Origin of the sequence: Curtobacterium luteum (assembly GCF_014646995.1) — a bacterium.
Lineage (GTDB): Bacteria > Actinomycetota > Actinomycetes > Actinomycetales > Microbacteriaceae > Curtobacterium > Curtobacterium luteum.
Genome location: NZ_BMOI01000002.1, coordinates 59,013 through 114,064, shown reverse-complemented (window position 1 = coordinate 114,064; position 55,052 = coordinate 59,013). Strand labels below are relative to the sequence as shown.

The window sequence follows — 55,052 nt, the reverse complement described above, 5'->3', positions numbered from 1 at the left end:
CGGGCGCGACCATCGTCGGCACCGCGGACGAGGTCTGGGCGCGCGCCGAGATGATCCTCAAGGTCAAGGAGCCCGTCGCGTCCGAGTACGCGTCGATCCGACCGGGGCAGGTCCTCTTCACGTACCTCCACCTCGCCGCCGACCGCCCGCTGACGACGGCGCTCATGGAGTCCGGTGCGACGGCCATCGCCTACGAGACCGTCCAGCTGCCGGACCGTTCGCTGCCGCTCCTGTCGCCGATGTCGGAGATCGCCGGCCGACTCTCCGCCCAGGTCGGCGCGTACCACCTCATGCGCACGAACGGCGGCCGCGGACTGCTGCTCGGCGGCGTGCCCGGGACCCCGAAGGGCCGTGTCGTCGTCATCGGTGGCGGTGTCGCGGGGGAGCACGCGGCGACGATGGCGCTCGGCCTCGGCGCCGAGGTCACCGTGTTCGACATCAGCCTGCCGCGCCTGCGTGCGCTCGACGCCCGGTTCGACGGGCGCATCACGACCCTGCGGTCCTCCTCGCACGCGATCGCCTCGGCCCTGGCGTCGGCCGACCTCGTGATCGGCTCGGTCCTCATCCCCGGGGCCTCGGCGCCGAAGCTCGTGACCGACGCCATGGTCGCGGACATGCAGCCGGGGTCGGTGCTCGTCGACATCGCGATCGACCAGGGCGGCTGCTTCGAGGGCTCGCGGCCGACGACGCACGACGACCCGACGTTCCGCGTGCACGACGCCGTGTACTACTGCGTGGCGAACATGCCCGGAGCGGTGCCGCGCACCTCGACCATCTCGCTCACGAACGCGACCCTGCCGTACGCGGTGGCGATCGCGAACCGCGGCTGGGAGCAGGCGCTCGCGGACGACCCGGCGCTCGCGCTCGGTCTGAACGTGCACGCGGGGCAGGTCACGAACGAGGCCGTCGCGGCCGCGCACGGTCTGACGGCCGCCGCGCGCTGACGCGGCGGGCGCTGCGCGCTGTCGGCGCGGCCTCGGCGGGGCCTCGGCGGGCCTCGGCGGGCCTCGGCGGGCCTCGGCGGGCCTCGGCGGGCCGAGTCTCGCGCTGGGCGACAAGGTTCGCGCTCCCGAGCGCGAGCGATGTCGCCCACGCCGAGTCTCGTGGCGGCGCGGCCGAGACTCGTGGCGCGTCGAACCGGCCGGGAGGCGCGGTGTGCGCCCGTCCCGCCGGCTCAGCACCGGCGGGCCGAGTCTCGCGCTGGGCGACATGGCTCGCGCTCCCGAGCGCGAGCGGTGTCGCCCACGCCGAGTTTCGTGGCGGCGCCGCCGAGTCTCGTGGGGGTGCCGCCGAGTCTCGTGGCCGCGCCGCCGAGTCTCGTGGCGCGTCGAACCGGCCGGGAGGCGCGGTCTGCGCCCGGCCCGCCGGCTCAGCACCGGCGGGCCGAGTCTCGCACTGGGCGATAAGGTTCGCGCTCCCGAGCGCGATCGGTGTCGCCCACGCCGAGTCTCGTGGCTGCGCCGCCGAGTCTCGTGGCCGCGCCGCCGAGTCTCGTGTCCGCGCGGCCGCGCGGCGCGGCGCGGCCGCGGCGGTCAGGCGGCCGCCAACGACCGCCGCCGCCCGGCCCAGCCCGCCCGGGTCCGGACGAGCACCGTCACGAGCACCACCACGACGACGGCCACCACCGCGGTCACCGCCGTCGGCACCGACACGAGCGGCCCGTCGAGCCGCCCGACCGCGACCCACGCCAGTCCCCAGCACAGCGCGGCCGTCGGCGCGAGCCGCCCCCGGTCCCAGACCGCGAGCAGCACCCCGACGAGCCCGGCCACCGCCGCCACGAGCACGCCCCAGACGTCCTGGCCGAGCCCGAAGCCCCGGAAGCCCGCCGCCGTCAGCACTGCCGCCGTGTTCGCTGCCGTCGCCACGCAGACCCACCCGAGGTAGAGGCCGAACGTGCCGTCCGTGACGATCGCCTCGACGACGCCGGAGGGCCGGGTGCGCCGCAGGACGACGAACGTCCAGACCAGCACGGCGAGGAGCGCCACGATGATCGGCTCGCTGGCCCAGAGGAAGCCGAACTGCACCGCCAGGATCCACGCCGCGTTGAGGAGCAGCGAGAGCGTCGCGGGGAGGGCGAGCCGCGCGTGCCGCTCGTCGTCCGCGGTCCGGAACAGCTGCCGCACCGCGTACACGATCAAGCCGAGGTAGATCACCGACCAGATGCCGAACGCCGGCCCGTCCGGCGCGATCGACGTCGACGAGGCCGACAGCGCCCCGCCCGAGGCGTTCTGGATGGGCGTGCCCCCGGCGGCACCGGACCCGATGAACGACCCGATCACCGCGACCACCGCGCTCACCACGACGACGATCCGCCAGGACCTGCCGCTCCTTGTTCCGGACATCTCCGCTCCCTTCGTCAGCATGCTGATGACCGGCACGCTACGCGCCGGGCCTGCGCGCGGTGCGTACGGTGGGGGACGTGAGCGTGGAGCTGAACACCGTGTACGTCGACAAGATCGCGCCGATCGCGTGCCCGTCGCTCCCGGACACCTTCCGGATGATCGAGGACCAGGGCGCCAGCGCGTGCATCGTGCTGCACCAGCCCGACGCCGAGGAACTCGGGGACGTCGCCGTGGCGCTCGGCCTGCACGAGCTCGCGGTCGAGGACTCCGCGGAGGGGCACCAGCGGCCGAAGCTCGAGCGGTACGGCACGACGCTCTTCGTCGTCCTGAAGCCCGCGGTCTACCACGACGCCACGGAGGAGGTCGAGTTCGGCGAGGTGCACGCCTTCGTCGGTGAGGACTTCTTCCTCGCCGTCGTCCCGGCCGACCCCCGCGGCCCGCAGGCCGTCCCGCGTGCCCTGCAGCGGATGAGCGGCAAGCCGGGCCTCGTCACCGCGGGGCCGCAGGCGCAGCTCTGGGCGCTCATGGACTCGATCGTCGACGGCTACCTCCCGGTGATCGACGGGCTCGAGGAGGACATCAACCAGATCGAGGACCAGCTCTTCGCCGGCGTCGCCGGGGTCTCCCGCCGCATCTACGAGCTCTTCGGCGAGGTCGTCGCGTTCCAGCGGGCCGCCCGGCCCCTCGTGTACATGATCGAGAACCTGCACCGCGGTGCCGAGAAGTACCACCTGCCCGTCGAGATGCAGCGGCGCTTCCGGGACGTCCTCGACCACGCCATCCGGACGGTCGAGCGCCTCGACACCTTCCGTCAGCTGCTGCAGAACGCGCTGACGGTCGACTCGACGCTCGCGGCCCAGAAGCAGAACGACGACACGAAGCGGATCTCGGGGTGGGCGGCGATCCTCTTCGCTCCGACCCTCATCGCGGCGATCTACGGGATGAACTTCACGCACATGCCGGAGCTGCAGTGGACCTGGGGCTACCCGCTGTCGATCCTCGCGATGATCCTGTTCGCGGCGGTCCTCTTCGTGGTCTTCAAGGTCAAACGCTGGTTCTGACGGCACCGGACGCACGTGGCGACGGCCTGGAGGCCCGTGGCGGCGCCGCCACGGGCCTCCAGGCCGTCTGCTGGTCGCGCGTCGCGCGCGCGTGTCGCCCTCGGGCGTGTGCCAAGGTCGTTGCATGACCGACGTCGTCCACCTCACCGCCGAGGGTGTCTCCCTCGTCCTCGACTGTTCTCCGGGAGCGCTCCCAGCCGTCGTCCACTGGGGCGCCGCCCTGGGGGACCCGACCGCGGAGGACCTGTCCGCCCTGGCCGCGGCGGACGTCTCGGTCGTCGCGCCGAACGAGGCCGACGTGCCGGTCCGACTCGCGGTCCTGCCGGAGCCCCACCGTGGCTGGGCCGGCCGACCGGGCATCGCCGGGCACCGCGACGGCCGCGACTGGGCGCCCGCGTTCACGGTGTCCTCGCTCGACGTGACCCCGTCGTCGGTGGTCGCCCACGGGGCCGACGAGACCGCCGGCCTCGCGGTCGTCCTGGAGATCGAGCTGACCTCGTCCGGCCTGGTCCGCACCCGCGCCGAGGTGACGAACACCGGGGAGGGTGCGTACACCCTCGACGACGTGCACCTCGCGCTGCCGGTCCCGGACCGCGCCCGCGAGGTGCTCGACCTCGCCGGCCGCTGGGGCGGCGAGCGGACCCCGCAGCGGAGCGTGCTGCACGTCGGGACCCACGAGCGCGACAACCGCCGCGGCCGCACCGGCCCGGACGCCGCCACCGTGCTGTCGGTCGGCGAGCCCGGGTTCGGGTTCGGCCACGGCGAGGTCTGGGGCGTGCACACCGGCTGGAGCGGCAACCACCGGCACCTCGCCGAGCGGCTGTCGACCGGACGCCAGGTCGTCGGCGGCGGGGAACTCCTGCTCCCGGGCGAGGTCCAGCTGGCGACGGGGGAGTCGTACCGGACGCCGTGGGTGTGGTTCGCGTACGGGGACGGCCTCGACGACCAGGCCCGCCGCTTCCACCGCTGGCTCCGCCGCCGTCCGCAGCACCCGTCGACCCCGCGGCCGATGACGATCAACGTCTGGGAGGCCGTCTACTTCGACCACGACCTCGCCCGGCTCACCGACCTCGCCGAACGCGCCGCGGCCCTCGGCGTGGAGCGGTACGTCCTCGACGACGGGTGGTTCCGGAACCGGCGGGACGACCACGCGGGCCTCGGCGACTGGTACGTCGACGAGGGGGTCTGGCCGGACGGCCTCGGGCCGATCGTCGACCGCGTCCGGGGCCTCGGCATGCAGTTCGGGCTCTGGTTCGAGCCGGAGATGGTGAACGAGGACAGCGACCTCGCACGTGCGCACCCGGAGTGGATCATGCAGGCCGACGGTCGGCTCCCGGTCCGCTCGCGCGACCAGCAGGTGCTCGACCTCGCCATCCCGGAGGCGTTCGCGTACGTCCTGGAGCGCATGACCGCGATCATCGGCGAGTACGAGGTCGACTACGTCAAGTGGGACCACAACCGGGACCTCGTGGACGCCGGCTTCCCCGGTGGTGGTGCGGCGGTGCACGAGCAGACGCTCGCGACGTACCGGCTGATGGCCACCCTCAAGGACCGGTTCCCGGCGCTCGAGATCGAGTCGTGCTCGTCCGGCGGCGCCCGCGTCGACCTCGGGGTGATCGAGCACACCGACCGCGTGTGGGTATCCGACTGCATCGACCCGTCCGAGCGGCAGCGCATGCACCGGTGGACGCAGCAGCTGCTGCCGCCGGAGCTGCTCGGAGCCCACATCGCGAGCGGCACGAACCACACGACCGGCCGCTACCACGACCTCGCGTTCCGGGCCGGCACCGCGGTCGTCGGCCACCTCGGGATCGAGTGGGACCTCGCTCGTGCCACCGAGGGGGAACTGCGCGACCTCGCCGCGTGGACCGCCCTGTACAAGGAGCTGCGGCCACTGCTGCACGGTGGCGACCTCGTCCGCGTCGACGAGGTCGAGCCGACGCGCCTGGTGTACGGCACCGTGTCCCCGGACAAGCGCAGCGCCGTGTTCTTCCTCGCGAGCACCGGCTGGGCGGACGTGTCGAACACCGGTCGGGTCCGCTTCCGCGACCTCGACCCGGACACGCGCTACCGGGTCGAGCCGGTCGTCGTCGGCGAGCTGCACGGGCTGAAGGCGCCGTCGTGGTGGGACGGGCAGCGCGAGTTCAGCGGCCGCGTGCTGACGACCGTGGGGGTGCAGCCGCCACACCTGCCGGCCGACGCCGTGGTGCCGTTCCGCGTCACGGCGGTCTGACGCGCGACCGGTGCTCGGTAGGCTCGACGCCATGCCGCGCACCGGTCCCGCCACGCCCACCGGTCATGCCGTCGCCCCCGGCCGGGCCGCCCCCACCGGCCACCTGACCTCCGCACGCGCGATCCGCATCGCCGTCGTCACCGCCCTCGTCGGCGTGGCGGGCGGCGTCGCCGGGACCGCGGTGTGGCTCGCGCTGCAGCTCATCCAGTTCGTCGCGTTCGGGTTCCCCTACGGCGGCCACCTCGAGGCGGCCGACGCCGAGTCCGGGTGGGCGCGGTTCCTGGCGGTCGCCGCGGCGGGCGTGCTCACCGCCGTCGCGTGGTGGGCGCTCCGGCGGTGGGCGAAGCGGACGGTGGCGGTGACCGCGGCGGTCGCCGGCAAGCGGATGCCCGCGGTCTCGACCGTGGCGAACGCCGGCGTGCAGATCCTGGCGGTCGGCCTCGGCGGCTCGATCGGCAAGGAGGTCGCGCCGCGCGAGATCGGGGCCTGGCTCGCCCAGGTCGTCACCGTGCGCGCCGGGCTCTCGCCCCGCGAGACGCGCATCCTCGTCGCGTGCGGCGCGGCGGCCGGTCTCGCAGCGGTGTACGACGTGCCGCTCGGGGGTGCCCTGTTCGCCGTCGAGGTCCTGCTCGGGGAGCTCACGTTCGCCACGGCGGTGCCGGCGTTCGCCACGAGTGCGATCGCCGCGTTCACCGCTCGGCTCGTGATCCCCGACGAGGTGCTCTACCACGTGCCGTCGATGCCGATGTCCGAGTCGCTGCTCGTCTGGTCGGTGATCGTCGGGCCGGTGCTCGGCTTCGCCGGGGTCGGCTTCGTCAAGCTCACGAACCGGCTGCAGGCCATCGCGCCGAAGGGCTGGCACCTCCTCGTCGTGCTCCCCGTGGCGTTCGCGCTCGTGGGGCTCGTCGCGGTGTGGTTCCCCGAGGTCCTCGGCAACGGCCGGGCGCTCGGCGTGGTGGCGATGAACGCCTCCCTCGACGACGCCGCCGTGGTCGGACTCGCGCCGATCCTGCTCCTGCTGGTACTCGGGATCGCGAAGACCGCGACCACCGCCGTCACGATCGGCGCCGGCGCGGTCGGCGGCACGCTCACGCCGTCCATCGCGATCGGGTCGGCCGTCGGCGGCGGACTCGGTGGGCTCTGGCTCCTGCTCTGGCCGGTCGACTCGTCGTCCCTCGCCGCCTTCGCGTTCGTCGGTGCCGCGGCGTTCCTCGCGACGACGATGCGCGCCCCCTTCACCGCCCTCGTGCTCGTGCTCGAGTTCACCCAGCAGGGCACGGACATCCTCGTCCCCGCGCTGCTCGCCATCGCCGGGTCCGTCGCCGTGTCGTACGTGCTCGCCCGTCGTCGCAGCGCCCAGATGGCCTGACCGATCCCGGGGGCGCGGACACCGGACCGCCTCCGGGCCTACCATCGGCGGCACGCGGGGCAGACCGGTCCCGCCCGAGGGAGGAGCCGTTCATGGCCGGGTTCGACGACATCACCAAGAAGGCACAGCAGTTCCTGCAGGACGGCAAGGTGCAGGACGCCCTGAAGAGCGAGCAGGCCGAGAACGTCAGCGACAAGGTGCTCGACGGCGTGGCCGACGCGGTCAAGAAGGCCACCGGGGGCAAGTTCGACGACAAGATCGACGGCGCCCGGGACAACGTGGACAAGCACATCGGCAACGAGTAGCGGCGTCCACGGGGGTCCGACTGGACGCCGACGGGAACAACGACCACGATTGACGGGTTGTCCGTGACCGGCGACACCAGGAGGACCGACCCGTGACGATCGTGGGACCGAGCACACCGCTCACCGAGGACGAGGTGGCCTGCATCCGCGCGGACTTCCCGATCCTGCAGCAGGAGGTGAACGGCCGGCCGCTCGCGTACCTCGACTCCGGCGCGACCGCCGAACGACCGGTGCAGGTGCTCGACGCCGAACGCCGGTTCCTCGAGCACGACAACGCTGCGGTCCACCGCGGGGCCCACACGCTCGCCGCGCTGAGCACGGACGCCTACGAGGACGCTCGGGCCACGGTCGCCGGCTTCATCGGGGCCGCCAGCCCGCGGGAGGTCGTCTGGACGAGCAACGCGACCGACGCCCTCAACCTCGTGGCGTACGGGTTCGCGAACGCCAGCCGCGGCCGTGGTGGTGCCGCCGCCGGCCGCTTCCGGCTCGCGCCAGGGGACGAGATCGTCGTGACGGAGGCCGAACACCACGCGAACCTCGTGCCGTGGCAGGAGGTCGCGGCCACCACCGGGGCGACGCTCCGCTGGGTGCCCGTCGCCGACGACGGCACCTGGACCGCCGCCGACGCGGCCGCCGTCATCACCGACCGCACGAAGGTCGTCGCGTTCGCGCACGTCTCGAACGTCACGGGCATGGTCGCCCCGGTCGCCGAGGTCGTGGCGCTCGCCCACGCGAAGGGCGCCCTCGTCGTCCTGGACGCCTGCCAGTCGGCCCCGCACCGGCCAGTCGACGTCGGAGCGCTCGGCGTGGACTTCGCCGCGTTCTCGGGGCACAAGATGCTCGGGCCGAACGGCATCGGTGTCCTGTGGGGCCGAGCCGACCTGCTCGACGCGCTCCCGCCGTTCCGGACCGGTGGGTCGATGATCACCACCGTGATGATGGAGTCGAGCGAGTACATGCCCGCGCCCGAACGCTTCGAGGCGGGCACGCAGCCGGTCTCGCAGGCCGTCGCGCTCGCCGAGGCCGTGCGGTACCTGCAGCGGCTCGGGATGGAGCAGGTCCGCGCGCACGAGGAGCACCTCGCACAGCGGATGCTCGACGGGCTCGCCGACGTCCCGGGCGTCCGCGTCGTCGGGCCACCGGCCGGCGTGCCCCGGTCGGGTCTCGTCGCGTTCGACGTCGACGGGGTGCACGCCCACGACGTGGCGCAGTACCTCGACGCCGAGGGCATCGCGGTCCGCTCGGGCCACCACTGCGCGCAGCCGCTGCACCGGCGTCTCGGGCTCGTCGCGTCGACCCGGGCGAGCACGTACGTCTACACGACGGAGTCCGACGTCGACCGCTTCGTGCGGGCGGTCGGGGAGATCCGCGGGTACTTCGGGGCCGAAGGGGACGAGGGGGCCGGTGCCCGGTGAACGCCCTCGACTCCCTCTACCAGCAGGTCATCCTCGACCACGCGAAGGCCCGGCACGGCGACGGTCCGCTCGACCACGCCGACGCCGAGCACTTCGAGCGGAACCCGACGTGCGGCGACGAGATCACCGTGCGGGTCAGGCTCGAGCCGGGCACCGACCGGATCGCCGAGATCGCCTGGCAGGGCGACGGCTGCTCCATCTCGATGGCGTCCGCCTCCGTGCTGACCGACATGGCGACCGGCCGCACCGTCCCCGAGCTGCTCGCCCTCACCGAGACGTTCCGCGAGATGATGCGCTCCCGCGGGGCGGGCGAGCCCGACGAGGACGTCCTCGAGGACCTCGTGGCGTTCCACGGCGTCTCGAGGTTCGTCATGCGGGTGAAGTGCGGCATGCTCGCGTGGGTCGCCGCCGAGGCAGCGGTCCGCGAAGCCGCCGCCTGACCCGACCGGTCAGCGACCGCGCCGCGAGGCCGACCACGTCTCGCGCGGCAGCTCGCCGAACTCCGCGCGGTAGCTGCTCGCGAAGCGACCGAGGTGGCCGAACCCGACGGCGCGAGCGACGTCCCCGACGCTCGCCGCCTCGCCCGACTCGAGCTGCTCCCGGGCGAGCAGCAGGCGGATGCGACGGAGGTACGTCGTCGGTGTGACGCCGTGGTGTCGCCGGAACGCCTCCTGCAGGCCCCGGATGCTCAGTCCGGCGGCCTCGGCCACGTCCTCCACCGAGATCGGCTCCGTCGCGTGCTCGAGCAGGAAGCCCTCGGCGCGGGCGAAGCGGGCCGCGGCGGCGGTCGGGGGCGGTCCGTGCTCGCCGATCGGCCAGTGCGGGATCGCGGTCAGCAGCCCACCGGCGGCGAACCGGGTGAGCTCGCGCTCCCGGGACTCGGGCACGACGGTCGGCCCGCGGAGCACCTCGGCGGCGACGGCGCGCACCATCAGCCAGAACGCCGCCAGTTCCGGCCCCTCCGGGATGTGGTGCGGTTGGAACTCGAGCGGACCGGGACGCCACGCGCCGCGCTCCGCCGCGACCTCCTCGACGGTGCGGCGGTCGATGCGGATGAGGTCGAGCTCGTAGCCCGTCCACCGCACGTGCTGCGGGTCGTGCCGGAAGAGCGACGGCCGTCCGGTGGGGACGTCGTGGTCGTCGTCCACCGAGCCGCTGCCGGACTTCAACCAGAACAGGACCATCGCGGTGTCCGCGACGACCTCGCCGCGCACGTCGCCCGTCGAGGCGGACGACCAGAGCGAGAGCAGGTCCGTGCCACGGCGGCGCACGTCGAACGTGAACTCCTCGGCACCCGTGTCGACGTCCGCCCGTCGCAGGTCGGGCAGCCCGAGCAGCTGCTCGGCCGCCTGCGTCGGGTCGCGGGTCGTCGCGGACCACCGGGTGCGCTGCATGGACTGGGACACCCTTGCATCCTGCCGTGGATGGCGTCGTCGCGCTCAGGAAGCGCGCCGTGCGCGGACCGGCGCCCCGCGCCCGTGGCGAGCGCAGTCCGACCGCAGGCCGCACAGCGGACCGCGCCCCGGGCCTCCCGGCCGGACGTCACACGACGCAACGCGCGTGGCGGTCGCCGCTCGGCGCCCGTAGCGTCGCGTCCGTGACGACCGACGACGCTCCCCGGCAGATCCGCTTCAACGCGTTCGACATGAACTGCGTCGCGCACCAGTCCTCCGGGCTGTGGCGCCACCCCCGCGACCGCTCGCGGCACTACAACGACCTGTCGTACTGGACCTCCCTGGCGCAGACGCTCGAGGTCGGTGCCTTCGACGGCATCTTCATCGCCGACGTCCTCGGGACGTACGACGTCTACGGTGGCTCGAACGAGTCGGCGCTCCGGACCGGGTCCCAGGTGCCCGTGAACGACCCGATCCTGCTCGTGTCCGCGATGGCCGCCGTCACGGAGCACCTCGGGTTCGGCATCACCGCCGGGACCGCGTACGAGCACCCGTACCCGTTCGCCCGGCGCATGTCGACGCTCGACCACCTCACCAAGGGGCGCGTCGGCTGGAACGTCGTCACCGGGTACCTGCCGAGCGCCGCGCGCAACATGGGGCAGACGGACCAGCTGTCGCACGACGACCGCTACGACGTCGCCGACGAGTACCTCGAGGTCCTCTACAAGCTCTGGGAGGGCTCCTGGGAGGACGACGCGGTCGTCGAGGACCGCGAGACCGGGGTCTTCACCGACCCGACCAAGGTGCACCCCATCGAGCACCACGGGCGCCACTTCGACGTCCCGGGCATCCACCTGTCCGAGCCGTCCGTGCAGCGCACGCCCGTCATCTACCAGGCCGGGGCATCGCCGCGCGGTGTCCGCTTCGCGGCCGAGAACGCCGAGGCCGTCTTCGTCGGCGCCCCGACCCTGCCGCAGTTGGCAGCGACCGTCACGAAGATCCGGGACGCCCTGGAGGCAGCTGGTCGCGACCGGTACGCCGCTCGCGTCTACTCGCTGCTCACGGTGATCACGGACGCCACCGACGAGGCCGCGCGCGCGAAGTACGAGGACTACCTGTCCTACGCCTCGGAGGAGGGCGCCCTCGTGCTGAACTCCGGGTGGATGGGCGTCGACCTGTCGCAGTGGGACCTCGACGAGCCGCTCGGCGACGTCGAGTCGAACGCGATCCAGTCCGCGGCGGCGAACATCTCCGCGGCCACCGGGTCCGACGGATCGAAGTGGACGATCCGCGACCTCGCCCGGCACACGGCGATCGGCGGACTCGGGCCGGTCGAGGTCGGTTCGGGTGCGACCATCGCGGACCGCCTCCAGGAGATCCAGGAGCAGACCGACGTCGACGGCTTCAACCTCGCCTACGCCGTGACACCCGGGACCTGGGAGGACGTCATCGAGTTCGTCGTCCCCGAGCTGCGGGCGCGCGGTGTCTACCCGACGGAGTACACGCCGGGATCGCTGCGGCACAAGCTGCACGGCCGCGGGGACCGGCTGCCCGGGGAGCACCGCGGTGCCGGCTACCGGATCGGTCAGCAGGCGGTCGTAGGCTGACGGCGTGATCGGATCGTCCTTCGTCGTGCGTGCCGCGTCGGAGGACGAGGCCGCTGCCTGCGTCGACCTCTGGGTCGCCGCGGTCAGCGTGCGGGACGCCATGCCGGAGTCCGACGCGGTCCGGGCCCGGGCGCTCGCGAAGTTCGCGGAGCCGCGGGTGGCGCTCGTCGTCGCGGCGGAGCCGGGAGGTCCGGGGGATGCGCCGGGCGCCGCTGGGGCCGCGGGGGTCGCGGAGGTCGCGGGCTTCGCCCGCGCGGGGGCAGCGGGGGCCGCGGGCTTCGCCCTCCCGGGGGCCGCGGGGGTCGCGGGCTTCGCCCTCGTGACGGCGCCGGGGACCGGGGGTCCGGAGGACCCGGAGGACGCCGCCTACCTGTCGCTGCTGGCGGTCCACCCGCGTGCGCAGGGACACGGCCTCGGACGGGACCTCCTGCGCGCCGCGGTCGACGCCGCACCACGGTCCGGGCACGCCCGGTGCGTGCTGCACGCACTCGAGGACAATGCCCCGGCGCTCGGCCTCTACCGCAGTGCCGGGTTCCGGCCCTGGGGCGAGCCGTTCGCACACCCGTTGTCCGGCCGGCCGACGCGGGCCTGGGTGACCGTCGGCGACTGACCGGGGCCCGAACGCTGCCCGGTCACCCGGGGATCGGTGCCGCCACGGGCTCCGGGAGCGCATCGGCCGGGGTCGGCCACGGGGCCCACTTCGCCCGCGGCGCCGTGAGGAGGTACGGCTGCGGCGTCGGGTAGCTCACGAGCTCGAGGGTCGAACCCCACGGCGTGCGGGTGTACACGAACCGGTTGCCCTCGCCGGCCTCGACGCCGCGGAGCTCCCGCGGATCGGAGTTCCGCAGGCCCCCGGCCCGCTCGACCTTGTCCAGGGCGGCGTCGAGGTCGTCGACGTACAGCGCGAGGTGCTGCCACCCGAGGTCCGACGGTGCCGCGGCGAACCGCTGGTCCGGGCCGAGGTACTCGAACAGCTCCAGCCCCGGACCCTCGGGGAGTGCGAGCATCCGGATGGCTCCCTGGGCCATCGTCGACGGGATCCCGAGGTACCGGTGCACTTCCGCGGAGCCGCGGGGCTCCTCGGTGCGGCACCGGACGTCGTAGAGGACGACGGCGTCGAGCGCCGCCGCGAAGAAGGCCGTGGCAGCGTCGATGTCCGGCACCGTGACGCCCACGTGGTCGATCCTGATTCCCCTGCTCATCCTTGGATGCTCTCACCGGGGCCACCGGGTGCCCGGGCGTGCAGGACCCGGTGCGGGATGTGGTGCGGTTTGCCGCACTCGCTGTCGGTCCGCTCAGGTAAGGCTGCCCTCACCACAAAACCCCAGGTCAGGGCAGCCTCACCTTGCTGGCGGACCGTTCCGGACGGTGGCATGCTCATCGCATGTCGACCGCAACCGACCTCGTGCTCCCCGCCACCGATCACGACACGACGAGCGCCGCGAAGCTCAACTGGCTCCGTGCCGGACTCCTCGGCGCGAACGACGGCATCGTGTCGGTCGCCGCGGTCCTCGTCGGGGTCGCCGGGGCGGGCGCGGGGACCGGGCCGGTCATCGCCGCCGGTACCGCCGCCCTCGTCGGGGGTGCGGTCTCGATGGCGCTCGGCGAGTACGTCTCGGTCAGCGGTGCCCGCGACGCCCAGCGCACCGGGCAGGCCGCGCAGCAGGCGCAGCTCGAGGCCGAGTCCGAGGACGCCGACACCATCGCGGCGCACTACCGCGGGCTCGGCGTCGCGCCGGACGTCGCGTCCTCCGTCGCGGCCGAGCTCGTGCGGCCGGAGGTCCGGGCCCGCCGGGCCGAGGCCGCCCTGCGCGACGCCGAGGACGAGGTGGTCAGCCCGTGGCGCGCGGCCTGGGTGTCCGCGGCGACGTTCACCACCGGGGCGGCGCTGCCGTTCCTGGCCATGCTGCTCGCCCCCGAGTCGGTGCGGGTCCTCGTGACGGTCGTCGCCGTGCTCGTGGCGCTCGCGGCCACCGGGGCCACCGGGGCCACGCTCGGCGGTGCACCGCGCGGCCGGGCGACCGTGCGCGTGGTGGTCGGCGGGGCCCTGGCGCTCGCCGCGACCTACGCCGCCGGAGCGATCCTGGGCGCGCACGCGATCTGACGGCGACGGGCCCGCTCGTACCGGCGCGCACCCGACCGGACCACCGCGGTCACTCGTCGGCGCCGGAGACGGCGGCGGCCTCAGCAGCGAGCGCGGTGTTCCGCGCGGTCAGCAGCCGCTGCAGGTAGCGGCCGAGGACGACCACCTCCGCCAGCCGTCCGAGCGGTCCGAACGGCGCGGTGACCACGACGTCGTCGAGCATCCGGGTGCCGGTGCCGGCGCGCTCGAAGCGGTGCTCGTGCCGGAAACGCGCGAACGGACCGCGCACCTGTTCGTCGACGAACCGGTGCGGTGCCTCTCCCCGCCGGCACGGCCGGTCCGCCGCTGGCGCGTCGCACCGGAACCGGCGGCGTGGGCCCAGGACGACGATCCGACTCGTCAACCGCCAGACGACCCCGAGGTGGCGGGCGCGGAACGTCACGGACTCGCCGAGGCCGATCGTGCCGGCCGTGACGCCGCCGACGGCCCGTTCCCCCGTCGAGGCGAGCGACCGCTCGTGCGCACCGATGTCGAGCGACAGCGCGAAGGCCCGCTCGGGCGCACAGGCGAGGTGCGTGTCGAGCCGGAAGCGGACGGTCACGCGTCGGGCCGACCGGTCGGCGCCGGCCAGCCGAGCGGCGTCGATCGGTCGTCGTCCCGCAGCACCGCCGCGAGCGCCTCGTCGTGCCGCTGCCCGCGGTGGAGCACCCCCGAACGGCGGAGGCCCTCGTACGACATGCCGACGCGTCGGGCGACGGCGAGGGACGCGTGGTTCGTGGCGATCGCGCGCCACTGCACGCGGACGAGGCCGAGGCCGTGCGGCGGGGTGGCGAAGGCCCAGTCGACGATCGCGGAGACCGCCTCGGTGACGTAGCCGTGGCCGCGGGCGTCGGGGTGCGTGGCGTAGCCGACCTCGGCGGCGCCGTCGGCGATCTGGAAGAGCTCGACGGTCCCGAGCAGACGAGGGTCCTCGCGTCGACGGATCGCCCAGGCGAGGCGGGTCCCGGACTCCCAGCCGGTCCGGCACCGTCCCAGCCACTCGACGGCCTCGGCGTGGCCGTACGGCGCCGGGACGGGCGTGTAGGCGATGACATCCGGGTCGGTCGCGTAGGCGATGACGTCCTCGGCGTCGGACGTCGCCGGGGCGGAGAGCACGAGCCGGTCGGTCGGGAGCGTCACGGGGTCCACGGCCCGAGCCTAGCGACGACGACATCCCGGCACGAGAAGGCCGGGCGGGTACGCTACCGTCGCCGCATGACTGCGTTCCGCGTGATCGACGGCCACAACGACCTGCCCTGGGAACGCCGCGACTCCCACGGCTCCGGGGTGGAGGGCATCGACTCGGAGCAGGGGTCGCTCCACACCGACGTCCCGAAGCTCCGCGCCGGCGGGGTCGTCGGGCAGTTCTGGTCGGTGTTCGTGCCGTGCTCCGACCCGGACCCGGTCCGCACCACGCTGCAGCAGATCGACGTCGCCCTGCGGATCGTCGAGCGGTACCCGGAGACCTTCCGGATCGCCCGCACCGCCGCCGACGTGCGCGCAGCGGTCGACGACGGGCGAATCGCGTCGCTCCTCGGCGCCGAGGGCGGGCACTCGATCGGCGACGACCTCGCCGTCCTGCGCACCTTCGCCCGGCTCGGCGTGCGGTACATGACCCTCACACACAACGACGACACCCCGTGGGCCGACTCCGCGACCGGGTCGCACCCGCACGGCGGCCTCACCGACCGCGGTCGGGAGGTCGTGGCGGAGATGGAACGGATCGGGATGCTGGTGGACCTGTCGCACACGGCCCCGACGACGATGCGGGACACGCTCGACGTCGCGACGCGACCCGTCGTCTTCAGCCACTCGTCGACCACCGCCGTGAACGACCACCCGCGGAACGTGCCGGACGACGTGCTCGAGCGGCTGCCCGGCAACGGCGGCGTCCTGATGATCACCTTCGTGCCGGCGTTCGTGTCGCGGGCGTACGCCGAGTGGGAGGCCGCCGGGTCGGCGGGGGAGGCGCCGCTCGTCACGGTCGCCGAGGTCGCGGACCACGTCGAGCACGCCCGCGAGGTCGCCGGGGTGGCGCACGTCGGGATCGGCGGGGACTACGACGGCACGCCGGTGCTGCCGCCGGACCTGCGGGACGTCTCCCGCTACCCGGTGCTCGCCGCCGAGCTCGCTCGCCGCGGCTGGCAGGACCACGAGCTCGCGGCACTGGCGGGCGGGAACGTGCTGCGGGTGCTCGAGGCGACGGACGACGCGTTCGAGCGGACGCTCGTGCGCTGACCGCCCACCACGGAACGGAGGACGGCCGTGCGCTGCCCGCCCGTCACGGAACGGAGGACGCCCGTGCGCTGGCCGCGCATCACGGAACGGAGGACGCCCGGCCCCGTGCGTCACGGAACGGAGGACGCCCGGCCCCGCTCGGTAGGATCGCAGCGCACCCGCAGCGACCCGCGCCTCCAGTGCAGGCGGCGCGACCTGACCCGAAGGAACGGACCAGATGAGCGGCACCATCCACGACAACATCTCCCAGGCGTTCGGGAACACCCCGCTCGTCCGGCTGAACCGACTCCCGCGCGAGGGCAGCGCCGAGATCCTCGCGAAGCTCGAGTTCTACAACCCCGGCGCCAGCGTCAAGGACCGCCTCGGCGTCGCGATCGTCGACGCGGCCGAGGAGTCCGGCGAGCTCCAGGCCGGCGGGACCATCGTCGAGGGCTCGTCCGGCAACACCGGCATCGCGCTCGCCCTGGTCGGCGCGGCCCGCGGCTACCGGGTCGTCATCACGATGCCCGAGACGATGAGCGTCGAGCGGCGTGCGCTGATCCGCGCCTACGGTGCCGAGGTCGTCCTGACCCCGGGCCCCGAGGGCATGAAGGGTGCGGTGTCCCGGGCCGAGCAGATCGTCGCGGAGACCCCGGGTGCGATCCTCGCGCACCAGTTCGAGACCCCCGCGAACGCTGCGATCCACCGGAAGACCACCGCCGAGGAGATCCTGCGCGACACCGAGGGCCACGTCGACGCGTTCATCGCGGGCGTCGGCACCGGCGGCACGATCACCGGCGTCGGCCAGGTGCTCAAGGAGCGCGTGCCCGGCGTGCAGGTCATCGCCGTCGAGCCGAAGGACTCGCCGCTGCTCACCGAGGGCAAGGCCGGGCCGCACAAGATCCAGGGCATCGGCGCGAACTTCGTGCCCGAGGTCCTCGACCAGAGCGTCATCGACGAGGTCTTCGACGTCGAGCTCGAGGACGCGCTGCGCGTGGCCCGCGACCTCGGGACGCAGGAGGGCATCCTGTCGGGCATCTCCTCCGGCGCGATCATCCACGCCGCGATCGAGGTCGCCGCACGCCCGGAGAACGCCGGCAAGCGCATCGTCGCGATCGTCTGCGACACCGGTGAGCGCTACCTGTCGACCGTGCTCTTCGAGGGACTCACTGCGTGAGCCCAGCTCCACGTCGCGGCGTGCTGCGGACCGTCCGGGAGGACCTGGCCGCAGCACGCCGCGGGGACCCCGCAGCACGGGGCGACCTCGAGAACGCGATCGTGTACTCCGGCCTGCACGCGATCTGGACCTACCGGCTGACCCACCGGCTGTGGCTCGCCCGTGGCCTGCCCGGGGCGCGGTTCGCGGCACGGGTGATCGGGCAGGTCGCGCGCTCGGTCACGGGGATCGAGATCCACCCCGGCGCGCGGATCGGCCGCCGGTTCTTCATCGACCACGGCATGGGCGTCGTGATCGGCGAGACCGCGGTGGTCGGTGACGACGTGGTGGTGTTCCACGGCGTGACCCTCGGCGGGCGCGGCGGCGAGCACGGCCCCGGCGCTCGGCGGCACCCGCGGGTGGGGGACCGCGTGGTGCTCGGTGCGGGGTCGTCCCTGATCGGCGCGATCACGATCGGCGCCGACTCCGTCGTCGGCGCGAACACGGTCGTCACGAAGGACGTGCCGCCGCGGTCGGTGGTCACCGGCGTCGCCGGTACGGCCCGTCCGCGCTCGGGCCACGAGGGCGTCCCGCCGCTCTGACGTCCCGCCGTCCCCTCAGCGACCTCCGGTCGCGGTTCCGGACGGGAGGCACGGCGCGCTCCGTGCGCGCCGGCCCCCTCCGGCGTGTGGTCGGGTCAGCTCTTCTCGCAGGCGATGCCGTCGGCGTCGCGGTCGAGCTTCTTGTTCGCCGCGTAGAGCTTGTCGTCCTTCTTGACGGTGCCCTTGAGCGCTCGGTAGGTCACCTTGCCGCCGGAGATCACCTTGTTCCTGGTGACGGACTTCTTCGCGATGCCGCCGGAGTACACGCGGTGCACGGCGTCGCAGTTCTTGTAGACGGTGGGGGCTGCCTGGGCGGTCGAGGCGCCGCCGACGACGGCGGTGGCAGCGAGGACGACGCTCGCTGCGGCGATGCTGAGGGTTCGGGTGATGTGCACCCGCTCAGCCTAGGCCCACTGCGAGGATCTCTCATGCCCCCGATCGGGGTGCCGGTTCGGGCATGCTGGTGGCATGGACGGAGCTGCCCTGCACGAGATCGCCGCGCAGACCGCGATGGGCCTGCCCGCGGTCCAGGAGACCCAGCCCTTCGGCGAGGGCACGTTCGTCTACAAGGTCGTCGGCAAGATGTTCGTCATGACGTCCGAGCTCCGCGGGGTCCCGATCGTCAACCTCAAGTGCGCTCCACCGCACGGGGCCGCGCTCGTCCGCGACCTGGCGGAGGTGACACCGGGCTGGCACATGGACAAGCGGCACTGGATCACCCTGTCGCCCGGCGACGGCCTCGACGAGACCCTCGTCGAGGACCTCGTGGCGAACGCCTACGACCTGGTCGTCGCGGGGCTGCCCCGTGCGAAGCGGCCGATCGACCCGGTCCGGCGGACGCTGCCGGACTGACCGACCGCCGGGGCCCGCACGGCCCACGGCTCAGCCGCGCGCGAGGGCCTTCCCGAGCAGGACCTGCACCTTCGGCGGCACGGGTCGTCCAGCGTCCACGACCGCCTGCGCGCGCTCGGCCGTGACGCCGGCGAACAGTTCGCCGATCGTCACCCCGTGGGCCGGGCGGTCGATCACCTCGACCGCGTCACCGCTCGCCACCGAGCCGGACTTCACCACCCGCAGGTAGGCACCGGGACGCCCCTCCTCGGTGAACCGTCGGACCCACTTGTCCTCGCGCATCCGACGGGCGAAGGTCCCGCAGGGGATCCGGGGGATCGTGACCTCGAGCACGAGCTCGGCACCGATCCGCCATCGCTCCCCGGTCACAGCCCCGGTGACGTCGATCCCGCTCGTCCGGAGGTTCTCGCCGAACAGCCCCGGCGGCACCTCGCGATCGAGCAGCCCGGCGAAGTGCGTGGCGTCCTCGTCGGCGTAGGCGTACACGGCCTGGTCCTCGCCGCCGTGGTGCTTCCGGTCGGCCTGCACGTCGGCGCGGAGTCCGAGGGGCCGGACCCGCACCGGGCCGTCGACCGGACGCTTGTCGATGGCGGTGACCCCGATCGTGCCGGAGTCGGGCAGGAGCCGCGCCACGCGGCAGACGGCGGTCACGAGGGGCACCGCACCAGCATGCCGCACGGATGCCCTCCGTGCGGAGTCCGGATCCGGGTGTGACGAACCGGCGTCCCGGCCCGTCCCATCGGTGGAGGCCGTCACCGCGGCCGAGGAGGAACGACCATGACCGACACCACGAACGACCGACCCGGCTCGCAGCGCCACCCGGTCCGGCAGCACCTGCTCGCGCAGGCCCGGGTCCGCGCGCTCGCCGCACGACCCGTCGGACCGTTCCGGGTGACCACTGCCCACGCACGCCGCGCGGGTGCACGGTGACCGGTCGTCGCTCCCGTGCTCAGGAAGACCTCACCCGGTCCCGGTAGAAGGAACACGTGCCCCACCAGCTCCTCACCGACCTCGACGACGCCGTCCTCGCCGGCCGGTCGTCGGACGGCGACGTCCGGGCGTTCGAGGTCCTCATCCGCCGGTACACCCCGCTGCTGCGCGCCTACGCGCGCCGGACGCTCGGCTCGACCGACGAGCTCGACGACGTCGTGCAGGAGACCTTCATCACCGCCTGGGACCGGCTCGACCGGCTCGAGGACCAGAGCAAGGTCAAGTCGTGGCTCATGCGCATCCTCAGTCGGAAGTGCATCGACCGCATCCGGGCCCGTCGCTTCCACGACGACGTCACCGAGATCGAGGTCGAGGCCCCGTCCGACGATGCTCCGGAGCGTGTCGCCGAGGCCCGCTCGCGCGAGGAAGCCGTCGAGACCGCGCTCGGCGAACTCCCCGAGGCGCAGCGCCGGTGCTGGGTGATGAAGGAGGTGCTCGAGTACTCCTACGACCAGATCGCCGAGGAGCTCGACCTCCCCGTCTCGACCGTCCGCGGGCTCCTCTCGCGCGCCCGCAAGAACATGATCCGTCTCATGGAGGGATGGCGATGACCGATCCCGAGCACGTCCGGCTCGACTCCCTCGAACCCGACGACCTCGACGGCCACTCGATCGACGAGCTGGCCGACTACCTCGACGCGGGCATGCAGCCCGCGGACCCGTCCATCGACGACTCACCGGCGTGCCAGAACGCGCTCGCGGCGATCGTCCGGCTCCGGCAGTCGTCCCTCGGCTCGCTCGAGGCCGCAGCCGAGCAGGAGGCCCCGGCGGACGAGTCGTGGGTGAGCGGTGTGCTCGCCAACATCTCGCTCGAGGCGCGGGCGGGGCGGGACGTCCCCCTGCGTCCGGCCGCGCCGACCGAACGACCGGTGATGACCGAGGGTGCGATCCGGTCGCTCGTCCGGAGTGCCGGCGACGGCGTGTCCGACGCCCTCATCGCCCGGTGCACGCTCGAGGGCGACGTCACCGAGCTCGGGGCGCCCGTGCGGGTCGTCGTCGAGATCGCCGTCCGCGCCGGAGCGACGATCCGGACCGTGGCGTCGGAGGTCCGGGAGACCGTGGCGGCGGTGCTCGCTGACCAGACCGACCTCGTGGTCGACTCGGTCGACGTCGTCGTGCGCGACCTCGTGCCGCGCACCGACGACGAGCCCGCGGACGACCGTCCCGCTGATGACGGAACCAGCCACGGCAGCGACGACGAGGAGGCAGGCGCATGAGCACCCCGGACGAGACCCTGACCGCCGTCGAGACCGCGGTGCTCGCCGTCCCCGGGGTCGCCGAGCTCTACCGAGCCCGGCCCACCCTCGGCAGCACCGTGTCCGCCGTCAAGAGCCTGGCCGCCCGGACCGCACCGAGCCGGGTCGTCCTGGACGGTGACGTCCTCCGCGTCGTCATCGGCACCGACGGTTCCCGCCCGGCTCCCACCACCGCACACGAGGCCCACGTCGCCGCGCTCGCCGTGGCGACGGAGCACGGACTCGTGCTCAGCCGGGTCGACGTCCGGGTCGCGCGCGTCGGCTGACCGCCCGGCCGGACCCAGCACGGGTCCGGAGCCGTCGCCGGCGGTCGGCGACCTCGAGCACGACGACGATCGCGGCCACGAGCACCGCCGTGGCGACGAGCGACACCGCGGGGACGACCACCGAGGCGGCGACGGCGACGGCGGCGGCCAGCACCACGACGACGGCGTTCCAGCCGAGCGACAGCGACGGACGGAGTGCGAGGGCCCAGACCGCGAGGACGAAGAGCGCCACCGGCACCGCGATCGTCGCGGCCACCGTCACGTGCGACAGGTCGGCCTCGCCGGCGTCGGCGCTCACCGCGACCTCGATGCCCGCCGGCAGCGCTCCGGCAGCCGCGAACACGACGTAGTGGCCGTACCCGAACACCAGGGCGCTCGGCAGGGACCGGATGCGGGCGTGCTGCTCGCGTGCGAAGTAGATCCACCAGAGCCCGGCGACGATCACGAGCCCGGCCGCCGCGAGCACGAGGAGCGAGCCGAGGTGGTCGGTGTGCTCGAGGCCGTCGATGACCGCGCTCGCGGATGCCACGAGCCCCTCGCCGAGGACGATGAGCGTGAACAGGGAGTACCGCTCGGCGATGTGCCGCGTGTGCCACGGCGTCGTGCGCGACCCCCGCTCGGCGACGGGCGGCACGAGCACCTCGAGCAGGATCAGTACCGGGATCGCTCCGCGCAGCGCGGCCTCGGGGAGTACGAGTGCGAGCACCCAGAGCGCCTGGACGACGACGATCCCGACGGCGTAGCGGAGCGCGGTGCGGCGGTACCCCGGCGCCGACGCGGCCGCGCGCAGCCACTGCCCGACCAAGGCCAGGCGCATCACGACGTACCCGACGACGACGATCGCGGGGTCGCCGTCGACCATGAGCGGTCGGACCCCGGCGGCGAGGACGAGCACACCGCCCATCTGCACGAACGTGGTGACGCGGTAGAGCCAGTCGTCGGTGTCGAACGACGTGGCGAACCAGGTGAAGTTGATCCACGCCCACCAGATCGCGAAGAAGACGAAGGCGTAGGAGACGATCGCCGAGCTGACGTGCCCCTCGGTCTCGATCTCGTGGAGGTTCGTCGCCGCGAACCCGACCGCGACGACGAAGACGAGGTCGAACAGGAGCTCGAGCGGGCTGGCCGCACGGTGCGCCTCGGCGGGGTCGCGTGGAGCCATGCGGCGCAGTCCGGTTGTGCTCACGGAGCATGCCTACCGCACGCCGGCGGACACCGGGAAGGTCCTCCCGGCCTCCGTCTCGTGCGGATCAGTAGAAGTTCGACGCCTGCGAGTGTGCCCACGCCGCGCACGGGGTGCCGTAGGCGGCGGAGATGTACTGCAGGCCCCAGGTGATCTGCGTGGTCGCGTTGGTCTGCCAGTCGGAGCCGGCCGTCGCCATCTTCGAGCCCGGGAGCGCCTGCGGGATGCCGGTCGCGCCGCCGTTGCTGTTCACGGCGCGGTAGTCCCAGCCGGACTCCTTGGTCCAGAGGTTGTCGAGGCACTGGAACTGGTCCGAGCCCCAGCCGTAGCGGGACGACGCCAGCGCCGACGCCGTGGCCTTCGCGCCCGCGACGGTGTTGCCCTCGGCGAGCTTCCGTGCCTGCTCGGCGGCCTCGGCCGCTGCCTTGGCTGCCGCTGCCTTCGCGGCCGCGGCCTTCGCAGCGGCAGCGCGCTTCGCGTCCGCGTCCGACCGGTCCTGTTCGGCGCTCGCCTCGGCGACCTCCTGGCTGGCGGCGACCGTGGTGGCGATGCGGTTCGTCAGGGCGGCCCCGGACAGCTTCGAGTAGTCGTCGAGTGCCTCGACCCGCTGGCGGAGCGCCGTCGTGTCGGTCTTGCGGTTGGCGTCGTCGAGCACCGTCCGGGCACTCGACAGGGTCGCCTGCGCCTGCGCGCGGTCGAGCGCGGTGCCGTCGAGCGCGGGGGCGCTCGTGGGGGTGGCGCTCGGGACGCCGAGTGCCTCGCCGAGGGCCGGCTGGGAGCCGACCGCGATGCCGCCGACGGCGATGGCCAGGACGGCTGCGCCGGAGGCGACGACGGTCGTCCGGTTGCGCAGGGCTCGTCGGACGCGGCGGGCGGGGGAGTCGAGGGCCTCGCGTCGGGTCGAGGCGGTGGTCGGAGCGGTGGTGCTGGGCAGAGCAGTGGTGCGTCGAGTCATCGGTTCCGGTGGTCGGCCGGCTCGTGTGCGGACCGCGCCCGAGCACGCCGGGGTGGGGGAGGCGTGTCGATCGGGGTGCGGCGTGGCCGTCGTGCGGTCCGCGAGCCGGGGGAGGCCCGGACGGTGGTGTGGGGCCCGTCCGTCCGCCGTCCGGTGACCGTGGGGTGGTCACGCCGAGGCGGAGCGGTCACGATGACGCGTCACGCTGGGCGCAGCGTCCAGGAACACTGGCAGAACCGTCCGTCCACCCTTCGGTAACGGTTCGGTAACGACCCGCGTCGGGGTCAGGAGGTGTGAGGTTCCTGGGCGCGGTCGCCCTGTGCGATCCGTTCGAGCGCGTCGAGGGCCCCGGCGATCGCCGCGACGTCGTCCTCGGGGAGGCCGTGGATGAGTTCGGCCACGATGCCGGTGCGTTGCGACCGTGCAGCCTCGACCGCGGCGACCCCGGCCTCCGTGGCGCTCACCATGAACGCCCGGCCGTCCCTCGGGTCGGCCTCCCGCTCGATGAACCCGCGCTGCTCGAGTTCGGTCAGGATCCGCGTCATGGTGGGCTTCGTCACCACTTCGAGGCGGGAGAGGTCACCCGGACGCAGGGGACCCTCGCGCTCGATCGTGGCGAGCGCCGAGACGATGCCGTAGCCCAGCGAGGCGGAGTCGGTCCGTGCGCGTCGGTTGATGCGTCCGACGGCCGCGGCGAGCCGCGCGGCGATGGCCGTACGGTCGGTCTCGCGAGCGCTCATGGGTGGCCTCCGCTTCGGTGATCAGGGGTCGTGCGTGATGCTACCGCCCGATCGTGGCGGCACCGGTACGGGCGCTTTCTGTCCGACCGTACAGGTGTGCTCAGCGTTTCTCGCCGGGGAGTTGGTGGATCGCCTCGGTCGCGAGCTCCGCGCCGATGTTGTCGCCGGCTTCGGTCGCGGTGCGGAGACGCCGGAAGTCCTCGGTCATGCGCTCCCAGTCGACGAGTTCGTCGAGGTTTGGCAGACGCAGTCGGAAGCCGAGGCCGTCCGTGGTGTCGCGGCACACGCGCTGGAGGTCCGCGTTGCCGCACTCGGCGACGTAGAGCGCGAACACGTCGAGCGCGTCGTGGTTCACCGCGGCGACGTCGTGCGTCTCGAAGTCGGCGATGGTCGCGTCGAGCGCCGCGAGGATCCGCTTCCGCGCGCCCGCACCGAGCCGCGGCACGGCGAGCCGGACCACGCCGCCGAAGAGCACGCCGAGGGTCTGGAGCGCCTCGACCACCTCATCGGGCCTCGGGGTCGTCACCCGGGTGTAGCGGTTCGGCGCCATCTCGATGAGCCAGGCGCGGGCGAGCTGGCTCAGGGCCTCGCGGATCGGGGTCCGGGAGACGCCGAGCCAGGCGATCAGCTCGTCGTCGTTCAGCCGCTCCCCGGGCTCCAGGGTGCCGTCCATGATCGCGTCGTGGATCTTCGTCCGGACGGTGTCGCGGAGCAGCTGGTGCTCCGTCGGTGCGCTGGTGGGGACCGGCATGGGTGCCTCCTGGAGGTCGTGCTGACCGACCGGCACTCCGGGTGCGGCCGTACGGATCACCGTACCTGATATACGGTGCGCGAGTGCCCGCGGAGCGGGTCAGCCGTCGACGCCGAGCAGCCGCAGCGTCGCCGGGTCCTCGTGCCCGTCGTACCAGCGGTCCAGCGCACGGCGGAACGGTGCCGGGTCGTCGGCGGCGTGCGCGAACAGGGTCAGCGAGGACCGCAGCTTCAGCGCGTCCGTGGCACCGAGCAGGACCTCGGCAGAGCGCGCCGGGGCCTCGGTCACGACGGCGACCGCGTCGAGCAGGCGGGGTCCGAGCACCGGGTCGGCGAGGTAGCGCCGGGCGTGCTCCAGCCCCGAGAGCGCGTAGTGCTGCGCCGTCGGACTGCGCCCGAGCCCGGCGACCTGCGGGAACACGAACCACATCCAGTGGGTGTCCTTCCGGCCGGCCCGCAGCTCGCCCAGCGCCCGCTCGTGCACGCCCTCCTGGGCGCTGACGAAGCGTTCGAGGTCCTGGTCGGTCACCGGAGGACGTCCCCCCAGGCGTAGCGGACGGTCGTCGCGTCCACGGCGAGCACCGAGTCGGGCTCGCGGTCGAACAGTCCGGGCAGCCCGACGGCCGAGGGCAGGTCACCCCGCAGCTGCTCGATGCGGGCGGTGCGGACCTCGAGCGGCGGGTGCTGCCGCTGCCAGAACACCGTCTGCGCCAGGTGCCGGGCGTGGATCCCCGCACGGGTGGTGAGCTCGGCCGCGAGCGGTGCGGTCGTGACCGGGCCGGCCACGACGCGGACGGCCGCCGCGTGCCGGGGGCGTGGCGTGCCTCCCGGCCCGCTCGTCGGCGTCAGCCGGATCGCACGCGCGGCGCGGAGCGGGTGGAGCGCGCGGTTCGGGTGCCGGACGGACCGGTGGGCGATGGTGTCGCCGCGGCGACGCGACCCGGCGTGCGCGAACGTGTACGGGACGCCGAGCAGCGCGTGCGCCGCCACGATCGCCGGCACGTTGGCGGTGTCGATCGTGCGGTACGCGACGCCGTGGCGGCCGTGGTCGTCGACCGTCAGGACCTCGAGCGTGACCTCCGTCATCGTGCCGAGACGGCCGGACGGCGGGAAGGGCGGTACCCGGGTCTCACGGAAGACGTACGCCGACAACCCCACCCACGCACTGCCGTCGACCACGTCCGGCCGCGTGCCGCGCGGGACCATCCGGGCGAGGGCCTGCGGGTCGCGCCGCCAGTGCGCGAAGACGATGTCCTCCCACGCGTGCACCGTCACCGGGCGGTGCAGGAGCGGGACGGCCGCCCGGGCGTCCGCCGTGTCGCTCATCCGCCGTGCCGACCCACGCGGGCCGCCCACACCACCAGCGGTGCCTGCAGCGGCAGTCGGAGCACGGAGACGAGGCGCATCGTCCGCGTCGACCGCGGCGAGTCGAGGAGGTCGCGTGCCATCTTGACGTTCGCGGGGAACACCGCCAGGAACAGCGCCGCCGCCGCCCAACCGGCGGCACGACGCGTCCCCGGGAGGGCGAGCGCGGCCGCGATGCCGAGCTCGGCGACCCCGGACACGAGGGTCGTCAGGCGCGGCGGCAGGGCCTCCGGCACGATCCGGTCGTAGGTCCGGGGACGGAGGAGGTGGGTGACGCCCGCGCCGCCGAGCACGACGGCGAGGACGGCGGCAGTGCGGTTGGCGCGCTTCGTGCGCTCACGTCGTCGCATGCCCCCATCGTGCACGCGGTTGCTCGGAGCGAGCAGCGAGCAGCGAGCAGCGAGCAGCGGGCAGCGGGCACCGGGCAGCGGGCAGCGGGCACCGGGCAGCGAGCTGTGCCCCCGGTCCGGTCAGGCGAGGGCGGTCGCCACCAGGTCGAGGACCGCCGCCGCGACCTCGGCCTTGGTGCCCGACGTCTCACGGACGACCTCGCCGCCTGGCGTCAGCACCTCGATGGCGTTTTCCTCCCGCTCGAAGCCCGACGACCACCCGACGTGGTTCACCACGAGGAGGTCTGCGGGCTTCCGCGCGATCTTCGCCCGCCCCAGCTCGATCCGCGCCGCACGGTCCGGCTCCGTCTCGGCCGCGAAGCCCACGATGATCTGTCCGGTCCGACGGTTCGCCACGAGTTCGGCGAGCACGTCGGGGTTGCGGACGAGCTCGAGGGTCAGGGTGTCGCCCTGCGCGTCCTTCTTGAGCTTCTCCGCGTGCACCTCGGCCGGTCGGTAGTCGGCGACCGCGGCGGTCATCACCACGACGTCCGCCTCGGCCGCTGCCGCCCGGACCTCGTCGGCGAGTTCGAGGGCGGACCCCACCGGGCGCACGTCGACGTCGAGGCCCTCGGTCAGCCCGGCGTCGACGTTGGCCGTCACCAGGGTGACGGCCGCGCCGCGAGCGGCGGCGTCCGCCGCGATCGCGATGCCCTGCCGTCCGCTCGAACGGTTGCCGACGAAGCGGACCGGGTCGAACGGCTCCCGGGTCCCGCCCGCCGTCACCAGGACGCGGACCCCGCGCAGGTCGCCGGACGGGAGGGACGGTGCCGGTCCGGCGGTCCGGTCCGGCCGACCCTCGTGGTCCAGCACCGCGAGTGCCGCCGCGACGATGTCCTCGGGCTCGGACATCCGACCGATGCCGGCGTCGTCCCCGGTGAGCGCACCGACGACGGGTCCGACGACGTGCACTCCGCGGGCGCGGAGCGTGTCGAGGTTCGCGCGGGTCGCGGGGTGCTCCCACATCTGCGGGTGCATCGCGGGCGCGACGACGACGGGCGCCTCGGTCGCGAGGAGGGTGGTGCCGAGGAGGTCGCCCGCGAGGCCCGCGGCCATCCGCGCCAGGGCGTCGGCCGTGGCCGGGGCGACGACCACGAGGTCCGCCCGACGGCCGAGCGCGACGTGCCGGACCTCGGCGACGTCGTCCCAGACGCTCGTGGTCACCGGGTTGCGGCTCAGGGCCTCGAGCGTCGGCAGCCCGACGAAGCGCAGGGCGCCCTCGGTCGGGACGACGTGCACCTCGTGGCCACGCTTGACGAGGTCGCGGACGACCCCCACGGCCTTGTACGCGGCGATGCCCCCGGTGATGCCGACGACGACCGTGCGGCGGTGTCCTGCTGCTGCGCTCACACCGGTCACGGTACCCGGCGCAGCGTGCGAGGATCGACGCCATGTGCACCGTCGTCGTCCGCGTCGCGCCCGGCTCCGAGTGGCCGGTGACGATGCTCGCCCTCCGCGACGAGTCGCCCGAGCGTCCGTGGGACCCGCCGGCCGCCTGGTGGCCGGACCGTGACCCGGGGGTGCGCGGTGTCCGCGACCGTTCGGCGGGCGGCGCCTGGCTCGCCGCCTCGGACGAGGCCGGCCTCGCGGTCGTGCTCAACCGCGGCGAACCGGTCGCGAGCGCGGACGGCACCTGGACCACCCGCGGCGTGGTGCCGCTCGACGCGGTCGGGGGCGTGCTGCCCGGGCACGACGGGACCGTCCCGACCGCGCGCGCGTTCAACCTCGTCCGCGCCACGGCCGACGGCGCCGAGGTCGTCACGTGGGACGGCACCGAGGTCCGGACGACCGCGCTCGGCCCCGGCGTGCACATGGTCACCCACGGCGAGCCGGACGACCCCGCCGCACCCCGGGTCGGGCGGTGGCTCGACGCCTTCCGCTCGGTGGACGCCCCGGCCGGGCCTCCCGTGCTCGGACCGTTCGACGAGCTGCGCGCCGCGGACGCCGGCGCCGACGCCGGGGACGGCTGGAGCGGCTGGTTCGGGGTGCTCGCCGGGTCCGCGAGCCTGCCCACCGACCACCCGGACGCGATCCTCCGCGACGTGCACGAAGCCGAGGGACACATGACGACGCTCTCGATCGTCGCCGCCGCGGTCGGCCGTGAGCGGACGGTGCTCCAGCACGCGCGGTTGACCGAGCCCGGACGACTCGACGGGTCGGTCGAACTCCACCACGCCTGAGCGGTCCCGCCGCCCCTGGCCGCCTGAGTGCACCCGCAGCGCGACGCACGGGCCGGCCATGGCGTGCCGGCGTAGCTTCGCGCCTCGTGACCACCCGGACCCGGAGCGTGCTCGCCGTCGTCGTCGCGGCGCTCGCCGTGGCTGCACTCGGCGCCTGCAGCGAGCAGTCGTCGGCAGCCGTCGGCTCGGAGTCGACCCCGCGGACGACGACCCGACCCACCCCGACGCCGGGCCCCGCCGTGCCGTGGGACCGCGCGGACGACGTGGCCGTCGTGACGGTCGGCGACTCGATCACCGCCGGGCACGGACTCACCACGGCGCAGGCGTGGCCGGCGCTCATGGCCGACACGAACGGCTGGTCGCTCACGAACCTGTCCTGCGACGGCGCCGGCGTGGCCGCACTCGGGGACGACGACGACTGCGCGAGCGCGTACGCCACCCTCGTCAAGCGCGCCGTCGCACTGCGTCCACAGGTCGTCGTCCTGCAGGCCAGCTCGAACGACCTCGGGCTCGACACCGCGGAGATCCGGAGCGCCACGGACCAGGTGGTCGACGACGTGCATCGCCGGATGCCCCGCGCGCGGGTGACCGGGCTCAGCGCGATCTGGAACCAGGACGCCCCGCCCGCCCAGCTCGCGGCGATCTCGAAGGCGATGCGGAAGGCCCTTGCACGCGAGGGCGGCACCTACGTCGACATCGGCGAACCACTCCGCGGGCACGCCGACTGGATGCAGGGCGACGACGTGCACCCGACGGCCCGTGGACAACGGGCGATCGCGGCGGCGGTCACCGCTGCGTTCCGCCGCGACGACGTGCAGTTCTGACGGGCGCCCCGTGCCACGACCGGTCCGCATCGTGCTCGTCGGACTCGTGCTCGCCGCGCTCGCGAGTGGGGTGACCGGGTGCTCGTCCGACGTCGGGGCGGTGCTCCCGCCGGGGACACGAGCCGGTGCAGCCCGCGTCGCCGGGCCCCGGGTCGTCGTCATCGGCGACTCGATCACGATCGGGCACGGGCTCCGGCGCGACCAGGCGTGGCCGGAGCTCCTCGCGGCGGCGGACCGGCTCCGGCTCACCGACCTCGGCTGCGACGGGGCCGGGGTCCTCGCCGAGGGCAGCGACGAGTGCTCCGCGACCGACGAGGAACTCGCGGAGCAGGCGGCGGCGCTGCACCCGGACGTCGTGGTGCTCCAGGCCAGCTCGAACGACCTCGGACAGGACGACGACGAGCTCGCCGGGGCGTCCGAGCAGCTCGTCGCGGAGGTCCACCGGCTCCTGCCCCGCGCCCGGATCGTCGGCATCAGCGCCGTCTGGGACCAGGACGCCCCGCCCGCCCAGCTCGGCACGATCTCCACGGTGCTGCGGACCGCCGTGACGGGGATCGGCGGTGCCTGGCTCGACCTCGGCCAGCCGTTCCGAGGACACCCCGCCTGGATGCAGTCCGACGACGTGCACCCGACGGCCCGCGGCCAGCGTGCGCTGCTCGCGGCGGTGACCGGGGCGCTGCGACGCGACCACCTGCGGTGGTGAGGCAGGGCTGCGGGGGCGAGTCGTGCCTCCAGGCCGACGCTGCGGAACGGGAGTGTGCGGAACGGACCGGCGCTGCGGGGGCCGGCCGTGCGTCCTGGCCGTCGTTCAGACGGGCGGGGCCGGCCGGTCCGTCGCTCAGGCGGGCGGCGTGGTGCCCGTGAGGTCCTCGGCGACCGCCCACAGCGAGCGGGCGAGGTCCGCGCTCCTGGCGGACCGCGGGACCGACGCCGTCGTGGTCGGGCCGGTGAGGCCGGCGAACCCGGCGGGGCCGTAGTAGGCGCCGCCGACCGCGTCGGGGCCGACGGCCGCGTAGAGCAGCGGCTCCGAGCCGTGCTCGACGTCCTGCGTGAACGGCAGTGCCCGATCACTCGACCGCACCGGCTTCGACCGTCCGAGCGAGCGCCCCGCGGACTGCAGGTTGGTGCGCGTGTAGCCGGGGTGCGCGGCGGTGCTGACGAGCGGCCAGTCCCGCTCCACGGTGAGCCGGTGCAGGTGCAGTGCGAGGAGCAGATCGGCGAGCTTCGACTGGCCGTAGGCACGCCAGCCGTTGTAGCCGTGCTCCCACTGCAGGTCGGCGAAGCGGATGCTGCCGAAGACGGCGGCCAGGCTCGACATCGTCGCCACCCGGGCCGGCCGGGTCCGCGCCGCGTCCGTCCGGAGCAGCTGGGGGAGCAGCAGGTTCGTCAGTGCGAACGGCCCGAGGAAGTTCGTGCCGAACTGGAGCTCGAAGCCGTCGACGGTCTCGAACCGCTCCGGCGGCGCCATCACCCCGGCGTTGTTCACCAGGACGTCGAGGGGGCGGTCGTCCTGGGCGATCCCGTCGGCGAACCGGCGGACGCTGGCGAGGTCCGCCAGGTCGAGCTCGCGGACCTCGACGTCGGCGGCGGGGTGTGCCGCGCGGATACCGGAGGCGGCGTCCTCGCCCTTCGACAGGGTGCGGACGGCGAGGACGACGGACGCGCCGGCGGCGGCGAGCCGGGTGGCGGTCTCCTTGCCGGTTCCGCTGTTCGCGCCCGTGACGACGATGCGGCGGCCGGTCTGGTCGGGGATCTTCGGCATGGGTGCGACGGTACTCGGCGGGTGTGCGGGCTGGCTGCGTGCCGGGCGCTGCACGGGGCTGCGCGCGGCCGCGATCCGTGGTAGATTCATGCAAACGCATCGAACACCAGCGTTCCGCGCAGGAGGACACCATGAGCAACGCTTTCGGCACCGACCGCCCCTCGGACGTGCCGCCGCCCGCACCCGACCGCGTCGGTCCGGTGCAGCTCGGCCTCGACACCTTCGGCGACGTCACCGAGCTGCCCGACGGCAGCGTCAAGTCCGACGCGCAGAGCATCCGCGACGTCGTCGAGCAGGCCGTCCTCGCCGACCAGCTCGGCATCGACTTCATCGGCGTCGGCGAGCACCACCGTGCCGACTTCATCGTCAGCGCACCCGAGGTCGTCCTCGCTGCGATCGCCGCCTCGACGTCGACGATCCGGCTCGGCTCCGCGGTGACCGTGCTGTCCTCCGACGACCCGGTGCGGGTGTACGAGCGCTTCGCCACCGTCGACGCCATCTCGGACGGTCGCGCCGAGGTCATCCTCGGCCGCGGCTCCTTCACCGAGTCGTTCCCGCTCTTCGGCTACGAGCTCTCCGACTACGAGGTCCTCTTCGAGGAGAAGCTGCAGCTCTGGTCCGCCCTGCGCGGCGGCGACAAGGTCACCTGGTCGGGCACGAAGCGCGCCTCGCTCGTGGAGCAGGACGTCTTCCCGAAGCTCGAGCACGGCCCCATCCCGACCTGGATCGGTGTTGGTGGCTCGCCGCAGTCCGTCATCCGCGCCGCCTCCTACGGCATGCCGCTCTTCCTCGCGATCATCGGCGGGCAGCCCGCACAGTTCGCGCCGTTCTCGCGGCTCTACCGCCAGGCGCTCGCCCAGCTCGAGCTGCCGCAGCAGCCGATCGCCATGCACTCGCCCGGGTTCGTCGCCGCCACCGACGAGGAGGCCGCCGAGCGCTACTGGCCGTACCACAAGGCCGTCACCGACCAGCTCGGTCGCGAGCGTGGCTGGCCGCCCCTCGACGTCGCCGGTTACCGGGCCGGGCTCTCCGCCGGAGGCTCGCTCTACGTCGGTTCGCCGGAGACCGTGGCGCGGAAGATCGCGCGCAACATGCGGATCCTCGGGGTCTCCCGCTTCGACATGCGGTACGCGACCGGTCGCCTGCCGCACGAGGACATGATGCGGTCGATCGAGCTCTACGGCACGCAGGTCGCGCCGCGGGTGCGCGAGCTCCTCGCGGAGCCGGTACCGGTTCCCTGACCGGGGTGGCCCGGGTCGGGCTCGTCCGGCGCGTCGGGTCCGGGCTCGTCCGGCGCGTCGCGTCCGGGCCCGTCCGGCGCGTCTCGACCGGGCCCGGCCTGGAGGCGCGGTCCGCCACCGTCACGCCGCTCTCGGCGTGCACGGGTAGCGTCCGGGACATGTCCCGGAACCCCGAGTCCACCGAACGACGCTTCCGCGGCAAGATCCTCGGCGTCGGCACCACCTCCGGCGTCCGGATCGTCGTCGGCATGTGGGAGCGATCGCCCTTCGGACCGTTCACGGACGTGTTCCTCGAGCAGGCCGACGGCAGCTCGGTGCTCCTCGCGCCCGACGAGCTCGTCGCGGCGTACGTCTCCGGGACCTACCGCTTCGACACCGTCTCCGTCGTCGACCTGCGTGCCAGACGCACCGCCCGCGGGCTCGATCTCGACGCCGGACCCCTGCAGGCCTCGATCGACGTCGGCGGCATCTCGCCGCTCGGCCGGGTGCTCCGCATCGTCCCGAAGCCGATCGCCCGCGACTGGCGGTGGCTGACCGCGATCGACCCGGTCGCACGGCTCGTCGCACCCGGGGCCGGAACCGCCGGGTCCGCCGGGAACGGCCGCCGCGAGTACTACGGCGTGACCGGGGCGCACGACGTCACGGGGGTCCGGGGCACCTGGGCGGGGGAGTCCCTCGGGTCGATCGCGCCGCTGGACCCGCCCGTCGCGTTCGGCTTCGCATCGATGCCGCGCATCCCGCAGGTCGTCGACGTCGAGACGACGATCCGCGAGCCCGTCTGACGCCGGGGGCTCCGGGCGGGCGGGGCGACCCGGAACGACATCGTCGCTGTCGTACGACGTCCGCGAAGTCGCTCCTTGCGGGAGCAACAGTTGCGCGCGCGCGGCGGCGACATCGTCGAGGTCGTACGACATCGGTGTTGTCGCACACTCCTGCACGCGACCGACCCCGCACGGCTCCGCAGCCCTGTCCGCCGGACGCGCTCAGCGTCGGCGGGCAGACTGGCCGGAACGGACAGCGCCCGAGGGCCGGCCGAACGTCGAGCACAACGGGGCGCACGACGCGAGAGGAGCACCATGACCGACACAGAGGCAGACCAGCGCGCAGCCATCTCGGACATCGTCCACGGAGCCCGTACGGCACTGCTGACGACCGTGAGCGAGGACGGCGGACTCCACGCACGCCCCCTCGCGGTGCAGGACAAGGCGTTCAACGGGACCCTGCGGTTCCTCGTGCAGGACGGGAGCGAGAAGGTCGAGGACATCGCCCGGAACCCGCACGTGAACGTCGCGATCGAGTCGCAGGGCGGTTACCTGTCGATCGCCGGCACCGCCACGGTGACGACGGACGAGACGGTCATCGACGAGCTCTGGTCGCCGTTCGCGGAGGCCTGGTTCCCCCAGGGCCGGCAGGACCCGTCGATCCGGCTCCTCACGGTCGAGGGCGACTCCGTCGAGTACTGGACCCAGGACACCGGCCCGGTCGGCAGCCTCGTACAGACGCTCAAGGCCGCGCTCGGCAAGCAGAGCCAGCCGGACACCGGCGACCACGGCACGGTCGAGCTCTGAGGCTCCGACCCGGAACGACGAAGCCGCTGTCGCCCGACAGCGGCTTCGTCGTTCCACAGCGGTGCGCGATCGCGGCCCAGCGACCAGCCGCGCCACAGCCCCCTACGGCGGGCCGAGCAGCCAGAGCACCGCGACGAGCACCGGCTGCCCGAGCAGCGCGCACGTGACGAACGTCCACCGCATCCACGGCTTGGCCACGAGCTCCGGCGACCCGAACAGCGGCGCCAACGGCATGAGGAGCCGGGGCATCGACGCCATCGGCAGCGACACCGCGAAGACGTAGAGCGCGTACGCGGCGGAGTACAGCACGGTCGTCGTGCCGAGCTTCCGTGTCGAGCGGCGCAGCAGCCACACCGGGTACGCGACGAGCAGGAACACCACGATGAGGACCCCGCCGACACCGAGCCAGCGTGACGCGATCAGGAACCACGGCGTCAGGGGTGCGAAGTCGACCCGCCCGATGAAGTTGACCCACCACGACATCTCGGTCTCGAGGTAGGCGTTCGGCGTCCCGGTCACGTGCGTCGCGATGACCGGCCACGCCACGCCGGCCGCGGCCATCGCGAGACCGGACAGCACCGCGGCGACCCGCTCCCGCACGGGGAACCGGTCGAGGGTCCGGCCACCGTCACGGCGCGCACGCAGCCACCGCACGAGGACGACGACGCCGAGCACGAGCGGGATCGCGAGCGCGCCCGGCCGGGTGAACGCCGCTGCGACGCCGAGCAGGGTGAGCAGGGCGTACCGCCGCCGTTCGAGGGCGAGGAGTGCGCCGAACGTCAGCGCGAGGAACGTGCTCTCCGCGTAGCCGACCTGCAGGAGGAACGACAGCGGGCCGCACGTGAAGAAGAAGACCGCCCACATGCCCGCCCGGTGCCCGGTGTGGTCGCTGACGAGCCGGTAGAGCAGGTACGTGGCCACGAGGCCGGCGATGATCGCGATGGCCGGTGCGCCGACCTCGAACGTGATCCCGGTGGACGCCGTCAGCATCCGGATGAGGAAGGGGAACGCCGGGAGGAACGCCCACGCGTTCTGCGTGACGTGGCCGGCGGCGTCGGTCGGCAGCGTGGTCGGGTAGCCCTGCAGCGAGATCTGCTGGTAGTACTGCCCGTCCCACGCGGTCAGGAACGACAGGAACCCGTGGTCGTTGCCCCAGATCGCGTTCGCCGGGAGCGCCCGTCCGGTCAGCGGGTACGCGAGCGCCAACCAGAACGTCGACAGCGCGCGCCCGCCCGCCCAGACGAGGAGCACGGCGGACCAGGCCGGCAGGCTGGTCGCCAGGTCGAGGAGCCGCCGTCGGCCGGTCGCGAGCGATCCGGGGAGCGTCGATTCGGGCGGCACGGCTCGAGGGTAGTCGCCCGTTCCGGGAAGACCCTGCCTGGAGGCGCGGTTCGCGTTCTGCAGGACGGAAACGGGCCGTCAGGTGGCCGGTGGGCGCACTGCGGTGCCCCCTACGGTGGACCGGGAGAGCCGATCGACAGGAGCAACCATGCCGAAGACCGCCGTCGTCACCGACCACGCACCGAAGCCCGCCGGACCCTACAGCCAGGGCATCGTCGCGAACGGCTTCCTCTACACCGCCGGCTTCGGCCCGCAGGACCCCGTGACGGGGGCGATGGCCGACGACGTCGCCGGGCAGACCGCACAGGTCCTGGCGAACGTGGCCGCGGTCCTCGCCGAGCACGGCGCGACGCTCGACGACGTCGTGAAGTCGACCGTGCACCTCGAGCACTCGGACCGGGACTTCGCAGCGTTCAACGAGGAGTACGCCAAGCACTTCTCGCAGCCGTACCCGGTCCGGACGACGGTCCAGTCGCACCTCGCGGGCATCCTCGTCGAGATCGACGTCGTCGCTGTGCTGCCGGCCGCCTGAACGGGTCCTCACGCTCGGTGGTCCGGCGCCGACGGGTCCGGCCCGCAGGGGCAGGTCAGCCCGCGGAACGCGCCCGGTGGCGGAACGGTGTGCGACGGAGTCCGGCCCCTGGGGTCGCACCGGTGCGTGCGCCGTCCCGGAGCACGGGCACGCCCGCGACGAGGACGTCGTCGATGCCCTCGGCCAGCCGCATCGGGTCCGCGTAGGTCGACCGCGCAGCGACCCGCTCGGGGTCGACGACGATCAGGTCCGCCGTCCAGCCGGGCGCGACGGCACCGCGGTGGTCGAGCTGGAACAGGCTCGCCGGGAGGGCCGACAGGTGTTCCTGGGCCTCCCGCCACGTCAGCAACCCCGTGCGGGCGTAGTCCCCGAGGTACCGCGCGAAGGTGCCGTACGCGCGCGGGTGCGGGTGCGTCCCGACGAAGATGCCGTCCGAGCCGCCGGTGTGCCCGCCGTACCGGTACAGCTCCGCGAGTTCGAGCGGGGTCCGCGGGTGGGGGACGCGCATGACGACGGTCACCTGCAGGTCCGAGTCGACGAGCACGTCGAGCGCGAGGTCGACGGGATCGGTGCCGGTCGCGTCCGCTGCCTCGGCGAGCGTCCGCCCCTGCAGCGCGTGGAACTCGGCGGCGGGGACGTGCGAGAGCGTGATCTGCTCCGCCCAGCCGGCGCCGAGGTCCGCCCGACCGAGCACCCGCTCGAGCACCACGCCCCGGAGCCGTTCGCGGCCGCCCTCGACGTCGAGCGCGCGGGCCAGGTCGTCGGTGCCGGGGCGGGCGAGCCCGGCCGGCAGGAGCAGCATCGACAGGATCGTGCAGCCGCGCGAGTACGGGTACGCGTCGAAGGACAGCGGCGCCCACCGTGCCGCGGCCCGTTCGAGCTCCGCGAGCGCGAGGCCGACGGGGGCGTGCAGGTGCGACACGTGCGCCGACCCGCCGCCGGCGCGGCAGATGCGGACGATCTCGTCGATGCCCGCGCCCACGTTCGTCTCGTACCCGCCGCGCATGTGCGTGACGTAGCGGCCGCGCACCGCGGCGGACTCGGTCGCCAGCGCGGCGATCTCCTCTGTCGAAGCGTGGAGGCCCGGGACGTAGTCCAGCCCGGTCGCGAGGCCGACCGCTCCGTCGGCGATCCCCTGGCGGACCAGGGCCCGCATCGCGTCGAGCTGGGCGGCGTCCGCGGGCCCGTCGTCGTCGCCCATCACCTCGTGCCGGACGGTGCCGGCCGGGACGAGCGTCGCGACGTTGAGCGGTGTCGCGCCGTCGTAGGTGGCCAGCAGGCCGGCGATCCCGCCGCCGCGGTACGTCGGGTGGGGGCCGTCGATCGCTGCGAAGTACCGCGCTGCCCAGGAGCCGTCGCCCGGTGCCGGCCCGACGCCGTCCTGTCCGGTCACGATCGACGTGACGCCCTGGCGGAGGAGCGCGAGCTGCACGCGCTCGTCGAACACGAGCGAGCCCGCGTGGGAGTGTGCGTCGACGAAGCCCGGCATGACGACCCGGTCCGTGCAATCCACGACCACGGCGTCGACCGGGGTCCTGAGCCGACGGCCGATCTCCGCGACCCGCCCGTCCACGACGAGGACGTCCTGCGGGTGGAAGCGTGCATCGGCCCCGACGACCGATCCGCCGGCGAGGAGCACCGGCTCGGGCACCGCCGTCACCGGCCCAGTGCCGCGACGAGCCGCTCGGCCCGGAGCCGGAGGGCATCGAGGTCGCCGTCCCGGAGCGCGTCGCCCACCAGCGGGGAGCCGAGACCGACCGCGACCGCCCCGGCCGAGAGGTAGTCGGCCGCGTCGTCGATGCCGATGCCCCCGGTCGGGACCACGTCGACGAAGTCGAGCGGGGCGAGGACCTGCTTGAGGAAGGCGGGTCCGCCGAGCTGGGCGGCCGGGAACACCTTGACCGCCCGGGCCCCGTGCCGCCAGGCGGTGACGATCTCGGTCGGCGTCGCCGCTCCCGGGTACCAGCCGAGCCCGCGCTCGTGCGCCCGTTCGCCGATCGCGGGGTCGGTGTGGGGGCTGACCGCGAAGGTCGCGCCGAGCGCCGCCGCCTCGTCGACCTGCCGCGGTTCGAGCACCGTCCCGACGCCGATCGCAGCGGCCCGCCCGTACCGTTCGACGGCCCACGCCATACCCTCCTGCCAGCGTGGTGTGTTCGTGGTGAGCTCGATCGCACGCACGCCGGACTCGACGAGCACGCGGACGACGTCCTCGACGTGCTCGCCCGTCCCGCCCCGGAGGATCGCGACGGCGGGACCGGCCTCGTGGCGGTGGCGCGTCCCCGTGCCGGTGGTCGCGGTGTCGGTCATCGTGGTCCTCCTGTCGTGGGCGCGGCCGTCATCGGTCGACCCGGTCGTGCACGGTGTGGTCGACCTCCGGGCCGTCGACCGGGCGGGCCGCGGCATCGGGGTCGGGGAGCTGCCAGTCGCCCGGCACCGTGCAGGCGAGCGCCCCCGCGTCGGCGGCCCGGTCGAGTGCCTCGGCCGGGCCGGCGCCGGTGAGCACGGCGGCGAGCCACCCCGCCACGAACGCGTCGCCGGCGCCGACCGGGTCGACCACGCGGACGGGTGTCGCGGGCCGTCGGAGCAGGACGCCGTCGACCGAGGCCACCGCGCCGCGGGAGCCGAGCTTCACCACCGCGGTGCCGTCGGCCACCGCCGCGAGGTCGTACGCGAGGGACTCCTCGTCGTCCGGCTGCTCCTGGCGTCCGAGGACGAGTCGGGCCTCGTCGTCGCTCGCGAACACCACGCTCGACCGCTCCGCGACGGCCCGGTACCGCTGCCGGGCGGTGTCGGGGTCGACGAGCTTCGGCCGGTGGTTGACGTCGAAGGAGACCGGCACGCACGCCGTGTCGGCACGGGCGAGCACGGCGTCGACGGCGGCTCGGGCGCTGTCCGAGAGCGCGGTCGTGATGCCGGTGAGGTGCACGAGTCCGGCCCGTTCGACGAGCCCGTCGGGGACGTCCTCCGGCCGGACCGCGGACCCGGCCGACCCCGCACGGTGGTAGGTCACCCGGGTCCGGCCGTCAGGGAGCCGCTCCTTCATCATGAGGCCGGTCGAGCGGTCCGGGTCGAGGACCGCGACGACGTCCACGCCGGTGCGGCGGACGTCCGCGAGCACCCGCTCGCCCGCCGGGTCCGTCCCGACACGACCCACCCAGGTCGTCGGCACGCCGGCGCGGACGAGCCCGATCGCGACGTTGCTCTCGGCCCCGCCGGTGTCCAGGCCCACGGCGTCGAGGTCGCGCACCGAGCCGACCGACCGCCCGCTCAGGAGGAGCATGGTCTCGCCCATGGTGACGACGTGCCCGCTCACCGCGCGCTCCGGGACGGCGCGGTCCGGTGCAACGCGAGCTGCGCCGACGACGAGCCGAGCGCGACGGAGATCTCCTGTGCGGTGCGCACCACACCCGCTCCGAGCTCGCGCACCGCGGCCGCGGGGAACCGGGAGGCCAGGCCCGAGATGCTCATCGCGCCGACGACCTGGTTGGTGTGGTCGAGCACCGGCGCCGCCACGCACCGGATGTCCGGCTCGTTCTCCCGGTCGTCGATGCCGTAGCCGCGCCCGCGGGTGCGGTCGACCTCGTGGCGCCAGCGGACGTCGTCGGTGATGGTGTGCACCGTCAGGGCGTGCACCGGCTGTGCGAGCACCCGGCCGAGGAGGTCCGGGTCGCCGAACGCGACGATCGCCTTGCCGGACGCGGTGTTGCGCATCGGCAGCCGGTTGCCGATGCGGGAGCCCATCCGGACCGTCCCGCGGGTCTCCACCTTGTCGACGTAGACGATGTCGGTGCCGTCGGGGACGACGAGGTGGCACGTCAGCCCGGTCTGCTCGGCGGTGCGGCGGAGGAACGGTGCAGCGGCGGCACGGAGGTCGATGCCCTCGAGGTAGCTCTGCCCGAGGAGCAGCGCGCCGAGCCCGAGCGTGAAGCCGGCGTCGGCCGTCCGGCGGAGGAGGTCGGTCTCCACCATCGGCGCCGTCAGCCGGAGCACCGTCGACTTGGACGTGCCGAGTTCGGCGGCGAGCGTGCCGAGGCTGACCGAGGTCTCGCCGGTCCGGGTGCGGTCAGCGACGATGTCGAGCAGACGCAGGCCTCGCCGGAGCGACAGGGCGGCGTTGCGGGCGGGGACGTCGTGCGGGGCGGTCACCGGAACACCGTCTCGATCGTGTCGAGGACGGTGTCGTCGTCGGCGAGCACGAGGACCTCCCGCCACTTGTCGAACACCGTGCACGGGTGGGAGACACCGAACACGACGACGTCCCCCGGAGCGACCGCCGGCGCGTCCGGGGTGGTCCGCAGGTAGCAGTGCTGGTCGTCGAGGCGGGTGACGGTGACCGACCCAGGGACCGGGGTGACGGGGCGGGCCCGAGCCGTGCCTCCAGGCCGGACCTCGCGCACGACCGGGAGGCCCTCGTCGAAGCTGATGTCCCGCTTGCCGACGGCGACGAGGGCGAGCCCCGGTTCCGGCGCCGACGTCACGCGGCCCCAGACGCGGATCGCGGCTTCGAGGCGGCCCTCCTCGGGGTGCCGCGCGAAGGGCGTCCGCTCGGCGTAGAAGCCGTCGTCGTGCGTCAGCGACGCCCCGGACCGGAGCAGGACGTCGACGTCGTCCGGGCGGTCCGCGACCGCGTCGACGACCGCGTCGAACCAGGCGCTGCCGCCCATGCTGAGCAGGGTGCGCGTCGCCGTGACGAGCGGACGGACCGCCGCCGTGGCGGCGAGCACCCCTCGGACGTACTCCCGGGCCTCGTCCGGGCCGGGCAGGCCGCCCTCGTACCCGGTCACGCCGCGGACCTCGAGCCCGGCGCTCCGCGCAGCACGCGCGAGCGCGACCCCGTCGGCGGGGGAGCGGACCCCGGTCCGGCCGCCCGGGAAGCCGATCTCGACGAGCACCGGGAGCGGTCCGTGGTCGGCGGCGGCCGCGACGCCGGCGGCGGAGTCGACCTGGAAGAGCACGTCCGCACCGGCGTCCAGCTCGCGTCGGCGGGCGATCCACGCGAGTCCCGCAGGGTCGAGGACCTCGTTCGCGACGAGGATCCGGTGGAACCCGTGGTCCCACGCCGCGACGGCCTGCTGGACCGAGGCGACGGTCACGCCCCACGCGCCGAGGTCGGTCTGACGGCGGGCGAGCGCCGGTGCCATGTGCGTCTTCATGTGCGGCGCGAACAGGAGCCCGTGCCGCTCGACGTAGGCCTGCATCACCGCGGCGTTCGACTCCAGGGCCGACTCGCGGAGCGTCATGACGGGCAGCAGGACGTCGTCGAGCACGTGCTTCGGCAATCGGACCTCCTCGTCGAGCGGTGACACGGCGTCACGCGCTGCCAGGCTCGTCCGCTGGGCGCGGTCCGGACAACACCGTCGCTCCGACCATTGTGCACAGCAGAACGGTGGGTCGCAGCGGGGCGGCTCGGCCCGGGTCCGGAACCCGAGCGGGCATAGCATTCCGTTCGAGATGACGACGACGACACCGACACCGAGCGCCCGGCGGGCAGGCAGCACGGCGGTCGCCGTCCTGGTCGCGGGCACGTTCTTCATGGAGCTGCTCGACGGCACGATCCTCGCGACGGCTGCTCCCGCGATGGGGCGTGACCTCGGCGTCGACTCGGCCGCGGTCGGCGTCGCGATCACCGCCTACCTCGTCACGCTCGCGGTGTTCATCCCGGTGAGCGGCTGGGTGACCGACCGCGTCGGCTCCCGCACCGTCTTCGCGGCGGCGATCGCGCTCTTCACGGTCGCCTCGGCTCTGTGCGCGATGTCCACCGGCCTGGTCGACCTGACGCTGTGGCGGATCCTGCAGGGCCTCGGCGGCGCGATGATGGTGCCCGTCGGTCGGCTCGTCGTGCTGCGGAGCGCCGGCCGTGACCAGCTCGTCACCGCGATCGCGATCCTGACCTGGCCGGCGCTCGCGGCCCCGATCATCGCCCCGTTCGTCGGCGGGGTGCTCGTGGACACCCTGACCTGGCACTGGATCTTCCTCATCAACATCCCGCTCGGGATCGTCGCGTTCGTCGCGGCGCTCGTGCTCGTGCCGCAGGAGCGTGCGCCCGAGCGGGTGCCGTTCGACTGGCTCGGGTCGGTGTTGGCGTGCTTCGGGCTCGGTGCGCTCGTCGTCATGGCGTCGTTGCTCGCCCTCGACGAGGTCCCCGTGGTGGCCGTCGTGGTGTCCGGCGTCGTCGGAGCGGCCGGCTGCTGGCTCGCGGTCCGGCACTTCCGACGGGCGCCGCACCCGATCATGGGGCTCGGGTCGTTCCGGCTCGAGACCTTCCGGGTGTCGCACGCCGGAGGCAGCCTCTTCCGGCTCGCCGTCTCGGCGGTGCCCTTCGTGCTCCCCCTGCTCTTCCAGGACGCCTGGGGGTGGAGCGCGGTGCTCGCCGGGTCCGCCGTGCTCTGGGTCTTCGTCGGCAACCTCGGCATCAAGCCGATGACGACGCCGTTGCTCCGCTGGTTCGGGTACCGGCCGGTCATCATCGTGTCCTCCGCGGTCGCCGCGCTGAGCGTCGTCGCGATGGCCTTCACGACTCCGCAGACGCCGTTCTGGCTGCTCGCCGTGCTCCTCGTGGTGAGCGGTGCCGCGCGGTCGGTCGGCTTCACCGCGTACAACACGATCGCGTTCGCCGACGTCGAGCAGGCGGACATGACACCGGCGAACACCCTGTCGTCGACGCTCCAGCAGACCGCGGCGGGGTTCGGGGTCGCGGTGGCCGCCGTGGTGATCCGGGCGGCTGCGGGGCTCGGCGGGTCGGGGCCCTACGTCGTCGCGTTCTGGGTGATCGCCCTGCTGCTCGTCGTGGCCTGCGTCGAGGGCGTCCTGATGAGCCGGACGGCGGGGGAGACCGTGCGGCCGGCGCGCCGCGTGCGGGTCTGACGCGCCGCCGGCGTGCCGCCGCTGTCCGTTCGCGACACGGTCACACGCCGGAAACCCGTCCCGCGCTACAGTCTCAGCAACCTGCCGCGGAGGCCGAGTAGTTTCGCTCCGGCAGGGTGACCCGGTACCCCGGACACGACGCCACCCGGAACAGGAAGGCAGCATGGCCGCTCCACAGCAGCACGGGACGATCGACCCCGACGCCGACGTGCAGCCGACCGCACTGCGTGTCGTCAGCTACAACCTCCGTGAGCACACCGCGAACGGCGAACTCGCGTCCCTGGCCGAGGCTTCGCAGGCCGACGTCCTGTGCGTGCAGGAGTGCGACTCGAACGACCTCGCCCGGTCCGTCGGCGGCCTCACGCTCGCGGCGTCGACCAAGGCGAACCGGCTCGGCCTCGCGATCTACAAGCGCGACGATCGCTTCGACCTGCAGGACTTCAGCATCCACTCGCTGCAGAAGTCGCTGCACGACCGGGTCCTCGCACCCGCCCACGAGCGGCTCATCGCCATGCACCTCCGCGACCGGGAGGCCGACACCGAGGTCATCGTCGCGTCCTTCCACGCCTCGCCGCTGACGGCCACGAACTCGCTCCGCCGGAAGCAGATCGAGGCGGCGCACCAGTTCGTCCGCGACCTCTCGAGCGAGGCCCCCGCGATCATGGTCGGCGACTTCAACTACCCGTGGTTCCAGACGAACCTCCGCCGCAAGATCGAGGAGCACGGCTTCGCCCTGTCGCTCTCCGACCAGCCGACGTACCTGCGCTACCGCAAGTTCACCGGACACTTCGACTTCGCCACGAGTGTCGGCCTGCACATCGCGGGCGTCGAGACGCTGCCGGCCGGCGTGTCCGACCACCGGCCGATCCTCGTCCGGGCGCACTACGAGCACCCGGGTGACACGGCGGGCTACCCGACGGTCAACGCCTCCGTCGCCTGACGCCTCCGTGGCCTGACGCCTCCGCCGCCGGTCGCGACGTGTCGTCTGTCGTGCGGCGGGTGGTCACGAATCGTCGGTTCCGGGCGGCTGGAGTGACGTCTCGTGACCGTTCGGGGAGCGTGAGCGGGGCGTCGTGACCACACGACGGACGGGAGGCACGGTGCGCCACCCGCACCGTGCCTCCCGTCCGTCAGGTGGTCGCGTCCGCGACCCGCGCGGTGCCGATCGTCGCCGCGCCCGCGGCCTCCGCCGGCGCTGGTCGGGACTCTCCGTCTGTCGTGCGGCGGGTGGTCACGAAGTGTCGTCATCCTGCGTCGGTGGCGACGCTTCGTGACCGCGCGGGGAGCGTGAGCGGGGCGTCGTGACCACACGATGGACGGGAGGCACGGTGCGCCACCAGCACCGTGCCTCCCGTCCGTGACGTGGTCGCGTCCGCGACCCGCGCTGCGTCAGCGCCGCAGCGTCGCGCGGGCCAGGCGGTTCCCGAGGAACTGGCCGAGCTGGACGATGACGACGATCAGCGCCACCGACACGTAGACGACCCACCAGTCGTAGCGCTGCGACCCGTACTGGATCGCGTACTCGCCGAGGCCGCCCCCGCCGACGAGCGCCCCCTGCGCCGTCATGTCGACGATGCCGATGTAGATGAACGTGTAGCCGAGGATGAGCGGGCCGAGCCCCTCCGGGATGAGCACGGTCAGCAGGATCGACAGCGGGTGCGCGCCCGAGGCCCGAGCCGCCTCGACGACGCCCGGCTCCACCGCGAGCAGGTTCTGCTCGACGATCCGGGACACCGCGAACGACGCCGCGAGCGAGATGGCGAACGTCACGGCCGGCACCCCGATCGTGGTCTGGACGACGACGCGGGACAGCGGGGCGATCGCGGCGAGGAAGATCACGAACGGGATCGGTCGGACGAGGTTCACGACCACGTTGAGGATCGTGTACGCCGTCCGGCTGCCGAGCAGGTTGCCGGGCCGCGTCGCGTACAACGCGAGGCCGAGCGCCAGACCGATGACGCCCGCGATGACGAGCGAGATGATCGACATGACGATCGTGTCGCGCACCGCCCCCACGAGGACGTCGAACGAGTCGATCACGCTCTGGAAGGTGTTGTTCACGCTGCCGCCTCCTCGTCCACGGTGGTACCGGTCGCACGGAGCGCGGCGACGGCCTCGTCGACGGCGGACGGATCGTCGCTCGTCAGCTCGTAGGTGAGCGAACCGATGCGGCGCTCACGGATCTCACCGACGCCGCCGAACACGAGCTCGGCCGTGACACCGTGCGACCGCCAGGCCGCGTCGATGCGGTTCTGCAGGCCGACCTCGTCCGAGATCTGCACCGTGACCAGCCGTCCCGGGTGGTGCGTGCGGAGCCGTGCGAGTTGCTCGGCCGAGGGCCGGTCGTGCAGAGCGGTCCGGACGAAGCGCTGGGCCGCCGGGGTCTTCGGCGCCGAGAACACGTCGTACAGGTCGCCGACCTCGACCACGCGGCCGTGCTCCATGACGGCGACGCGGTCGGCGATCTGCCGCACGGCGTCCATCTCGTGCGTGATGACGATGATGGTGACGCCGAGCTCCCGGTTCACCCGGCGGAGCAGGCCGAGCACCTCCGACGTGGTGTCCGGGTCGAGGGCACTGGTGGCCTCGTCGGCGAGGAGCAGCTCGGGGTTCGACGCGAGCGCCCGGGCGATGCCGACGCGCTGCTTCTGCCCGCCGGAGAGCTGTTCGGGGTAGGCGTACGCACGGTCGAGCAACCCGACGAAGTCGAGCAGCTCCGCCACCCGGCGGTCGCGTTCCGGCTTCGCGACGCCAGCGACCTTGAGCGGGTACGCGACGTTGCCCGCGATCGTCCGGGAGCGGAACAGGTTGAACTGCTGGAAGATCATCCCGATCCGCCGACGCGCCTGACGGCGATCCCGCTCGGGGATCGCCGTCAGCTCCTGTCCGGCGACCGTCACCGACCCGGAGCTCGGGAGCTCCAGGGCGTTGACGAGCCGGACGAGCGTCGACTTGCCGGCACCGGAGTACCCGATCACCCCGAGGACCTCGCCCTGGTGCACGTCCAGGTCGACGTCGTCGACCGCGGTGACGGACTCGCCGGTGTCGGCGCGGCGGTAGTGCTTCGAGACGCCGCGGAGTTCGACGAGCGCGGGCACTACTGCTTGGCCGCCTTCGCGTCCTGCTCGACGGTCGCGAGCTCGCTCTGCAGGTCGGCCGCGCTCACGTTGCGCGCGACGGCCTGCGGGTAGTCCTCCTTGAACGCCTGCTGCACGGAGCTGTCCTGGAACAGCTTGGCGAGCGCCAGGTAGGTCGAGTTGTCCTTGTCGGCGTCACGGACGGCGAACACGTTGACGTACGGAGCAGCGCTGGCGCTCGACGGGTCGTCCTTCGAGATGACGTGCTTCACCGGCAGGCCGGCGGCGGTCGCGAAGTTGTTGTTCACGACGGCGGCCGCGACGGAGCCCTGCTGGAGTGCGTTCGCGGTCTGCGAGGCGTCGAGCGTCTGCACGTCGACCTTGTGGGTCTCGATGTCCGCGGTCGTCGAGAACGCGGTGCCACCGTCCTTCAGCGTCAGGAGCTTCGCGTCCTGCAGCACGAGGAGCGCACGCGCCTGGTTGATCGCATCGTTCGGGATCGCGACCTTCGCGTTCGCCGGCAGGGCCGAGGCGCTGTCGTACTTCGTCGCGTACAGGGGCAGCGGGTAGACGGCGGTCGAGCCGATCGGCTGGATGTCGTCCTTCGAGGTGACGTTGTAGTCCGCGAGGTACTGGACGTGCTGGAACTGGTTGATGTCGACCTGCTGGTCCTTCAACGCCGGGTTCGGCAGCGAGTAGTCGGAGAAGTTGACCAGCTGCACGGTGACGTTCAGCTTGTCCTTCGCGAGCTTCGTGTACGTCTTCCAGTACGGCAGCGCCTTGTCGGCGACACCGATCTTCACGGTCTTCGCCGCGCTGTCGCCGGCAGCCCCGGCGCCGCCGTCCCCACCGGAGCGGACGGCACCGACGATCACGGCGACGACGATCGCGGCGACGACGACGGCCGCGGCGACGATCCAGCCGATCGGACGCTTGCCCTTCGGCTTCTGGGGCAGTGCAGGTGCGGACATGGTGCTCCTCGTGGGCTGGGCTGTGCGGGGTCTTCGACGGCACACGGAGCATCGGCGGTCCGCGGCGTCCGACGAGTGTGACCGGTGACCGGTGGATGCCGCGAGTTGCGTTCCGCCGTGTTACAGCCGTGTGACAGCGCCGTCCGGTTCACTCGGACGCGTGCTGAGCATCGAACTCGTCCTGACCCCCGCGGCGGACGCTGCCGTGCGAGCGGTGTGGGACGCGCTGATCGCCGACGACCTGCCGAGCCTCGGCCGGCACGTGTCCGCGTCGAACGCTCCGCACGTGACGCTGACGGCCGGCCCGGACCTCGCCGTCCCGGCCGGGTTCGACGCACCGGTGCCGACGGAGCTCCGGGTCGGCGGCGTGCTGCTCTTCCCGGCCGGGACCGAGCGGTCGGTGCTCGTCCGGGCCGTGGTGGTGGAACAGGCGCTCGCCGCGTTCCACGTCGCGGTGCACCGAGCCGCACCCGGCGGGGCCGACACCGTGCTGCCGGGAGCGTGGTCGCCGCACCTCACGCTCGCACGCCGCGTGCGCGACGTCGACCTGCCGCGCGCGGTCGCCGCGCTCCGCCGGGCGCCGTTGCCCGACGTGCTCGAGGTGGGCGGCGTCCGGTTCTGGGACGGGGACACGAAGACGGTGACGCCGCTCGGGTGAGCGACGGGGCGGACACGGGACGGGCCTCCTGGCCGGTCGTCGACCGCGCGGGCGACGCTGCGCGCGATCCGACGCCCGTCGTCAGACTCCGAGCACACGCTCGGCGAAGGCGGAGCCGAAGACCCGGTCCGGGTCCGCTGCGCGGACGAGGTCGCGGACGGCCGGGAGGCGCGGGTACAGCCCGGCGATCGCCTCGCCGTCCAGGGAACTCATCTTCCCCCAGTGCGGGCGCCCGTCGTACGGGGCGAGCAGCGCCTCGAGGTCCGGGAGCAGCGCTGCCACCTCGGCGGGGTGCTTCCGCCAGGTGAACGCGATGCAGAGGACGTCCTCGCCCTGGGTCGGGCTCAGCCAGAACGGGTCCGCGGCCATCGTGCGGAGTTCGCAGACGTGCAGGTGCGGGTGGATCCGGTCGGCCATCGTGCGGACGGCGTCGAGCGCGGCCGCCGCGTGCCGGAGGGGCACGAAGTGCTCGCTCTGCACCTCGGACCCGACGCTCGGCACCGACTCGATGGGGAAGTGCGGGAGGCGGTCCCACCACGGGCCGACCGACCCGTCGCGGGCCGTGTGGTGGCCGTCGCCGGGGGTCCCCGGGCGCTTCGGGGCGCCGAGGAGGCCGTCCGGGACGGTGACGTCGTTCGCCCCGTCGGGCACGCGCGACTTCACCAGGACCTCGCTGATCTCGTCGCCGAAGACCGTGTACGAGCAGACCGAGTAGCCGGCGGTGTGGATGCCTGCCACGTTCGCGGTGAAGACGTCCCACGGGACCGGACCGTAGGTGTCCTGCCGCATGCGGTACGAGGGTTCGACGTCGAGGGTCACGCGGGTGACGATGCCGAACAGGCCGAGGTGCAGGACGGTGCCGTCGAAGCCGGGGTCGCCGCGGTGGACGGTACGGAGACCCCCGTCCGGACCGATCAGCTCGAGGGAACGGACCGCGGTGCTCAGCGATCCGAGGGTCGTGCCGGAGCCGTGCGTGCCGGTGGCGATCGCGCCGCCGATCGAGATGTGCGGCAGCGACCCCGTGTTGTGCAGGGCGAACCCGGCGCGGTCGAGGTCCGGGGCGACGAGGCCGTAGCGCGTGCCGGCGCCCATCGTCGCGGTCCGCCGCTCGGCGTCGACCTGGAGGTCGGTCGGGATGTCGGTGAGGTCGAGCAGCACGCCGGGGGAGTCGGCGACGTCGTTGAAGGAGTGCCGGGTGCCGAGGCCGTGCACCCGCGGGGAGCGGGCGACGATCTCCGCGGCCTCGGCGACGGAGGTCGGACGGAGGATGCGCTCGGCCGTGTAGGTGACCGTGCCGGACCAGTTGAGCTCGCTCGCTGTCGACCGCATGGCGCCCACGATGCCACGCGCCGCCGGCAGCCGGGGTGGGGTGCGTGCCGACCTGCCCCGAGGGAACGACGGCCGCAGCGGGCCCCGGCGACGCGGCGGCGCGCCGACGTGCCCGGGCTCAGTGCACCGCGGGAGCGGGCGCGCCCTCCGGGGTCGCCGGGCGGCGGACCATCGAGGCGGTCGCGATGCCCACCAGCGAGATGACCGCCCCGACGAGGAACGCCGTCCGGACGCCCACCGCGGTGGCCGCCGCGACGTCGTCCGCGCCCGAGGTCGCCGCGCCGGCCGCCCCGATCGTCAGCAGCGTCACGAAGAGCGCGGTGCCGGCCGCACCGGCGAGCTGCTGGGCGGTGCCGAGGACCGCGCTGCCGTGCGAGTACAGCGTCGGCGGGAGTCCGCCGAGCGCCGCGGTGAACAGCGGCGTGAAGGTCAGGGCGAGTCCGATGCTCAGCACGACGTGTGCGCCGAGCACGAACCACACGCTGGTCTCGACACCGACGGTCGAGAGCGCCCAGAGGACGGCACTGACGATGATCGCCCCCGGGACGAGGAGCACCCGCGGGCCACGGCGGTCGTAGACGCGACCGACGACCGGGGAGAGCAGGCCCATGATGAGGCCGCCGGGGAGCAGGAGGAGCCCGACCTGCAGGACCTCGAGCCCGAGGACGCGCTCAATGTAGATCGGCAGCAGGATGAGCGTGCCGAACATCGCCATGAAGCTGATCACCATCGCGACGATCGGGACCGTGAACCCGCGCGTCCGGAACGTGCGCAGGTCGAGCAGGGCGGAGTCGGTGCGCTGGAGACGGGTCTGGCGGAACACGAAGAGCGCGAGCGCCACGAACCCGACCACGAGCGACAGGACCGGCACCAGCGGCCCGGTCGATCCCGCTTCGCCGATGCTCGACAGGCCGTAGACGATGCCGCCGAACGCGACGGCGGAGACGACCACCGACACGACGTCGATCGGGGCCTTCCGCGGCGTCGAGACGTTCCGGACCTTGACCATGCCGAGGACGAGCGCGGCGATCGCGATCGGCAGCACGAAGCCGAAGAGCCACCGCCACGAGAACGCGTTGAGGATCAGCCCGGAGATCGTCGGGCCGACGGCCGGTGCGACGGAGATGACGATCGAGATGTTGCCCATGACGCGACCGCGGTGCGCGGGCTCGACCAGGGTGAGCACGGTGGTCATCAGGAGCGGCATCATGATCGCCGTCCCGCTGGCCTGGACGATGCGTCCGACGAGCAGCATCGAGAACCCGGGCGCGAGGAGTGCGATCAGGGTCCCGGCGGAGAACAGGCTCATCGCCCACACGAACACCGGACGCGTGTCGAAGCGCTGCAGCAGGAAGCCGGTGACCGGGATCACGACGGCCATGGTGAGCAGGAAGCCGGTCGTGAGCCACTGCCCGGTGGCGGCGCTGATCCCGAGGTCGTCCATGAGCCGGGGCAGCGCCACGCCCATGATCGTCTCGTTGAGGATGACCACGAAGGCCGAGACGAGCAGGAGTCCGATCACGAGTCGGGTCTCGCCGGGCGACGGCTGCGTCACGCTCCCGGTCCGGGGTGCGGAATCGACGGCCTGGGTCATGCGGGGCTCCTGGGAGGATCGCGACGTGCGGGACGAGGGGGCGCCGGAGCGCAGACAGGGCAACCGCCTGAACGGATTCGATTATTCCGCTTCCGCCCGACACGCGGCAGGTCCGCTCGGACGCGACCCCGCCGTTCCGCCGTGCACCGCGTTCAGTGGAGGATCGAGAACCCCTCGGTGTCGCCGTGCGGGACGACCGGGCGCAGCGCGACCTCGGTCACCTCGGCAGAGGGGGGTCCGCTCTGCAGCAGCTCCATGAGACGGTCGACGGCCGGCGACGGCCCCTCCGCCTCGACCTCGACCGTCCCGTCGAACAGGTTCCGGGCGTACCCGACGAGCTCGAGCCCGTCCGCCTTCCGTGCCGTCCAGTACCGGAAACCGACCCCCTGCACCGTGCCCGAAACCACCGCGTGCATCCTCGTCACCGTCGTCATGCCCTCACCGTAGGCGTGCGCTCAACGGACGAGTTTTCGGCGGTGTTACCGACTCGTGAAACCCGGTGATAGAGTCATCGCAACCCGAACACTTCGAGTCACAATGACACTATCTCCTGAAGCCCCCATCCGCGTCGCGGTGTCCACCGTGATCGTCGCGCTGCGCCCGCACCCCGACACCGGCGCACCGGCGCTGTGGATGCCGCTCGTGCGCCGCGTCGCCGAACCGTTCGAGGGGTCGTGGGCGCTCCCGGGCGGCTGGGTGCAGCCGGACGAGGGCCTCGAGGACTCGGCGGCCGCACGCCTGCGCGAGACCACCAACGTGCAGCCGCGGTACCTCGAGCAGCTGTACGCGTTCGGCGACGTGGACCGCTCGCCGAACCGGGTGGTGTCCATCGTGTACTGGGCCCTGGTGCACCCGGACGAGGCGAACGTCGTGCCCGACGACTGGAACGTCCGGTGGTTCCTCGCCGACGAGCACCCGCCGCTCGCGTTCGACCACGACCGCATCGTGGCGTACGCCCTCTGGCGCCTGCGGAACAAGATGTCGTACTCCCGCATCGCGCAGGCGTTCCTCGGCGACCGGTTCACGCTCGCCGAGCTCCGCGGCGTCTACGAGGCGGTGCTCGGGCGAGCGCTCGACCCCGCGAACTTCCGGCGGCAGGTCGAGAAGACCGACGCGGTCCTGCCGACGGACGAGACCACGAGCGGGGGGCGGCACCGACCCGCCCGGCTCTACCGCTCGAACCCCGACCTGGCGTACGCGGACAACGGTCCGTTGCAGCCGGCCACCACACCGAAGCACCGATAGGAACCGACGTGTCCATCGCCACCACCATCGAACGCATCTCCAACGGCAAGGCCGACGGCGCCACGTGCACGCCGGACCTCGCGATGCCGACCTGGACCTTCGACTCCCGGCCCGGGTACGGTCCGGGTTCGTCGATGTCCGACGTCATCCCGACCGGTGCCCCGCGGCAGGGCGGCATCCCGGACGAGTACAAGACCGCGAGCGACGAGGAGCTGCACGAGCGCATCGAGCGGGCGAAGGCCACCCTCGGCGACCGGGTCGTCGTCCTCGGGCACTTCTACCAGCGCGACGAGGTCGTCCGGCACGCGGACTTCCTCGGCGACTCGTTCCAGCTCGCCAACGCCGCCCTGACGAAGCCCGACGCCGAGGCGATCGTGTTCTGCGGTGTGCACTTCATGGCCGAGACCGCCGACATCCTCGCCCGGGACGACCAGCGGGTCATCCTGCCGAACCTCGCCGCGGGGTGCTCGATGGCCGACATGGCCGACATCGACAGCGTCGAGCAGGCCTGGGCCGAGCTCGAGCAGGTCTACGGCACGGAGCCGGACGCCGACGGCCGCGTCCCGGTCATCCCCGTCACCTACATGAACTCCGCGGCGGACCTCAAGGCGTTCTGCGGTCGGCACGGCGGCATCGTCTGCACGAGCTCGAACGCAGCCACCGTCCTCGAGTGGGCGTTCGAGCGCGGGCAGCGGGTCCTGTTCTTCCCCGACCAGCACCTCGGCCGCAACACCGCCAAGGCGATGGGCATCAGCACCGACCTCATGCCGATGTGGAACCCGCGGAAGGCGCTCGGGGGCAACGACGAGCAGACCCTGCTCGACGCCCGAGTCGTCCTCTGGCACGGCTTCTGCTCGGTGCACCGCCGGTTCACCGTCGACCAGATCGAGCAGGCCCGGCGCGACCACCCCGGCGTGCAGGTCATCGTCCACCCGGAGTGCCCGATGGCCGTGGTCGACGCGGCGGACCACGCGGGCAGCACCGACCTCATCCGGAAGACCGTGGCCGCGGCGACCGAGCCGACGACCTTCGCGATCGGCACCGAGATCAACATGGTGAACCGGCTCGCCGCGGAGTACCCGCAGCACACGATCTTCTGCCTCGACCCGGTGGTCTGCCCGTGCTCGACGATGTACCGGATCCACCCGGGCTACCTGGCCTGGGTGCTCGAGGCGCTCGTCCGCGGCGAGGTCCTCAACGAGATCGTCGTGCCCGCCGACGTGCAGGCCGACGCCAAGGTCGCCCTCGAGCGCATGCTCGCGGCCAAGCCGCGCGGCTGACGCCCGAGCCGCCGGGACGGGAGGAACACACCGTGCACGTCGTCATCGTCGGGTCCGGGATCGCCGGGCTCACCGCAGCGATCCGCGCGAGCAGCCGCCACGACGTCACCCTGGTGACGAAGGGGTCGCTGACCGACGGCGCGACCGCGTACGCCCAGGGCGGGGTCGCCGTGGCGCTCGGCGCGGACGACTCCGCCGCACTGCACCAGGCGGACACGCACGTCGCGGCGGCCGGCAGCGCCGACGTCCGCGCGGTCGAGGTCCTCTGCACCGACGGGCCGGCCCGCGTCCGCGACCTGCTCGCCCTCGGTGTGCCGTTCGACCGCACCACCGACCGCGCCAGCCTCGACCGGTACGGCGACGACCTCGCCCGCGGGCGCGAGGCAGCGCACGGCCGCTGGCGTGTCGTCCACGCCGACGGCGACGCGACGGGGGCCGCGATCGAGCGGACCCTCGTCGACGCGCTGCACCGCCGCCACGTCACCATCCTCGAGCGCACCTGCCTCGTCGACCTGGTGGTCCGGGAGGGCGCCGTCGTCGGGTCGGACGTCCTCGACCTCCTCGGTGAGCCGCGCCGGATCGACGCCGACGCCGTCGTGCTCGCCTCCGGCGGTGCCGGGCACCTCTACCGCGAGACGACGAACCCGCTCGTCGCGACGGGCGACGGGCAGGCGGCTGCGTGGCGCGCCGGTGCGGTCCTCGCCGACCTCGAGTTCGTCCAGTTCCACCCGACACGTCTCGCCGTGCCGGACGGCGGCCTGGTCTCCGAGGCCGTGCGCGGCGAGGGCGCGGTCCTCCGGGACGTGCACGGACGCCGGTTCATGACCGACGTCCACCCCGACGCCGAGCTCGCCCCGCGGGACGTCGTGGCACGGGGGATCGCCGCCGCCGTCCGCGACCAGGGCGGTGAGCCCGTGCTCCTCGACGCCACGGCGCTCGACCCCGCGTTCCTCGTCCGTCGGTTCCCCGGACTCACCCGGGCCACCCGTGCCGCCGGGTTCGACTGGACGCGCGAGGGCGTGCCCGTCGCACCCGCCGCCCACTACGCGATGGGCGGCATCGCCACCGACGCCGAGGGCCGCACCAGCCTGCCCGGGCTCCTCGCGATCGGGGAGGTCGCCTGCACGGGCGTCCACGGCGCCAACCGGCTCGCGTCGAACTCGCTCCTCGAGGGCCTCGTCTTCGCCGTCCGCGCAGCGGACGCGCTCGGCGCGCCGCGACCCGGCCGACTCGGCCTGCGCGGCGACGCGGCGCTGGACGTCGTGACCGTCGGCGACGCGGCGGACGCGCGCCGTGCCTCCCGGCAGGACCGGACGGGAGGCCCGGACCACCGCACCGACGTGGCGGACGTCCGCCGGGCGGTGCAGTCCGTCATGACGGACCGCGTGGGGCTCCTCCGCGACGCGACCGGACTCGCGAGCGCCCGTCGCGACCTCGACCACCTGGTCGTGCCGGCGCCCACCGGCGTCCGCGAGCACGAGGACCGCGGCCTGCTCGACCTCGCCCGCCTGACCGCGCTCGCCGCCGAGGCCCGCACCGAGTCCCGCGGCGCGCACGCCCGGACCGACCACCCCGACACCGACCCCCGAGCCACGCGGTCGCACGGCTGGGTCTCCCGACCCGCCGCCGTCCCGCAGGAGGTACCCGCATGACCGACGTGACCGCACCGACGACCGACCGCCTCGCCGTCACCGATCCGGGCACGATCCCGTCGCACGCGCTCCGCCGGGTGGTCGAGACCGCGCTCGAGGAGGACGCACCCTGGGGCGACGTCACGAGCGAGACGCTCATCCCCGCGACGGCGACGGCCACCGCGACCCTGGCCGCCCGCGAGCCCGGCGTGCTGAGCGGCGGCGGCGTGTTCGTCAGCGTGATGCACGCCGTCGACCCGTCGATCACGGCCGAGGTGCACGTGTCGGACGGGTCCCGGTTCGACGCGGGGGACACCCTCGTGACGGTGTCCGGCCCGGCGCGGTCCGTGCTCCGGGCCGAGCGCGTGGCCCTCAACCTCGTGCAGC

Annotated in this window: 60 protein-coding genes (2 of these 60 cut by a window edge); 32 read left to right on the top strand and 28 right to left on the bottom strand. The window is 73.5% G+C overall.

Annotation, left to right across the window (positions count from 1 at the left end; all coding sequences use genetic code 11):
- Positions 1–944: the 3' portion of an alanine dehydrogenase gene (ald, locus tag IEY20_RS03940; RefSeq protein ID WP_175328187.1), read on the top strand. Its footprint begins 157 nt before the window's first position; only the last 944 of its 1,101 coding nucleotides appear in the window; the start codon falls outside the window, past its left edge; its stop codon occupies positions 942–944.
- A 588-nt stretch (positions 945–1,532) separates the two neighbouring features.
- Here ald and IEY20_RS03935 read toward each other — a convergent pair.
- Positions 1,533–2,363, bottom strand: coding sequence for a TspO-related membrane protein (locus IEY20_RS03935; RefSeq protein ID WP_229727856.1), 831 nt, complete (start codon positions 2,361–2,363; stop codon positions 1,533–1,535).
- A gap of 56 nt (positions 2,364–2,419) precedes the next feature.
- Between IEY20_RS03935 and IEY20_RS03930 the strand changes: the two genes are divergently transcribed.
- The 6 genes from IEY20_RS03930 to sufU all read left to right on the top strand — a co-directional run bounded on the left by IEY20_RS03930 (position 2,420) and on the right by sufU (position 9,165).
- Positions 2,420–3,403: a magnesium and cobalt transport protein CorA gene (locus IEY20_RS03930; protein ID WP_175329544.1), complete on the top strand. Its 984-nt coding sequence runs from the start codon at positions 2,420–2,422 to the stop codon at positions 3,401–3,403.
- Positions 3,404–3,527: 124 nt separating this feature from the next.
- On the top strand, positions 3,528–5,636 hold the full coding sequence (locus IEY20_RS03925) for an alpha-galactosidase (RefSeq protein WP_175329543.1): 2,109 nt from the start codon (positions 3,528–3,530) through the stop codon (positions 5,634–5,636).
- 31 nt (positions 5,637–5,667) lie between these two features.
- Positions 5,668–7,005 carry a chloride channel protein gene (locus IEY20_RS03920; RefSeq protein ID WP_175329542.1) on the top strand — a complete coding sequence of 446 codons (1,338 nt, stop codon included), beginning with the start codon at positions 5,668–5,670 and terminating at the stop codon, positions 7,003–7,005.
- Positions 7,006–7,097: 92 nt separating this feature from the next.
- Positions 7,098–7,310: an antitoxin gene (locus tag IEY20_RS03915; protein ID WP_022904554.1), complete on the top strand. Its 213-nt coding sequence runs from the start codon at positions 7,098–7,100 to the stop codon at positions 7,308–7,310.
- A 101-nt stretch (positions 7,311–7,411) separates the two neighbouring features.
- The gene (locus IEY20_RS03910) at positions 7,412–8,725 is read left to right on the top strand and encodes an aminotransferase class V-fold PLP-dependent enzyme (RefSeq protein WP_175329562.1); all 1,314 of its coding nucleotides are present in this window, start codon (positions 7,412–7,414) and stop codon (positions 8,723–8,725) included.
- The gene (gene sufU / locus IEY20_RS03905; protein WP_175329541.1) at positions 8,722–9,165 is read left to right on the top strand and encodes a Fe-S cluster assembly sulfur transfer protein SufU; all 444 of its coding nucleotides are present in this window, start codon (positions 8,722–8,724) and stop codon (positions 9,163–9,165) included. Before IEY20_RS03910 ends, sufU begins: the two co-directional genes overlap by 4 nt.
- A 9-nt stretch (positions 9,166–9,174) precedes the next feature.
- On the opposite strand, the gene IEY20_RS03900 is transcribed toward sufU, so the two are convergent.
- Positions 9,175–10,131, bottom strand: coding sequence for a helix-turn-helix transcriptional regulator (locus tag IEY20_RS03900; protein ID WP_175329540.1), 957 nt, complete (start codon positions 10,129–10,131; stop codon positions 9,175–9,177).
- Positions 10,132–10,322: 191 nt separating this feature from the next.
- Between IEY20_RS03900 and IEY20_RS03895 the strand changes: the two genes are divergently transcribed.
- Both IEY20_RS03895 and IEY20_RS03890 read left to right on the top strand, forming a co-directional pair.
- Positions 10,323–11,726, top strand: a complete 1,404-nt coding sequence (locus IEY20_RS03895) for an LLM class flavin-dependent oxidoreductase (RefSeq protein ID WP_261976521.1) — start codon at positions 10,323–10,325, stop codon at positions 11,724–11,726.
- Between the two features lie 4 nt (positions 11,727–11,730).
- Complete coding sequence (locus tag IEY20_RS03890) at positions 11,731–12,336, top strand: GNAT family N-acetyltransferase (protein WP_175329539.1); 606 nt, start codon at positions 11,731–11,733, stop codon at positions 12,334–12,336.
- A gap of 22 nt (positions 12,337–12,358) precedes the next feature.
- Here the strand turns inward: IEY20_RS03890 and IEY20_RS03885 are convergent, their stop codons facing one another.
- Positions 12,359–12,928 (bottom strand): VOC family protein, encoded by a 570-nt coding sequence (locus IEY20_RS03885; protein WP_175329538.1) that lies wholly within the window; start codon positions 12,926–12,928, stop codon positions 12,359–12,361.
- A gap of 182 nt (positions 12,929–13,110) precedes the next feature.
- Between IEY20_RS03885 and IEY20_RS03880 the strand changes: the two genes are divergently transcribed.
- A complete protein-coding gene (locus IEY20_RS03880) occupies positions 13,111–13,830 on the top strand; it encodes a VIT1/CCC1 transporter family protein (RefSeq protein WP_022902944.1) in 720 nt (239 codons plus the stop codon).
- A 49-nt stretch (positions 13,831–13,879) separates the two neighbouring features.
- Here IEY20_RS03880 and IEY20_RS03875 read toward each other — a convergent pair whose 3' ends face one another.
- Together IEY20_RS03875 and IEY20_RS03870 are read right to left on the bottom strand one after the other, a co-directional pair.
- Positions 13,880–14,410, bottom strand: coding sequence for an SRPBCC family protein (locus IEY20_RS03875; RefSeq protein WP_175329537.1), 531 nt, complete (start codon positions 14,408–14,410; stop codon positions 13,880–13,882).
- Positions 14,407–14,997, bottom strand: a complete 591-nt coding sequence (locus tag IEY20_RS03870; RefSeq protein ID WP_175329536.1) for a GNAT family N-acetyltransferase — start codon at positions 14,995–14,997, stop codon at positions 14,407–14,409. Before IEY20_RS03870 ends, IEY20_RS03875 begins: the two co-directional genes overlap by 4 nt.
- A 66-nt stretch (positions 14,998–15,063) precedes the next feature.
- Here IEY20_RS03870 and IEY20_RS03865 point away from each other — a divergent pair, with 66 nt between their 5' ends.
- From IEY20_RS03865 to epsC, 3 genes are all read left to right on the top strand, one after another.
- On the top strand, positions 15,064–16,086 hold the full coding sequence (locus tag IEY20_RS03865) for a dipeptidase (protein WP_022902941.1): 1,023 nt from the start codon (positions 15,064–15,066) through the stop codon (positions 16,084–16,086).
- A gap of 217 nt (positions 16,087–16,303) precedes the next feature.
- A complete protein-coding gene (cysK, locus tag IEY20_RS03860) occupies positions 16,304–17,242 on the top strand; it encodes a cysteine synthase A (RefSeq protein ID WP_175329535.1) in 939 nt (312 codons plus the stop codon).
- Positions 17,239–17,823, top strand: a complete 585-nt coding sequence (epsC, locus tag IEY20_RS03855; RefSeq protein WP_372378957.1) for a serine O-acetyltransferase EpsC — start codon at positions 17,239–17,241, stop codon at positions 17,821–17,823. The genes cysK and epsC overlap by 4 nt, the downstream gene beginning before the upstream one ends.
- Positions 17,824–17,918: 95 nt before the next feature.
- Here epsC and IEY20_RS03850 read toward each other — a convergent pair whose 3' ends face one another.
- Positions 17,919–18,218: an excalibur calcium-binding domain-containing protein gene (locus IEY20_RS03850; protein WP_022902938.1), complete on the bottom strand. Its 300-nt coding sequence runs from the start codon at positions 18,216–18,218 to the stop codon at positions 17,919–17,921.
- Positions 18,219–18,291: 73 nt separating this feature from the next.
- On the opposite strand from IEY20_RS03850, the gene IEY20_RS03845 reads away from it, so the two are divergent.
- Complete coding sequence (locus IEY20_RS03845; RefSeq protein WP_022902937.1) at positions 18,292–18,675, top strand: MmcQ/YjbR family DNA-binding protein; 384 nt, start codon at positions 18,292–18,294, stop codon at positions 18,673–18,675.
- A 30-nt stretch (positions 18,676–18,705) separates the two neighbouring features.
- On the opposite strand, the gene IEY20_RS03840 is transcribed toward IEY20_RS03845, so the two are convergent.
- Entirely contained in the window at positions 18,706–19,335 is a 630-nt protein-coding gene (locus IEY20_RS03840; RefSeq protein WP_022902936.1) for an MOSC domain-containing protein, read from the bottom strand.
- A 117-nt stretch (positions 19,336–19,452) separates the two neighbouring features.
- On the opposite strand from IEY20_RS03840, the gene IEY20_RS03835 reads away from it, so the two are divergent.
- From IEY20_RS03835 to IEY20_RS03820, 4 genes are read left to right on the top strand one after another with little or no spacing between them, the layout of a single operon-like run.
- Positions 19,453–19,605: a hypothetical protein gene (locus IEY20_RS03835; protein ID WP_022902935.1), complete on the top strand. Its 153-nt coding sequence runs from the start codon at positions 19,453–19,455 to the stop codon at positions 19,603–19,605.
- 56 nt (positions 19,606–19,661) lie between these two features.
- Positions 19,662–20,216 carry an RNA polymerase sigma factor gene (locus IEY20_RS03830; protein WP_022902934.1) on the top strand — a complete coding sequence of 185 codons (555 nt, stop codon included), beginning with the start codon at positions 19,662–19,664 and terminating at the stop codon, positions 20,214–20,216.
- Positions 20,213–20,881, top strand: coding sequence for a hypothetical protein (locus IEY20_RS03825; protein ID WP_042726483.1), 669 nt, complete (start codon positions 20,213–20,215; stop codon positions 20,879–20,881). The genes IEY20_RS03830 and IEY20_RS03825 overlap by 4 nt, the downstream gene beginning before the upstream one ends.
- Positions 20,878–21,186, top strand: coding sequence for a hypothetical protein (locus IEY20_RS03820; protein WP_022902932.1), 309 nt, complete (start codon positions 20,878–20,880; stop codon positions 21,184–21,186). The genes IEY20_RS03825 and IEY20_RS03820 overlap by 4 nt, the downstream gene beginning before the upstream one ends.
- Here IEY20_RS03820 and IEY20_RS03815 read toward each other — a convergent pair.
- The 8 genes from IEY20_RS03815 to coaBC form a co-directional block, all read right to left on the bottom strand.
- A complete protein-coding gene (locus IEY20_RS03815; protein WP_229727854.1) occupies positions 21,149–22,372 on the bottom strand; it encodes a low temperature requirement protein A in 1,224 nt (407 codons plus the stop codon). The two genes, IEY20_RS03820 and IEY20_RS03815, sit on opposite strands and share 38 nt — an antisense overlap.
- A 64-nt stretch (positions 22,373–22,436) precedes the next feature.
- The gene (locus IEY20_RS03810) at positions 22,437–23,324 is read right to left on the bottom strand and encodes an aggregation-promoting factor C-terminal-like domain-containing protein (RefSeq protein WP_022902930.1); all 888 of its coding nucleotides are present in this window, start codon (positions 23,322–23,324) and stop codon (positions 22,437–22,439) included.
- 284 nt (positions 23,325–23,608) lie between these two features.
- Positions 23,609–24,064, bottom strand: a complete 456-nt coding sequence (locus tag IEY20_RS03805; RefSeq protein WP_022902929.1) for a MarR family winged helix-turn-helix transcriptional regulator — start codon at positions 24,062–24,064, stop codon at positions 23,609–23,611.
- Between the two features lie 100 nt (positions 24,065–24,164).
- Positions 24,165–24,815 carry a GntR family transcriptional regulator gene (locus IEY20_RS03800; RefSeq protein WP_188888921.1) on the bottom strand — a complete coding sequence of 217 codons (651 nt, stop codon included), beginning with the start codon at positions 24,813–24,815 and terminating at the stop codon, positions 24,165–24,167.
- A gap of 99 nt (positions 24,816–24,914) precedes the next feature.
- On the bottom strand, positions 24,915–25,343 hold the full coding sequence (locus IEY20_RS03795; protein WP_175329533.1) for a DUF1810 domain-containing protein: 429 nt from the start codon (positions 25,341–25,343) through the stop codon (positions 24,915–24,917).
- Positions 25,340–26,140 carry a YqjF family protein gene (locus tag IEY20_RS03790; RefSeq protein ID WP_175329532.1) on the bottom strand — a complete coding sequence of 267 codons (801 nt, stop codon included), beginning with the start codon at positions 26,138–26,140 and terminating at the stop codon, positions 25,340–25,342. Before IEY20_RS03790 ends, IEY20_RS03795 begins: the two co-directional genes overlap by 4 nt.
- Positions 26,137–26,529, bottom strand: a complete 393-nt coding sequence (locus IEY20_RS03785; protein ID WP_175329531.1) for a DoxX family protein — start codon at positions 26,527–26,529, stop codon at positions 26,137–26,139. Before IEY20_RS03785 ends, IEY20_RS03790 begins: the two co-directional genes overlap by 4 nt.
- Before the next feature lie 120 nt (positions 26,530–26,649).
- Positions 26,650–27,918 carry a bifunctional phosphopantothenoylcysteine decarboxylase/phosphopantothenate--cysteine ligase CoaBC gene (gene coaBC, locus IEY20_RS03780; protein ID WP_175329530.1) on the bottom strand — a complete coding sequence of 423 codons (1,269 nt, stop codon included), beginning with the start codon at positions 27,916–27,918 and terminating at the stop codon, positions 26,650–26,652.
- A gap of 41 nt (positions 27,919–27,959) precedes the next feature.
- Here coaBC and IEY20_RS03775 point away from each other — a divergent pair, with 41 nt between their 5' ends.
- From IEY20_RS03775 to IEY20_RS03765, 3 genes are all read left to right on the top strand, one after another.
- Complete coding sequence (locus IEY20_RS03775; protein WP_175329529.1) at positions 27,960–28,748, top strand: NRDE family protein; 789 nt, start codon at positions 27,960–27,962, stop codon at positions 28,746–28,748.
- Positions 28,749–28,834: 86 nt separating this feature from the next.
- Complete coding sequence (locus IEY20_RS03770; RefSeq protein WP_175329528.1) at positions 28,835–29,572, top strand: SGNH/GDSL hydrolase family protein; 738 nt, start codon at positions 28,835–28,837, stop codon at positions 29,570–29,572.
- Positions 29,573–29,582: 10 nt separating this feature from the next.
- Complete coding sequence (locus IEY20_RS03765; protein WP_175329527.1) at positions 29,583–30,275, top strand: SGNH/GDSL hydrolase family protein; 693 nt, start codon at positions 29,583–29,585, stop codon at positions 30,273–30,275.
- Between the two features lie 135 nt (positions 30,276–30,410).
- Here IEY20_RS03765 and IEY20_RS03760 read toward each other — a convergent pair whose 3' ends face one another.
- Entirely contained in the window at positions 30,411–31,334 is a 924-nt protein-coding gene (locus IEY20_RS03760) for an SDR family oxidoreductase (RefSeq protein WP_175329526.1), read from the bottom strand.
- 131 nt (positions 31,335–31,465) lie between these two features.
- On the opposite strand from IEY20_RS03760, the gene IEY20_RS03755 reads away from it, so the two are divergent.
- The 3 genes from IEY20_RS03755 to IEY20_RS03745 all read left to right on the top strand — a co-directional run bounded on the left by IEY20_RS03755 (position 31,466) and on the right by IEY20_RS03745 (position 34,143).
- The gene (locus IEY20_RS03755; RefSeq protein ID WP_217504516.1) at positions 31,466–32,575 is read left to right on the top strand and encodes an LLM class flavin-dependent oxidoreductase; all 1,110 of its coding nucleotides are present in this window, start codon (positions 31,466–31,468) and stop codon (positions 32,573–32,575) included.
- 158 nt (positions 32,576–32,733) lie between these two features.
- Positions 32,734–33,357, top strand: coding sequence for a hypothetical protein (locus tag IEY20_RS03750; protein WP_175329525.1), 624 nt, complete (start codon positions 32,734–32,736; stop codon positions 33,355–33,357).
- 294 nt (positions 33,358–33,651) lie between these two features.
- Positions 33,652–34,143, top strand: a complete 492-nt coding sequence (locus IEY20_RS03745; RefSeq protein WP_175329524.1) for a pyridoxamine 5'-phosphate oxidase family protein — start codon at positions 33,652–33,654, stop codon at positions 34,141–34,143.
- Positions 34,144–34,245: 102 nt separating this feature from the next.
- Here the strand turns inward: IEY20_RS03745 and IEY20_RS03740 are convergent, their stop codons facing one another.
- Positions 34,246–35,484, bottom strand: coding sequence for a hypothetical protein (locus tag IEY20_RS03740; protein ID WP_188888919.1), 1,239 nt, complete (start codon positions 35,482–35,484; stop codon positions 34,246–34,248).
- Between the two features lie 148 nt (positions 35,485–35,632).
- Here IEY20_RS03740 and IEY20_RS03735 point away from each other — a divergent pair, with 148 nt between their 5' ends.
- Positions 35,633–36,016: a RidA family protein gene (locus tag IEY20_RS03735; protein WP_022903135.1), complete on the top strand. Its 384-nt coding sequence runs from the start codon at positions 35,633–35,635 to the stop codon at positions 36,014–36,016.
- A 55-nt stretch (positions 36,017–36,071) separates the two neighbouring features.
- Here IEY20_RS03735 and IEY20_RS03730 read toward each other — a convergent pair whose 3' ends face one another.
- The 5 genes from IEY20_RS03730 to IEY20_RS03710 are packed head-to-tail and all read right to left on the bottom strand — an operon-like array spanning position 36,072 to position 41,295.
- Positions 36,072–37,676 carry an N-acyl-D-amino-acid deacylase family protein gene (locus IEY20_RS03730; RefSeq protein ID WP_175329523.1) on the bottom strand — a complete coding sequence of 535 codons (1,605 nt, stop codon included), beginning with the start codon at positions 37,674–37,676 and terminating at the stop codon, positions 36,072–36,074.
- Positions 37,673–38,323 carry a bifunctional 4-hydroxy-2-oxoglutarate aldolase/2-dehydro-3-deoxy-phosphogluconate aldolase gene (locus IEY20_RS03725; protein ID WP_175329522.1) on the bottom strand — a complete coding sequence of 217 codons (651 nt, stop codon included), beginning with the start codon at positions 38,321–38,323 and terminating at the stop codon, positions 37,673–37,675. The genes IEY20_RS03730 and IEY20_RS03725 overlap by 4 nt, the downstream gene beginning before the upstream one ends.
- 28 nt (positions 38,324–38,351) lie before the next feature.
- Positions 38,352–39,329: a sugar kinase gene (locus IEY20_RS03720; RefSeq protein ID WP_175329521.1), complete on the bottom strand. Its 978-nt coding sequence runs from the start codon at positions 39,327–39,329 to the stop codon at positions 38,352–38,354.
- Complete coding sequence (locus IEY20_RS03715; protein WP_175329520.1) at positions 39,326–40,162, bottom strand: IclR family transcriptional regulator; 837 nt, start codon at positions 40,160–40,162, stop codon at positions 39,326–39,328. The genes IEY20_RS03720 and IEY20_RS03715 overlap by 4 nt, the downstream gene beginning before the upstream one ends.
- On the bottom strand, positions 40,159–41,295 hold the full coding sequence (locus IEY20_RS03710) for an alanine racemase (RefSeq protein ID WP_175329519.1): 1,137 nt from the start codon (positions 41,293–41,295) through the stop codon (positions 40,159–40,161). The genes IEY20_RS03715 and IEY20_RS03710 overlap by 4 nt, the downstream gene beginning before the upstream one ends.
- A gap of 172 nt (positions 41,296–41,467) precedes the next feature.
- Between IEY20_RS03710 and IEY20_RS03705 the strand changes: the two genes are divergently transcribed.
- Together IEY20_RS03705 and IEY20_RS03700 are read left to right on the top strand one after the other, a co-directional pair.
- Positions 41,468–42,880 (top strand): MFS transporter, encoded by a 1,413-nt coding sequence (locus IEY20_RS03705; RefSeq protein WP_175329518.1) that lies wholly within the window; start codon positions 41,468–41,470, stop codon positions 42,878–42,880.
- 163 nt (positions 42,881–43,043) lie between these two features.
- Positions 43,044–43,820: an endonuclease/exonuclease/phosphatase family protein gene (locus tag IEY20_RS03700; protein ID WP_175329517.1), complete on the top strand. Its 777-nt coding sequence runs from the start codon at positions 43,044–43,046 to the stop codon at positions 43,818–43,820.
- 449 nt (positions 43,821–44,269) lie between these two features.
- Here IEY20_RS03700 and IEY20_RS03695 read toward each other — a convergent pair whose 3' ends face one another.
- The 3 genes from IEY20_RS03695 to IEY20_RS03685 are packed head-to-tail and all read right to left on the bottom strand — an operon-like array spanning position 44,270 to position 46,928.
- On the bottom strand, positions 44,270–44,941 hold the full coding sequence (locus IEY20_RS03695; protein ID WP_229727852.1) for a methionine ABC transporter permease: 672 nt from the start codon (positions 44,939–44,941) through the stop codon (positions 44,270–44,272).
- Complete coding sequence (locus IEY20_RS03690) at positions 44,938–45,978, bottom strand: methionine ABC transporter ATP-binding protein (protein WP_175329516.1); 1,041 nt, start codon at positions 45,976–45,978, stop codon at positions 44,938–44,940. The genes IEY20_RS03695 and IEY20_RS03690 overlap by 4 nt, the downstream gene beginning before the upstream one ends.
- Entirely contained in the window at positions 45,978–46,928 is a 951-nt protein-coding gene (locus tag IEY20_RS03685) for a MetQ/NlpA family ABC transporter substrate-binding protein (RefSeq protein WP_188888917.1), read from the bottom strand. Before IEY20_RS03685 ends, IEY20_RS03690 begins: the two co-directional genes overlap by 1 nt.
- A 160-nt stretch (positions 46,929–47,088) precedes the next feature.
- Here IEY20_RS03685 and IEY20_RS03680 point away from each other — a divergent pair, with 160 nt between their 5' ends.
- Positions 47,089–47,586, top strand: coding sequence for a 2'-5' RNA ligase family protein (locus IEY20_RS03680; protein ID WP_175329514.1), 498 nt, complete (start codon positions 47,089–47,091; stop codon positions 47,584–47,586).
- Between the two features lie 81 nt (positions 47,587–47,667).
- Here IEY20_RS03680 and IEY20_RS03675 read toward each other — a convergent pair whose 3' ends face one another.
- The 3 genes from IEY20_RS03675 to IEY20_RS03665 all read right to left on the bottom strand — a co-directional run bounded on the left by IEY20_RS03675 (position 47,668) and on the right by IEY20_RS03665 (position 50,943).
- Positions 47,668–48,915, bottom strand: a complete 1,248-nt coding sequence (locus IEY20_RS03675; protein WP_022903373.1) for an FAD-binding protein — start codon at positions 48,913–48,915, stop codon at positions 47,668–47,670.
- 118 nt (positions 48,916–49,033) lie between these two features.
- On the bottom strand, positions 49,034–50,509 hold the full coding sequence (locus IEY20_RS03670; RefSeq protein WP_175329513.1) for an MDR family MFS transporter: 1,476 nt from the start codon (positions 50,507–50,509) through the stop codon (positions 49,034–49,036).
- 152 nt (positions 50,510–50,661) lie between these two features.
- Positions 50,662–50,943 carry an acylphosphatase gene (locus IEY20_RS03665; protein ID WP_022903371.1) on the bottom strand — a complete coding sequence of 94 codons (282 nt, stop codon included), beginning with the start codon at positions 50,941–50,943 and terminating at the stop codon, positions 50,662–50,664.
- 103 nt (positions 50,944–51,046) lie between these two features.
- Here IEY20_RS03665 and IEY20_RS03660 point away from each other — a divergent pair, with 103 nt between their 5' ends.
- The 4 genes in view from IEY20_RS03660 to nadC are tightly spaced (at most 32 nt apart) and all read left to right on the top strand, a layout consistent with a single transcriptional unit that may run on beyond the window.
- Positions 51,047–51,754 (top strand): NUDIX hydrolase, encoded by a 708-nt coding sequence (locus tag IEY20_RS03660; RefSeq protein ID WP_022903370.1) that lies wholly within the window; start codon positions 51,047–51,049, stop codon positions 51,752–51,754.
- An 8-nt stretch (positions 51,755–51,762) separates the two neighbouring features.
- On the top strand, positions 51,763–53,034 hold the full coding sequence (gene nadA, locus IEY20_RS03655) for a quinolinate synthase NadA (RefSeq protein WP_175329512.1): 1,272 nt from the start codon (positions 51,763–51,765) through the stop codon (positions 53,032–53,034).
- 32 nt (positions 53,035–53,066) lie between these two features.
- Complete coding sequence (nadB, locus tag IEY20_RS03650) at positions 53,067–54,686, top strand: L-aspartate oxidase (RefSeq protein ID WP_175329511.1); 1,620 nt, start codon at positions 53,067–53,069, stop codon at positions 54,684–54,686.
- On the top strand, positions 54,683–55,052 hold the 5' portion of the coding sequence (gene nadC / locus IEY20_RS03645) for a carboxylating nicotinate-nucleotide diphosphorylase (RefSeq protein WP_175329510.1). Its footprint extends 539 nt past the window's final position; 370 of the gene's 909 nt are visible here — the first part of the coding sequence; the start codon lies at positions 54,683–54,685; its stop codon lies off the right edge, out of view. The genes nadB and nadC overlap by 4 nt, the downstream gene beginning before the upstream one ends.

Bases quoted from the DNA above. Each gene is read 5' to 3' on its own strand.
- IEY20_RS03935 (WP_229727856.1), bottom strand. From the start codon at position 2,363: ATGCTGACGAAGGGAGCGGAGATGTCCGGAACAAGGAGCGGCAGGTCC.
- IEY20_RS03925 (WP_175329543.1), top strand. From the start codon at position 3,528: ATGACCGACGTCGTCCACCTCACCGCCGAGGGTGTCTCCCTCGTCCTC.
- IEY20_RS03920 (WP_175329542.1), top strand. From the start codon at position 5,668: ATGCCGCGCACCGGTCCCGCCACGCCCACCGGTCATGCCGTCGCCCCC.
- IEY20_RS03915 (WP_022904554.1), top strand. From the start codon at position 7,098: ATGGCCGGGTTCGACGACATCACCAAGAAGGCACAGCAGTTCCTGCAG.
- IEY20_RS03885 (WP_175329538.1), bottom strand. From the start codon at position 12,928: ATGAGCAGGGGAATCAGGATCGACCACGTGGGCGTCACGGTGCCGGAC.
- IEY20_RS03880 (WP_022902944.1), top strand. From the start codon at position 13,111: ATGTCGACCGCAACCGACCTCGTGCTCCCCGCCACCGATCACGACACG.
- IEY20_RS03865 (WP_022902941.1), top strand. From the start codon at position 15,064: ATGACTGCGTTCCGCGTGATCGACGGCCACAACGACCTGCCCTGGGAA.
- cysK (WP_175329535.1), top strand. From the start codon at position 16,304: ATGAGCGGCACCATCCACGACAACATCTCCCAGGCGTTCGGGAACACC.
- IEY20_RS03845 (WP_022902937.1), top strand. From the start codon at position 18,292: ATGGACGGAGCTGCCCTGCACGAGATCGCCGCGCAGACCGCGATGGGC.
- IEY20_RS03835 (WP_022902935.1), top strand. From the start codon at position 19,453: ATGACCGACACCACGAACGACCGACCCGGCTCGCAGCGCCACCCGGTC.
- IEY20_RS03825 (WP_042726483.1), top strand. From the start codon at position 20,213: ATGACCGATCCCGAGCACGTCCGGCTCGACTCCCTCGAACCCGACGAC.
- IEY20_RS03820 (WP_022902932.1), top strand. From the start codon at position 20,878: ATGAGCACCCCGGACGAGACCCTGACCGCCGTCGAGACCGCGGTGCTC.
- IEY20_RS03810 (WP_022902930.1), bottom strand. From the start codon at position 23,324: ATGACTCGACGCACCACTGCTCTGCCCAGCACCACCGCTCCGACCACC.
- IEY20_RS03805 (WP_022902929.1), bottom strand. From the start codon at position 24,064: ATGAGCGCTCGCGAGACCGACCGTACGGCCATCGCCGCGCGGCTCGCC.
- IEY20_RS03800 (WP_188888921.1), bottom strand. From the start codon at position 24,815: ATGCCGGTCCCCACCAGCGCACCGACGGAGCACCAGCTGCTCCGCGAC.
- IEY20_RS03790 (WP_175329532.1), bottom strand. From the start codon at position 26,140: ATGAGCGACACGGCGGACGCCCGGGCGGCCGTCCCGCTCCTGCACCGC.
- IEY20_RS03785 (WP_175329531.1), bottom strand. From the start codon at position 26,529: ATGCGACGACGTGAGCGCACGAAGCGCGCCAACCGCACTGCCGCCGTC.
- IEY20_RS03775 (WP_175329529.1), top strand. From the start codon at position 27,960: ATGTGCACCGTCGTCGTCCGCGTCGCGCCCGGCTCCGAGTGGCCGGTG.
- IEY20_RS03760 (WP_175329526.1), bottom strand. From the start codon at position 31,334: ATGCCGAAGATCCCCGACCAGACCGGCCGCCGCATCGTCGTCACGGGC.
- IEY20_RS03755 (WP_217504516.1), top strand. From the start codon at position 31,466: ATGAGCAACGCTTTCGGCACCGACCGCCCCTCGGACGTGCCGCCGCCC.
- IEY20_RS03750 (WP_175329525.1), top strand. From the start codon at position 32,734: ATGTCCCGGAACCCCGAGTCCACCGAACGACGCTTCCGCGGCAAGATC.
- IEY20_RS03745 (WP_175329524.1), top strand. From the start codon at position 33,652: ATGACCGACACAGAGGCAGACCAGCGCGCAGCCATCTCGGACATCGTC.
- IEY20_RS03735 (WP_022903135.1), top strand. From the start codon at position 35,633: ATGCCGAAGACCGCCGTCGTCACCGACCACGCACCGAAGCCCGCCGGA.
- IEY20_RS03725 (WP_175329522.1), bottom strand. From the start codon at position 38,323: ATGACCGACACCGCGACCACCGGCACGGGGACGCGCCACCGCCACGAG.
- IEY20_RS03705 (WP_175329518.1), top strand. From the start codon at position 41,468: ATGACGACGACGACACCGACACCGAGCGCCCGGCGGGCAGGCAGCACG.
- IEY20_RS03700 (WP_175329517.1), top strand. From the start codon at position 43,044: ATGGCCGCTCCACAGCAGCACGGGACGATCGACCCCGACGCCGACGTG.
- IEY20_RS03685 (WP_188888917.1), bottom strand. From the start codon at position 46,928: ATGTCCGCACCTGCACTGCCCCAGAAGCCGAAGGGCAAGCGTCCGATC.
- IEY20_RS03675 (WP_022903373.1), bottom strand. From the start codon at position 48,915: ATGCGGTCGACAGCGAGCGAGCTCAACTGGTCCGGCACGGTCACCTAC.
- IEY20_RS03670 (WP_175329513.1), bottom strand. From the start codon at position 50,509: ATGACCCAGGCCGTCGATTCCGCACCCCGGACCGGGAGCGTGACGCAG.
- IEY20_RS03665 (WP_022903371.1), bottom strand. From the start codon at position 50,943: ATGACGACGGTGACGAGGATGCACGCGGTGGTTTCGGGCACGGTGCAG.
- IEY20_RS03660 (WP_022903370.1), top strand. From the start codon at position 51,047: ATGACACTATCTCCTGAAGCCCCCATCCGCGTCGCGGTGTCCACCGTG.